The sequence below is a fragment of the Syntrophus buswellii genome, assembly GCF_046097065.1.
Classification (GTDB): Bacteria; Desulfobacterota; Syntrophia; order Syntrophales; family Syntrophaceae; genus Syntrophus; species Syntrophus buswellii.
The window spans coordinates 2,011,928-2,069,598 of sequence record NZ_CP175563.1 but is presented as its reverse complement, the minus strand read 5'-3'; the positions used below and the strand labels follow the sequence as shown (position 1 = coordinate 2,069,598).

General features: G+C 57.9%; 49 protein-coding genes and 1 tRNA gene (2 of these 50 running past the window's edge). 19 read left to right on the top strand and 31 right to left on the bottom strand.

Annotation, left to right across the window (positions count from 1 at the left end; genetic code table 11):
- From ACJ77P_RS09405 to clpB, 10 genes are all read right to left on the bottom strand, one after another.
- Window positions 1–1,033 carry the start of a sodium-translocating pyrophosphatase gene (locus tag ACJ77P_RS09405; protein WP_408998085.1) on the bottom strand. The gene continues 1,034 nt to the left of window position 1, outside the view, so the window shows 1,033 of its 2,067 coding nt (coding positions 1–1,033); it begins with the start codon at window positions 1,031–1,033; its stop codon lies beyond the left edge, outside the window.
- Window positions 1,034–1,329: 296 nt separating this feature from the next.
- A complete protein-coding gene (locus tag ACJ77P_RS09400) occupies window positions 1,330–3,768 on the bottom strand; it encodes a sodium-translocating pyrophosphatase (RefSeq protein WP_408999417.1) in 2,439 nt (812 codons plus the stop codon).
- A gap of 2 nt (window positions 3,769–3,770) precedes the next feature.
- Window positions 3,771–4,361, bottom strand: coding sequence for an aminoacyl-tRNA hydrolase (gene pth / locus ACJ77P_RS09395; protein ID WP_367361336.1), 591 nt, complete (start codon window positions 4,359–4,361; stop codon window positions 3,771–3,773).
- Window positions 4,362–4,418: 57 nt separating this feature from the next.
- Window positions 4,419–5,027 carry a 50S ribosomal protein L25/general stress protein Ctc gene (locus tag ACJ77P_RS09390; protein ID WP_408998084.1) on the bottom strand — a complete coding sequence of 203 codons (609 nt, stop codon included), beginning with the start codon at window positions 5,025–5,027 and terminating at the stop codon, window positions 4,419–4,421.
- A gap of 12 nt (window positions 5,028–5,039) precedes the next feature.
- The gene (locus tag ACJ77P_RS09385) at window positions 5,040–5,981 is read right to left on the bottom strand and encodes a ribose-phosphate pyrophosphokinase (protein ID WP_367361338.1); all 942 of its coding nucleotides are present in this window, start codon (window positions 5,979–5,981) and stop codon (window positions 5,040–5,042) included.
- 33 nt (window positions 5,982–6,014) lie between these two features.
- Window positions 6,015–6,089, bottom strand: a tRNA-Gln gene (locus ACJ77P_RS09380).
- Window positions 6,090–6,203: 114 nt separating this feature from the next.
- Window positions 6,204–7,043 carry a 4-(cytidine 5'-diphospho)-2-C-methyl-D-erythritol kinase gene (gene ispE, locus ACJ77P_RS09375; RefSeq protein ID WP_408998083.1) on the bottom strand — a complete coding sequence of 280 codons (840 nt, stop codon included), beginning with the start codon at window positions 7,041–7,043 and terminating at the stop codon, window positions 6,204–6,206.
- A 2-nt stretch (window positions 7,044–7,045) separates the two neighbouring features.
- Window positions 7,046–7,465 (bottom strand): DUF1844 domain-containing protein, encoded by a 420-nt coding sequence (locus ACJ77P_RS09370; protein WP_367361339.1) that lies wholly within the window; start codon window positions 7,463–7,465, stop codon window positions 7,046–7,048.
- Between the two features lie 90 nt (window positions 7,466–7,555).
- On the bottom strand, window positions 7,556–8,410 hold the full coding sequence (gene htpX, locus ACJ77P_RS09365; protein WP_408998082.1) for a zinc metalloprotease HtpX: 855 nt from the start codon (window positions 8,408–8,410) through the stop codon (window positions 7,556–7,558).
- Window positions 8,411–8,512: 102 nt separating this feature from the next.
- On the bottom strand, window positions 8,513–11,104 hold the full coding sequence (clpB, locus tag ACJ77P_RS09360; protein WP_408998081.1) for an ATP-dependent chaperone ClpB: 2,592 nt from the start codon (window positions 11,102–11,104) through the stop codon (window positions 8,513–8,515).
- Window positions 11,105–11,320: 216 nt separating this feature from the next.
- Here clpB and rpoH point away from each other — a divergent pair, with 216 nt between their 5' ends.
- The gene (gene rpoH, locus ACJ77P_RS09355; RefSeq protein ID WP_408998080.1) at window positions 11,321–12,211 is read left to right on the top strand and encodes an RNA polymerase sigma factor RpoH; all 891 of its coding nucleotides are present in this window, start codon (window positions 11,321–11,323) and stop codon (window positions 12,209–12,211) included.
- Here the strand turns inward: rpoH and dnaB are convergent.
- From dnaB to ACJ77P_RS09325, 6 genes are all read right to left on the bottom strand, one after another.
- Window positions 12,208–13,572 (bottom strand): replicative DNA helicase, encoded by a 1,365-nt coding sequence (dnaB, locus tag ACJ77P_RS09350; RefSeq protein ID WP_367361343.1) that lies wholly within the window; start codon window positions 13,570–13,572, stop codon window positions 12,208–12,210. The two genes, rpoH and dnaB, sit on opposite strands and share 4 nt — an antisense overlap.
- 27 nt (window positions 13,573–13,599) lie before the next feature.
- Window positions 13,600–14,049 (bottom strand): 50S ribosomal protein L9, encoded by a 450-nt coding sequence (gene rplI / locus ACJ77P_RS09345; protein WP_367361344.1) that lies wholly within the window; start codon window positions 14,047–14,049, stop codon window positions 13,600–13,602.
- 51 nt (window positions 14,050–14,100) lie between these two features.
- Window positions 14,101–15,078: a DUF2232 domain-containing protein gene (locus ACJ77P_RS09340; protein ID WP_408998079.1), complete on the bottom strand. Its 978-nt coding sequence runs from the start codon at window positions 15,076–15,078 to the stop codon at window positions 14,101–14,103.
- A 93-nt stretch (window positions 15,079–15,171) separates the two neighbouring features.
- On the bottom strand, window positions 15,172–15,441 hold the full coding sequence (gene rpsR / locus ACJ77P_RS09335; protein ID WP_367361346.1) for a 30S ribosomal protein S18: 270 nt from the start codon (window positions 15,439–15,441) through the stop codon (window positions 15,172–15,174).
- A gap of 14 nt (window positions 15,442–15,455) precedes the next feature.
- Complete coding sequence (gene rpsF / locus ACJ77P_RS09330) at window positions 15,456–15,920, bottom strand: 30S ribosomal protein S6 (protein ID WP_408998078.1); 465 nt, start codon at window positions 15,918–15,920, stop codon at window positions 15,456–15,458.
- Between the two features lie 118 nt (window positions 15,921–16,038).
- The gene (locus ACJ77P_RS09325) at window positions 16,039–16,728 is read right to left on the bottom strand and encodes a trimeric intracellular cation channel family protein (RefSeq protein WP_408998077.1); all 690 of its coding nucleotides are present in this window, start codon (window positions 16,726–16,728) and stop codon (window positions 16,039–16,041) included.
- A gap of 241 nt (window positions 16,729–16,969) precedes the next feature.
- Between ACJ77P_RS09325 and ACJ77P_RS09320 the strand changes: the two genes are divergently transcribed.
- From ACJ77P_RS09320 to ACJ77P_RS09300, 5 genes are all read left to right on the top strand, one after another.
- Window positions 16,970–17,677 (top strand): hypothetical protein, encoded by a 708-nt coding sequence (locus ACJ77P_RS09320; protein WP_408998076.1) that lies wholly within the window; start codon window positions 16,970–16,972, stop codon window positions 17,675–17,677.
- The gene (locus ACJ77P_RS09315; protein ID WP_408998075.1) at window positions 17,619–18,383 is read left to right on the top strand and encodes an ABC transporter ATP-binding protein; all 765 of its coding nucleotides are present in this window, start codon (window positions 17,619–17,621) and stop codon (window positions 18,381–18,383) included. Before ACJ77P_RS09320 ends, ACJ77P_RS09315 begins: the two co-directional genes overlap by 59 nt.
- Before the next feature lie 66 nt (window positions 18,384–18,449).
- Window positions 18,450–20,918, top strand: coding sequence for an FtsX-like permease family protein (locus ACJ77P_RS09310; RefSeq protein ID WP_408998074.1), 2,469 nt, complete (start codon window positions 18,450–18,452; stop codon window positions 20,916–20,918).
- Between the two features lie 61 nt (window positions 20,919–20,979).
- Entirely contained in the window at window positions 20,980–22,098 is a 1,119-nt protein-coding gene (locus ACJ77P_RS09305) for a lipocalin-like domain-containing protein (protein ID WP_408998073.1), read from the top strand.
- A gap of 275 nt (window positions 22,099–22,373) precedes the next feature.
- Window positions 22,374–22,985, top strand: a complete 612-nt coding sequence (locus ACJ77P_RS09300) for a glycine zipper domain-containing protein (RefSeq protein WP_408998072.1) — start codon at window positions 22,374–22,376, stop codon at window positions 22,983–22,985.
- 98 nt (window positions 22,986–23,083) lie between these two features.
- Here the strand turns inward: ACJ77P_RS09300 and ACJ77P_RS09295 are convergent, their stop codons facing one another.
- On the bottom strand, window positions 23,084–23,227 hold the full coding sequence (locus ACJ77P_RS09295) for a CRISPR-associated endonuclease Cas2 (RefSeq protein ID WP_408998071.1): 144 nt from the start codon (window positions 23,225–23,227) through the stop codon (window positions 23,084–23,086).
- Between the two features lie 195 nt (window positions 23,228–23,422).
- Here ACJ77P_RS09295 and ACJ77P_RS09290 point away from each other — a divergent pair, with 195 nt between their 5' ends.
- From ACJ77P_RS09290 to ACJ77P_RS09275, 4 genes are all read left to right on the top strand, one after another.
- Window positions 23,423–26,749: a response regulator gene (locus ACJ77P_RS09290; RefSeq protein ID WP_408998070.1), complete on the top strand. Its 3,327-nt coding sequence runs from the start codon at window positions 23,423–23,425 to the stop codon at window positions 26,747–26,749.
- On the top strand, window positions 26,746–27,744 hold the full coding sequence (locus ACJ77P_RS09285) for a diguanylate cyclase (RefSeq protein ID WP_367358893.1): 999 nt from the start codon (window positions 26,746–26,748) through the stop codon (window positions 27,742–27,744). Before ACJ77P_RS09290 ends, ACJ77P_RS09285 begins: the two co-directional genes overlap by 4 nt.
- Window positions 27,745–27,993: 249 nt before the next feature.
- The gene (locus ACJ77P_RS09280) at window positions 27,994–28,221 is read left to right on the top strand and encodes a ribbon-helix-helix domain-containing protein (RefSeq protein ID WP_367358894.1); all 228 of its coding nucleotides are present in this window, start codon (window positions 27,994–27,996) and stop codon (window positions 28,219–28,221) included.
- Entirely contained in the window at window positions 28,212–28,499 is a 288-nt protein-coding gene (locus tag ACJ77P_RS09275; protein WP_408998069.1) for a type II toxin-antitoxin system RelE family toxin, read from the top strand. The genes ACJ77P_RS09280 and ACJ77P_RS09275 overlap by 10 nt, the downstream gene beginning before the upstream one ends.
- A gap of 85 nt (window positions 28,500–28,584) precedes the next feature.
- Here the strand turns inward: ACJ77P_RS09275 and ACJ77P_RS09270 are convergent, their stop codons facing one another.
- The 9 genes from ACJ77P_RS09270 to ACJ77P_RS09230 form a co-directional block, all read right to left on the bottom strand.
- The gene (locus tag ACJ77P_RS09270) at window positions 28,585–32,322 is read right to left on the bottom strand and encodes an Eco57I restriction-modification methylase domain-containing protein (protein WP_408998068.1); all 3,738 of its coding nucleotides are present in this window, start codon (window positions 32,320–32,322) and stop codon (window positions 28,585–28,587) included.
- Between the two features lie 223 nt (window positions 32,323–32,545).
- A complete protein-coding gene (gene mscL, locus ACJ77P_RS09265; RefSeq protein ID WP_408998067.1) occupies window positions 32,546–33,004 on the bottom strand; it encodes a large conductance mechanosensitive channel protein MscL in 459 nt (152 codons plus the stop codon).
- Window positions 33,005–33,102: 98 nt separating this feature from the next.
- Window positions 33,103–34,128: a cytochrome d ubiquinol oxidase subunit II gene (cydB, locus tag ACJ77P_RS09260; protein WP_367358901.1), complete on the bottom strand. Its 1,026-nt coding sequence runs from the start codon at window positions 34,126–34,128 to the stop codon at window positions 33,103–33,105.
- Between the two features lie 19 nt (window positions 34,129–34,147).
- Window positions 34,148–35,494, bottom strand: coding sequence for a cytochrome ubiquinol oxidase subunit I (locus tag ACJ77P_RS09255; RefSeq protein WP_367358902.1), 1,347 nt, complete (start codon window positions 35,492–35,494; stop codon window positions 34,148–34,150).
- 256 nt (window positions 35,495–35,750) lie between these two features.
- The gene (locus ACJ77P_RS09250) at window positions 35,751–37,592 is read right to left on the bottom strand and encodes a carbon starvation protein A (protein ID WP_408998066.1); all 1,842 of its coding nucleotides are present in this window, start codon (window positions 37,590–37,592) and stop codon (window positions 35,751–35,753) included.
- Window positions 37,593–37,695: 103 nt separating this feature from the next.
- The gene (locus ACJ77P_RS09245; protein WP_408998065.1) at window positions 37,696–38,163 is read right to left on the bottom strand and encodes a thioesterase family protein; all 468 of its coding nucleotides are present in this window, start codon (window positions 38,161–38,163) and stop codon (window positions 37,696–37,698) included.
- Between the two features lie 123 nt (window positions 38,164–38,286).
- Window positions 38,287–39,972 carry an energy-dependent translational throttle protein EttA gene (gene ettA, locus ACJ77P_RS09240; RefSeq protein WP_367358905.1) on the bottom strand — a complete coding sequence of 562 codons (1,686 nt, stop codon included), beginning with the start codon at window positions 39,970–39,972 and terminating at the stop codon, window positions 38,287–38,289.
- Window positions 39,973–40,101: 129 nt separating this feature from the next.
- Complete coding sequence (locus ACJ77P_RS09235) at window positions 40,102–41,328, bottom strand: hypothetical protein (RefSeq protein WP_408998064.1); 1,227 nt, start codon at window positions 41,326–41,328, stop codon at window positions 40,102–40,104.
- Window positions 41,315–42,445 carry an SPFH domain-containing protein gene (locus ACJ77P_RS09230; RefSeq protein WP_367358907.1) on the bottom strand — a complete coding sequence of 377 codons (1,131 nt, stop codon included), beginning with the start codon at window positions 42,443–42,445 and terminating at the stop codon, window positions 41,315–41,317. Before ACJ77P_RS09230 ends, ACJ77P_RS09235 begins: the two co-directional genes overlap by 14 nt.
- A 144-nt stretch (window positions 42,446–42,589) precedes the next feature.
- On the opposite strand from ACJ77P_RS09230, the gene ACJ77P_RS09225 reads away from it, so the two are divergent.
- The 5 genes from ACJ77P_RS09225 (at window position 42,590) to ACJ77P_RS09205 (ending at window position 47,840) form a co-directional block, all read left to right on the top strand.
- Window positions 42,590–44,674 (top strand): anaerobic ribonucleoside-triphosphate reductase, encoded by a 2,085-nt coding sequence (locus ACJ77P_RS09225; protein ID WP_408998063.1) that lies wholly within the window; start codon window positions 42,590–42,592, stop codon window positions 44,672–44,674.
- Window positions 44,675–44,814: 140 nt separating this feature from the next.
- The gene (locus ACJ77P_RS09220; RefSeq protein WP_367358909.1) at window positions 44,815–45,414 is read left to right on the top strand and encodes a cyclopropane-fatty-acyl-phospholipid synthase family protein; all 600 of its coding nucleotides are present in this window, start codon (window positions 44,815–44,817) and stop codon (window positions 45,412–45,414) included.
- Between the two features lie 120 nt (window positions 45,415–45,534).
- The gene (locus tag ACJ77P_RS09215) at window positions 45,535–46,179 is read left to right on the top strand and encodes a hypothetical protein (protein WP_408998062.1); all 645 of its coding nucleotides are present in this window, start codon (window positions 45,535–45,537) and stop codon (window positions 46,177–46,179) included.
- A 283-nt stretch (window positions 46,180–46,462) separates the two neighbouring features.
- Window positions 46,463–47,086 carry a DUF3334 family protein gene (locus ACJ77P_RS09210; RefSeq protein ID WP_408998061.1) on the top strand — a complete coding sequence of 208 codons (624 nt, stop codon included), beginning with the start codon at window positions 46,463–46,465 and terminating at the stop codon, window positions 47,084–47,086.
- A gap of 76 nt (window positions 47,087–47,162) precedes the next feature.
- Window positions 47,163–47,840 carry an orotidine 5'-phosphate decarboxylase / HUMPS family protein gene (locus tag ACJ77P_RS09205; RefSeq protein WP_408998060.1) on the top strand — a complete coding sequence of 226 codons (678 nt, stop codon included), beginning with the start codon at window positions 47,163–47,165 and terminating at the stop codon, window positions 47,838–47,840.
- A gap of 64 nt (window positions 47,841–47,904) precedes the next feature.
- Here ACJ77P_RS09205 and ACJ77P_RS09200 read toward each other — a convergent pair whose 3' ends face one another.
- Window positions 47,905–48,561, bottom strand: a complete 657-nt coding sequence (locus ACJ77P_RS09200) for an efflux RND transporter permease subunit (protein ID WP_408998059.1) — start codon at window positions 48,559–48,561, stop codon at window positions 47,905–47,907.
- Window positions 48,558–48,785 (bottom strand): biotin/lipoyl-binding protein, encoded by a 228-nt coding sequence (locus ACJ77P_RS09195; RefSeq protein WP_367358914.1) that lies wholly within the window; start codon window positions 48,783–48,785, stop codon window positions 48,558–48,560. Before ACJ77P_RS09195 ends, ACJ77P_RS09200 begins: the two co-directional genes overlap by 4 nt.
- Before the next feature lie 492 nt (window positions 48,786–49,277).
- On the opposite strand from ACJ77P_RS09195, the gene ydiK reads away from it, so the two are divergent.
- From ydiK to ACJ77P_RS09180, 3 genes are all read left to right on the top strand, one after another.
- Window positions 49,278–50,369, top strand: a complete 1,092-nt coding sequence (ydiK, locus tag ACJ77P_RS09190) for an AI-2E family transporter YdiK (protein WP_408998058.1) — start codon at window positions 49,278–49,280, stop codon at window positions 50,367–50,369.
- A 154-nt stretch (window positions 50,370–50,523) separates the two neighbouring features.
- A complete protein-coding gene (locus tag ACJ77P_RS09185; protein WP_408998057.1) occupies window positions 50,524–52,749 on the top strand; it encodes an ATP-dependent RecD-like DNA helicase in 2,226 nt (741 codons plus the stop codon).
- A 229-nt stretch (window positions 52,750–52,978) separates the two neighbouring features.
- Complete coding sequence (locus ACJ77P_RS09180; RefSeq protein ID WP_367358917.1) at window positions 52,979–53,842, top strand: prohibitin family protein; 864 nt, start codon at window positions 52,979–52,981, stop codon at window positions 53,840–53,842.
- A gap of 226 nt (window positions 53,843–54,068) precedes the next feature.
- Here the strand turns inward: ACJ77P_RS09180 and ACJ77P_RS09175 are convergent, their stop codons facing one another.
- The 3 genes from ACJ77P_RS09175 to ACJ77P_RS09165 form a co-directional block, all read right to left on the bottom strand.
- Window positions 54,069–54,722 (bottom strand): DUF4412 domain-containing protein, encoded by a 654-nt coding sequence (locus ACJ77P_RS09175; RefSeq protein WP_367358918.1) that lies wholly within the window; start codon window positions 54,720–54,722, stop codon window positions 54,069–54,071.
- A gap of 192 nt (window positions 54,723–54,914) precedes the next feature.
- Window positions 54,915–55,541: a hypothetical protein gene (locus ACJ77P_RS09170; RefSeq protein WP_408998056.1), complete on the bottom strand. Its 627-nt coding sequence runs from the start codon at window positions 55,539–55,541 to the stop codon at window positions 54,915–54,917.
- A gap of 75 nt (window positions 55,542–55,616) precedes the next feature.
- Entirely contained in the window at window positions 55,617–56,519 is a 903-nt protein-coding gene (locus ACJ77P_RS09165; protein ID WP_408998055.1) for a lytic murein transglycosylase, read from the bottom strand.
- A 636-nt stretch (window positions 56,520–57,155) separates the two neighbouring features.
- Here ACJ77P_RS09165 and ACJ77P_RS09160 point away from each other — a divergent pair.
- Window positions 57,156–57,671, top strand: partial view of a glycine/sarcosine/betaine reductase component B subunit gene (locus tag ACJ77P_RS09160; protein WP_408998054.1) — the start only. 774 nt of this gene lie beyond the right edge of the window; 516 of the gene's 1,290 nt are visible here — the first part of the coding sequence; it begins with the start codon at window positions 57,156–57,158; its stop codon lies off the right edge, out of view.

Here is a 57,671-nt window from a genome sequence, read left to right as displayed (position 1 = left end):
CGATGAGCATCCCCGCGACAATTCCCATCAGAACGGCCCAGAAGGGTCCGAGGGGACCACGGATGCCCAGGCTCTGCAGATATTCGGGAGTCATGTCCGCCGTGATCGTCTTGACGACAAAGTAAGAGGAAGCGATGAAGAGGACCCCTGCGATATAGAGGCCGTTGCTCAGGGCGGACTGGGGGCTCATGTTCTTGAGCAGATTGAACAGCCCGATGCCGATGACCGAGGAGGCCAAACCGACAATGATGAAGAGCATGGGCAGCATCATCCATTTCATCGCCATTCCTTCCACGCCCAGCCCCATCGTGGCGCCGATGGCGATGGCCGCGACGACGGATCCGACATAGGATTCAAAGAGGTCTGCACCCATCCCGGCGATGTCGCCGACGTTGTCGCCGACGTTGTCCGCGGTGACGCCCGGGTTTCTCGGGTCGTCCTCGGGAATTCCCGCCTCGACCTTACCGACCAGGTCGGAGCCCACATCGGCCGTCTTGGTGAAGATGCCGCCGCCGACACGGGCGAAGAGGGCGATGGAAGAGGCGCCCATGGCGAATCCGTTGATGACTCCAGGATCCGTTCCGGCGAAGAGCATGAAGAAGACACCGAGGCCGAGCAGACCGAGGGAAGCCACGGAAAGGCCCATGACGGACCCACCGAAGAAGGCCACGGTCAGGGCTGTCGCCTGTCCGTGCGTCTTAGCCGCTTCCGCGGTCCTCGCATTGGAGAGGGTCGCCGCCTGCATGCCGAAGACGCCGGCCATCAGGGAGCAGATGGCCCCGGCCAGGAAGGCCACGGAGGTCATCTTGTGATCCAGACCCATGTAGAGAAGAGCGAATACGACGACGATAAATATGGAGATGATCTTATATTCCCTCTTGAGGAAGACCATGGCGCCCGCATGAATGCGCTCCATGATCTCCACCATGACCTTGTCTCCCGGGGGAAAGGACATGACGTATTTATAAATAAAAAACGCCAGCACCAGTCCGAGGAGACCCCATAACCACGCGTAGTTGACTAAAAATTCCATAATCCCGTTTCTTATACCTCCTGACAAAAGTATTTATGATTTTTGCATCGCATCCGTTCGCTGGTGCCGAAAACAACGGACGCAACCAAATGAATCACCAGAATCTCTTAACAAGCCGTAAATACGGGCCTTAAGGGAAGTTCACCCGCCAATTCCTTTTTGCGGTGGGAGAATAGGTGAATTATAATGTTGTGTCAATGAAAAAGAATTCATTGGTGACAATAAGCCACAAAAAAAGGCGCTCCCGAATCCAGGGGATGAGGGAGCGCCTGCAGAATGATAAGGTGACGTGAAACTTAACCCTTTTCCGCGATCCTCATCCCGTAGAAGGATCGATAGACGAAAATCAGGGCGATGACGAAAAACACCGACGCCAATCCAAGCTTGAGGCCTTGGTTGGTCATTGTGACGGCGATTTCCGTGGCCAGAAGACCGAACAGGGTCGTGAATTTGATGACCGGGTTCAAGGAGACGGATGAGGTATCCTTGAAGGGATCGCCGACGGTGTCACCAACGACGCTGGCTTCATGCAGGGGGGTATTCTTTTCCGCCAGGTCGACTTCAACGATCTTCTTGGCGTTGTCCCAGCACCCACCGGCATTGGCCATGAAGATGGCCTGGTACAGACCGAAGAAGGCGATACCGATCAGATAACCGATGAAGAAGTAGGGATTAAAGAAGGAAAGCGCCAGGGCCATAAAGAAGATGACGATGAAGATGTTGACCATACCCTTCTGGGCATAAATCGTACAGATCTTCACGATTTCCTTGCTGTCCTTGATGTCGGCTTCCTCTTTGTCGAGATTGATGTTTTCTTTAATGAACACGACCGCGCGATAGGCGCCGGTCACGACGGCCTGGGTTGAGGCTCCGCAGAACCAGTAGATGACGGCGCCGCCCATGAGCAGGCCAAGGATGATTTCCGGCTGAACAAGGCTTAACTTGGCAATAGCGCCGCCGAAAAGGTTTTCAAGCAGGATGATGATGCCGAAGACCATGGTGGTGGCGCCGACGACGGCTGTACCGATCAGCACCGGCTTGGCTGTCGCCTTAAAGGTATTTCCGGCGCCGTCGCAGGATTCCAGAAAATGTTTTGCCAGGGCGAAATCCGGTTCCTTTCCATAAGCCTTTTTCACAACTTCCTTTGCATCTGGGCGCACTTCAATTCTGGAAAGCTCATAAATGGACTGGGCGTTATCCGATACCGGTCCGAAACTGTCAACGGCAATCGTTACAGGACCCATGCCCAGGAACCCGAAGGCCACCAGACCGAAGGCAAAGACAGGAGCGGCAAACTGGAAGGCTTCAGGCATGAGCGTCATAATGGATGCGCTCTGGGAGACCAGATAGGCAATCAGCATCAGGACCAGAATCGCCAAGCCTTCCCAGAAGGCGGAGAAGTTACCGGCTACCAGTCCGGAGAGGATGTTCAGCGAAGGACCACCCTGGCGGGAGGCATCGATAACCTCGGCACAGTGCCGGGAACTGGTGCTGGTGAACACCTTGGTCAGTTCCGGAATCAATGCACCGGCAATGGTGCCGCAACTGATGATAATGGAAAGTGCGAGCCAGAGCGAGATGCCGCCTACGGGCGGGACATCCGCCAGGAGGGCGTGGCTGGCAAAGAAGGTGATCGCGATGGAGACGATGGATGTAATCCAGACCAGGTTGGTCAGGGGATGCTCAAAGTCAAATTCTTTTTTGTCGCCAAAGAGCGAAGCACTGACGGCATTGTTCACAAAATAAGAAATGAGGGACGTGATGACCATCATGATACGCATGGCGAAGATCCAGATCACCAGCTTGCCGCCCATTTCCGGGTTTCCGGCCATGGCCAGGGCGAGGAAGGTGACCAGGGCAACACCGGTAACACCGTAGGTCTCAAATCCGTCTGCCGTGGGTCCGACACTGTCGCCGGCATTGTCGCCGGTACAGTCGGCGATAACGCCCGGATTCTTCGGATCGTCTTCGGGAAGATGAAAAATGATCTTCATGAGATCGGAGCCGATATCGGCGATCTTGGTGAAGATACCACCGCAGATTCTCAGGGCGCTTGCGCCGAGGGATTCACCGATGGCGAAGCCGATGAAGCAGGGGCCGATCAACGCCGGCGGAATATAGGCAAGGATGGCAAGCATGAAGAAGAGTTCGATGCTGACCAGCACAAGGCCGACACTCATTCCGGATCTCAGGCAGATGTCCACGATATTGAGGGGCTTTCCGCTGAGGGATGCAAAGGCCGCCCGGGAATTGGCAACGGTGTTGATCCGGATGCCGAACCAGGCCACGCCGTAGGAACCAAGGATACCCAGAATGGAAGCGGCGAGAATCATGGAAACATCACCCATGCCCTTGCCCTGGAGTCCAACAAAATAATAAAGAATGCAGGCAGCGATAAGAATCCAGAGAGCGGCCAGGAATTTTCCCTGCTGAATAACGTACGTTTTGCAGGTTTCCCAGATGGTGTTGGAGACGTCCAGCATGCTCTTGTGGGCGGGCAGGCTTTTGGTCTGTGTATACTGCATCAACCCGAAGGCCATTCCAACAATGCAGACAACAAGACCAACGTTAAGAATCGTTAATCCCCCCACAGGAGAGCCGAAAATATTGAAGACTACCGCGGTCAGATCCGGCAGCTCAATATCCGCTTCACCTGCGAAGGCCATCGGCGCCAATACGAATAGTATGGCGCTTATGATGAAAAAAGACAAAAAACCCAGTTTTCCCTTAAACATCATTAAACCTCCTGTATTAAGTCGTTGATAACCAAACCGTTGTAGCTGTTCATCGCCGCCTTGATCCCTGAGGAAATCACCTCAATGACCGCATCGGCCGCTGTTCTGATCATTTTGGGCAGATGACGCGATTCGATCTCGGTGAACGGCTGAAGAACATAGCGTTCAACCGCCGATCTCCGGGCCGGCTTTCCAATTCCCAGTCTGACCCGTTGGAATTCCGGTCCACCCAGGGAGTCATGAATGGATATCAACCCTTTGTGACCTCCCTGACCTCCCCCTGCCTTGAGTCGGATGGTACCGAAAGGCAGATCCAAATCATCATGTACGACAAGAACATCTTCAACGACAATCTTAAAAAAATCCGCCAGTTTCCTGACGGATTTCCCACTCAGATTCATGAACGTCTGGGGTTTGGCAAGCAAAACGCTTTGTCCTGCAATAATTCCCTTTCCCCATAAGGCATCAAACCCGAATTGCGAAATTCTGATTTCCTGATCTTCCGCCAGCTGATCCAGCACGAGAAATCCGAAATTATGCCGGCTGAATCGGTATTGGTCGCCCGGGTTTCCAAGTCCAACAATCAGCTTCAAAACCACCTCACAGCGACGCAGTTGTCGAGAAGGGCCTCCTGCTTCAGGCAGGCAGCCTTACGAGGAAGCCTCTTCCGTCTCCTCCGACGCTTCCGGCCTGGCGGCATGGAGCGCCGTGATCGTGACCAGCGCGATATCCTCCGCGTCGACACACAGAATGCCTTCCGGCAGACAGAGATCCTTCACGAGGATGGCGTCGCCCACATCGAGGCCGGCAATGTCCAGCGAAATAAATTCCGGCAGGTCCGAAGGCAGGCAGGAGACCCGGACTTCTCTGCGGAGGTGCTGCAGTTCCCCGCCTTTCTCAATTCCCGCGGGCTGGCCGACATAATGGAGCGGCACATCGAAGGTGATCTTGTGATCCATTCGGATTGCGTAAAAATCCGCATGAAAAACATTGTTCGTCAGAGGTTCAACCTGAATCTCCTTAATCAGAGAGGTTCTTTCCGCCTGCTTCCCCGCATCGTCGATAAGAAGTTTGATGAAGAGGTTGTCTTCATGGCCTTTTCTTACCGTTCTGAGATCGGAAGCGTTTACCGTCAACGACAGGGTCTCTGCTCCGGGACCGTATAAAACTGCAGGGATCAATCCTTTTCGCCGTAACCGCTTCGCCGATCCTGTGCCGGACTGCGCGCGTACGGTGGCTTTCAACTCAAGCGCTTCCATCTACTCCTCCTACTATATAAAAAGTGAACTTACGGAATCGTTATAATAAATTCTCCGAACGGCCTCGCTGAGCAGGCCGGCGACGGAGAGGACGCTGATCCGGCCGCATGCCTTCGCCCTTTCCTGCAGGGGAATGGTATCCGTAACAATGACTTCCCGGATTTCCGCACTTTCGATTCTGTCCATCGCCGGTCCGGAAAGGACGGGATGGGTGCAGCATACCGAGATTTCATTCGCCCCGGCGTGGCGAAGGGCCTTTGTCGCCTGGACGACGGTACCGGCCGTATCGATCATGTCATCAAGAATGACTACGTTCTTCCCTTCCACGGATCCCACGATATTCATCACCTGCGCTTCATTGGGGCCTTCCCTGCGCTTGTCGATGATGGCGATGCTGGCGTCCAGGCGGCGGGCAAAGGCCCGGACACGCTCGACGCCGCCGGCGTCGGGGGAAACGATCACCAGGTTGTTCGAGTAATGCTCCTTGAGGTAGGAAAGAAGAACGGGCAAGGCAAAGAGATTGTCGACGGGGATGTTGAAAAATCCCTGGATCTGCCCGGCGTGAAGATCGAGGGATAACACGCGGTTCGCTCCCGCCGTCGTAATCAGGTCCGCCACGAGCTTAGCCGATATGGGCGCTCGGGGGGCGACTTTGCGGTCCTGCCTGGCATATCCGTAATAGGGAATGACCGCCGTGATGCGGCCTGCCGAAGCCCTTTTCAGGGCGTCAATCATGATCAGCAGTTCCATCAACGTGACATTGACGGGGGTGCAGGTAGACTGAATGATGAAAATGTCCATACCACGGACATTTTCATTGATCTCCACCCTTGTCTCTCCGTCACTGAAGGTGGTTACGTTGGCCTTACCTAGGGGAATCCCCAGGCGGTCGCAGATCTTGGCGGCCAGATCGGGGGTCGCGTTGCCTGTAAAAACCTTTATTCTTTCGAGCATGAAATACGTCCTGATGGAATAGTAATTGAGAACTGGCTGGGGCGGGAGGATTCGAACCTCCGTATGCAAGAACCAAAATCTTGTGTCTTACCGCTTGACGACGCCCCAACTGATGTTCGTTAAGCCCAGGTTGTCCGCCGCCTTTCGCCTTGCTCCCTTTGGATCGCCTCTGATCCGGATTCGGTAAAAGCCCCGCTGACGAATCGTCGTGATGAAAAGCCTTCAATCGACCGAGTGGCAGAGGAAAACAGACCACGAACTTGACTTTTTCAGCACGGATTTTGCTTTTTCTGCCTTGTCTTCAGAATCAAACAGGCCGAAAACCGTCGGTCCGCTGCCGGACATCAGAGAGCCTGCCGCACCGTTCAAAAGAAGCAGCTCCTTGATCTCCCCCAGGGACGGATGCATCTTCAAGGTCACGCGCTCAAGATCGTTGTGAAGCCCTGCAGCCACGTCTTCTCCGGTCAAAAACCGCGGAATGCTATAATGTATTGTTTCGTTTGTCAATCCTAAATTCAGGTTTTGATAAATGACCTTCGTCGAGACTTCGAAGCCGGGATTGACGAGGACAAACCAGAAGGAGGGGACGGCGCGCGCCGCCTCCAGGCGATCGCCGATGCCGAAGGCCCAGGCCGGTCCGGGGAAGAGGAAGAAGGGGACATCGGCTCCGAGGGTCGCCCCGAGTTCTCTCAATTCTTCGCTGCTGAAGTTGAACTGGAAGAGTTCGTTCAAGGCCAGGAGGGTGATGGCGGCGTTGGAGCTGCCGCCCCCGAGGCCCGCGGCCAGGGGGATGTTTTTGTGGAGGGTGATGGTGACTCCCGGCCGGAAGCCGGCTCGGGAGAAAATTGCTTTTGCGGCCCGGAAAACGATATTGTCTTCATTTTCGGGCAGAGGGACACTGGGGCATCGCAGGGAAATGCCCCGGTCCGAAGGAAAAAATTCCAGCTCGTCGTAGAGGCTGATTTTCTGCATCAATGTGGCCAGGTCGTGATATCCGTCCGGCCTTTTTCTCAATACCCGGAGGTGGAGATTCACCTTCGCCGGCGATAATCTTCTCATCATGATCAGGAAGTTTCTTTGACGTATCGCATTTTCAGTTCGAAGAGAATCTCGTCCAGCAGGGATTTTTCATGATCGTCGAGATTGCCCTTCGTCTTGTCCTTGAGCATGGACAGGATGTCGATGGTCTGTTTGGCGGCAGGAAGATTTTTCTGGGTTTCCCGCGAGACGGGATCGGGAAAATCACCGAAATGAAACATGACCGTTGTGCTCAGGGAGAGGATGAAGTTCAGAAACGTAATCTCGGGGAGGGACGAATAATCCTCTTCCTCGGGCTGACGGCCGGACGGCCCGGTTTTGGGTTCCCCTGAAGCCTTCGGGGGGGATTCCGGCTTCGGCTCTTCCTGTGCACGCTGCTCGCCGGATTCGCTGAACATCCGCTTATCCTTTACAACAAATGATTTTTCCTGCTTTTCTTCTTCCATAAACTCCTCCTGCGCAAAAGCTTTTTCAGGCAAAGCCACCTTCCGTTCGAGAGGGGGGCCTGCAGACAGAACCGGATGGCCGCGATGTGATCACGCCGGCCTCATGCTTCTGAGCCGGGCGATTCTCTCCTCGATGGGGGGGTGGGTGCTGAAGAGGTTCATGAGGGAGCGCCCCGTCAGGGGGTTGACGATAAACATATGGGCCGTTGAGGGATTGGCGTTCATGGGGACGATCTGCGAAGCCCGGGACAGCTTTTCCAGCGCGCCGGCCAGACCGTAGGGCTTCCCGGAAATTTTCGCCCCGCCTTCATCAGCCATGTATTCACGGGACCGGGAGATGGCCATTTGAATGATCGTGGCGGCAATGGGTGCGAGAATGGCCGTGGCGATCAATCCCACGATGCCTCCCCCTCCGCCCTCCTCGCTGTCCCGGTTGCCCAGGCCGCCGAACATGGCCGCCCACTGGGCCATATTGGCCAGCATCACAATGGCGCCGGCCAGCGTGGCCGCGATGGAGCCGATGAGCATGTCCTTATTCTTGATGTGGGTCAGTTCGTGGGAGAGGACTCCCTCCAGCTCGTCGCGGTTGAGGATCCTAAGCAGGCCTTCCGTGACTGCCACGACGGCGTGCTGTTCGTTTCTGCCCGTGGCAAAGGCATTGGGCGTTTCACCGGGGATGATGTAGACCCGGGGCATGGGAAGGTTTCCCCTCATGGCCAGGTCGCGCACCATCCGATAGAGCTCCGGCGCCTGCGCTTCCGATGCTTCCTGGGCGCGGTACATTTTGAGCACCAGCTTGTCTGAAAACCAGTAGCTCCCGAAGTTCATGATCATGGCCAGGACAAAGGCGATCGTCATCCCGTGCTTCCCGCCGATCAACCCTCCGATGAACATGAGCAGTCCCGTCAGAGCGCCCAGAAGAAGGGCCGTTTTTATGGTATTCATTTTTTTGACTCCTTTTTTTGTCGTCTTTTAAGGATGGAATGGAGCCTCTTTTGTCCCTTTTCCCGGCCTTGCATACCGGGAAAAGGGAAGAAGAGGGCATGATTAATGATCCGTTTTCCTTGAGAACACAATGCCGCCCCGCTCGTCGATGTCCGCCGTGATGGAGTCGCCTTCGACAAAGGCGCCCTCCAGGAGCTTCAGAGAGAGACTGTCGAGAAGCAGCTTCTGAATGGCCCGCTTCAGCGGCCGGGCGCCGTAGACCGGACTGTATCCCTGTTCGGATATATATTTTTTGGCCCTTTCTGTCAATTCCAGGAAAAGCTTTCGATCTTCCAGGCGCTTCTGAAGGAGGCCGATCTGGATCGAAATGATCCGGTCGATATCCGCCATGGTCAGCGAACGGAAGATGATGATGTCGTCGATCCGGTTCAAAAATTCCGGTTTGAAGGTGGCGCGGAGGATCTCCATCGTCTTCATCCGCCGTTCTTCAGGCGGCAGGGTGATATCCTGGATCCACTGGCTGCCCACGTTCGACGTCAGGATGACGATCGTATTCTTGAAATCGACCGTCCGCCCGTGACCATCGGTGAGGCGGCCGTCATCGAGAATCTGGAGCAGGATGTTGAAGACGTCCGGATGGGCCTTTTCGATCTCGTCAAAAAGGAGAACCGAATAGGGGCGCCGGCGGACGGCTTCCGTCAGGTAACCCCCTTCGTCGTAGCCCACGTAGCCGGGAGGAGCGCCGATGAGGCGCGCGACGGAATGCTTCTCCATGAACTCCGACATGTCGATGCGGATCATCGCCTGCTCGTTGTCGAACATGAATTCCGCCAGAGCCCGGGCCAGTTCGGTCTTCCCCACACCTGTCGGGCCGAGGAAGATGAAGGAGCCGATGGGGCGGTTGGGGTCCTGAAGACCGGATCGGGCCCTGCGCAGGGCGCTGGAGACGGCGTGGATGCCCTCCTCCTGGCCGATCACTCTCCGTCCGAGGCGCTCTTCCATGTGGATGAGCTTCTGGACGTCGCTTTCCATCATCCGGGCGACGGGGATTCCGGTCCAGTTGGCGACGACTTCCGCCACATCCTCGGCGTCCACCTCCTCCTTGAGCATCTTTCTTTCCTTCTGGATCGATTCGAGGCGGTTCTGCTCCTCCTCCAGGGCCCGGTTCAGCTCCACCAGTTTGCCATAGCGGATTTCCGCCGCCCTGGCGAGATTTCCTTCCCGCATGGCCGCCTGCTCTTCGTTCTTGCGGCTCTCAAGATCACTTTTGAGAGTCTGGATCTTCTTGATGACCTCCTTCTCCTCGGACCAGTGCATCTTCATGCCGTCCATGGCCTCGCGGAGCTCGGCCAGCTCCCGGTCGATCTTGTCCCGCCTTTCCAGGGAAGCGCTGTCCGTTTCGTTCTTCAGGGATTGGCGCTCGATTTCCAACTGGATGGCTTTTCTTTCCAGGACATCGATTTCGGCGGGCAGGCTGTCCAGTTCGATCCTCAATCGAGACGCCGCTTCGTCAATGAGGTCCACCGCCTTGTCGGGAAGAAAGCGGTCGCTGATGTACCGGTTCGAAAGGGTCGCCGCGGCGACGATAGCGGAGTCCTTGATCCGGACGCCGTGATGGATCTCGTAGCGCTCCTTCAGCCCCCGGAGAATGGCGATGGTGTCTTCCACGCTGGGCTCCCGCACGAGAATGGGCTGAAAGCGCCGCTCCAGGGCGGGGTCCTTCTCCATGTGCTTGCGGTACTCATTCAGGGTTGTCGCCCCGACACAGCGCAGCTCGCCCCTCGCAAGGGCCGGCTTGAGCATGTTGGAGGCGTCGACGGCGCCTTCCGCCGCCCCCGCGCCGACGACCGTGTGAATTTCGTCGATGAAGAGGATGATTTCCCCCTGGGCGCTGGTCACTTCCTTGAGGACGGCTTTGAGCCGGTCTTCAAATTCACCGCGATACTTGGCTCCCGCCACGAGGGCCCCGATATCGAGCCCGACGACCCGCTTGTTTTTCAGGGTCTCCGGAACGTCGCCATTGACGATCCGCTGCGCCAGCCCCTCGACAATGGCCGTCTTGCCGACGCCGGGTTCCCCGATCAGAACGGGGTTGTTCTTGGTCCTCCGGGAAAGGACCTGCAGAATCCTCCGGATTTCATCGTTCCGGCCGATGACGGGGTCAAAGGCCCCCTTGCGGGCCAGCTCGTTGAAGTCCTTGGCATAGCGCTTCAGGGCCTGGTATTTCTCCTCGGGATTGGGGTCCGTGATCCGCTGATTTCCGCGGATTTCCACGAGAACCTTGAAAATGTTGTCCCGCGTCACCCCGGCCGAGTTCAGAATCCGGGGCGCGTCGCCCTCCTTTTCATCGGCCAGGGCGACCAGCACATGCTCCGCGCTGACATACTCATCGTTGAGATGGGCGGCTTCCTCCATGGCCTTGTCCAGAACCCTGTTGAGCCTCGGAGTGAGGTAAGGCTGGACGGGCCCGGATATCCGGGGCAGCCGTTCAAGGGACTTTTTGAGATCCTGTTCGATCCGGGCCGGGTCCGCTCCCAGCTTTTTCAGAATATTGCCCACAATGCCTTCCGGCTGAGCAAGAAGGGCCAGCAGCAGATGCTCCGCATCAATGCCCTGGTGGCCGTGGTTTCCGGCCAGCCCCTGGGCCTCCTGCAGGCCTTCCTGCACCTTCAGCGTAAATTTGTCAAAACGCATCGTTCCTCCCTTACGCACTTTCCCGTTCCCCCGGGGGGGAGTTCCGGCGGCGTATATGCAGAAATGGATTTGGAAATCAGTTATTGGAACCGTTCAATTTTCATTGGTAAATTAACCATGGGGTGCAGGTCTGTCAACCTCGCCGGACCCAAAAGATTCATCCTGGAAAAGGTCTTGACTATCAGGTTACAATAATTAGAATGCTGAAACAGGATCATGTCAAAGGAGGATGCCTTCATTTTGAAACTGCCCGCTGTCGCCGGTGCCCTTGAAGTCTACATGGCGGAGATCAACAAATTTCCGGTGCTGTCCGCGGAAGAGGAGTTCCGATACGCCATCGACTGGACGAAGAACGGGAATATGGAGGCCGCCGAAAAACTGGTGGTGTCCAACCTGCGATTTGTGGTGAAGATTGCCCATGAGTATCGCAATTATGGAGTGAAACTGGCGGACCTCATCCAGGAGGGGAATATCGGCCTGATGCATGCCATCAAGAAATTCGATCCCTACAAGGGCTATCGGCTGATTTCCTACGCGGTCTGGTGGATTCGGGCCTATATACAGAATTATATTATAAAAACGTGGAGCCTGGTTAAAATCGGGACGACCCAGGCCCAGAGGAAGCTCTTTTTCAAGCTGAATCAGACCAAAAAGGAACTGCAGGCGCTGTCCCTGAAAAACCCCGAGTTCAGCGAGATTGCGGACTCCCTCGGCGTCCGGGTCGATGAGGTTCAAGAGATGGATGTCCGCATGAGCAACCGGGATCTGTCCCTGGATATGGCCGTCAGCGAGGATGGGGGGGCGTCGCATATGGATTATCTCACCTATGCGGGCGAAGATCAGGAAACCGCCCTGATCCGAAAGGAAGAAACGGAGCTGGTGCAGAAGAACATTTCGGGGGCCCTTGCCGTTCTGAACGAGAAGGAAATGTACATCATCCAGCATCGGGTCATGGCCGATGACCCCAAGACCCTCCAGGAGATCGGCGATTTGTATCACATCACCCGGGAGAGGGCCCGGCAGATCGAAAAGCAGGCGCTGAAGAAGCTCCGCCTTGCCCTGCCCTATCTCGGGGAGGAGCGGAAGCTGCTGGAGGCGGGAAGTTAGGAAGCCAGGTCGTCGGACCGGGCCAGATTTTCGAAGGTGGTGTATTTTTCCATGAAGGCCAGCTTGACCGTTCCCGTGGGACCGTTTCGCTGCTTGCCGATGATGATTTCCGCAATGCCCTTTTCCGGGTTGTCTTCCGACTTGTTATAAACCTCATCCCGATAAATGAAGGCAATGACGTCCGCATCCTGTTCGATGGCCCCGGACTCGCGTAGATCCGCCATCTGGGGCCGGCGGTCGGAGCGGTCTTCCACCTTGCGGTTGAGCTGCGAGAGCGCCACAACGGGGACGCTGAGCTCTTTGGCGAGGGCCTTCAGGGAGCGGCTGATTTCTGAAATTTCCTGCTCCCTGGATTCCCTGGAGTTGCCGCTGCGCATCAGCTGCAGGTAATCCAGGAGGATCAGTCCCAGTCCCGATTCCGCCTTGAGCCGCCTTGACTTGGCCTTCATCTCCAGAACCGTGATCGCCGGAGTGTCATCGATGAAAATGAGCGCGTCGGCGAGCCGACCGGCGGCGTTGGCCAGCTTGGGCCAGTCCGTTTCGCCGAGAAAGCCCTTACGCAGACGCTGGGAATCCACTTTGGCTTCGGAGGCAAGCATGCGAAGGGCCAACTGCTCCTTGGACATTTCCAGGGAAAAGATGGCCACGGGAACCGCCGCGTCCATGGCGGCATAGGAGGCGATGTTCAGGGCCAGGGCCGTTTTCCCCATGCTGGGGCGTCCGGCTATGATGATGAGATCCGAATTCTGCAGACCCGAGGTCATGTCGTCGATCCGTTCAAATCCCGTGGCTACCCCGGTGATCGAGGCTTTGCGTTCGTAAAGCTGCTCGATGGTCTTGAAGCTCTCTTTGATGATGTCCCGCATGGGCGAGAAGGCCGGCTTGATCTTGTGCTGGGAGATTTCGAAAATGGCCTGTTCCGCGGAATCGAGAACCTCTTCGACTTCGTTGCCCGAATCATAACTCTTGTTGAGGATTTCCGTCGCCGTTCCGATGAGCGACCGAAGAACGGACTTTTCCTTAACGATTCTTGCGTAGTAGACAATGTTCGCCGACGAGGGGACATTGTCCACGAGGGAGGCAAGGTAGGCCATGCCTCCCACGTTGTCCAGTTGATTCTTGTCCTTGAGGATGCTGCTCAGCGTGATGAGATCGCAGGGTTCGTTCCGATCGTAGAGATCGAGGATCGCGGAAAAGATCCGGCGATGGGCCTCGCTGTAGAAATCGGGGGCGTTCAGGATTTCCAGGACGCTGTGCAGGGACTCGTTGTTCAGCAGGATCCCCCCCAGGATGGACTGCTCCGCCTCCCGGTTCTGAGGGGGGATTCGATGGAGAGAAACGTCGATGTCGCTTGCTTTCATTGCCTGGCCCTGCACCTGCGGCGTCGCCTACGCCTGTTCCGGGATGACGTTCACCTTGATTTCGGCCGTGACGCCCGCGCCAAGCTTGACGACGATGGGGAACTCCCCGATGGCCTTGATGGGTTCGTCAAGGACGAGTGTTTTCCGGTCGATCGTGATGTCCTGGGCAAGCAGGGACTCTTCAATGTCCTTTGCCGTCACCGAACCGAACAGCTTGTCCTGCTCTCCCACGCGGCGGGAAATCGTGCAGGTGACGCCGGCAAGGCTGGCGGCCAGGCTTTCGTGGCGTTTCCTTTCCTTCTCGGCCTTGCGGACGATGTTCTGCTTGTCGTGATCCAAGGCCTTGATGTTCCGAACGTTCGCCTCTGCGGCCAATCCTTTGGGAATGAGGAAGTTGCGGGCGTATCCATCGGCAACTTTAATGATATCTCCCGCTTTTCCAAGCGTTTCGACAGTTTCTTTCAAAATGACTTTCATGAAGTTAACCCTCCTGTTAAAAAGAACGGCATTTACCGACGCGATCGATTCTCACGCCGTGGAACCGTCCATCTTTTTATTGAATTTTCTGAAGTCAATCCACAGGTCGAAAAGACCGACGGCAATGACCGGAAGAACCAGAGTCAGCTGAAAAATCAGCAATGCGTAAAATATGGACCTCAGGATGACGGGGATATTCCTCGTCTTAAAAAAATAACTGACAATCGCCAGCCCCTGAAGCAGGTAAACAAAAAGGCCAAGAAGCAGGAGGTTCAGCCCGGTGTAGAATACCCTGCCCTCGGGGATCAAAAGCATCCCCCCGCTTCCGATAATCAGCCAGACAAGTTTTTCCGGCGCTTTCCACCGCGTCAGGTCGCCGAAATCAGGAAAATGAACCCCCTGGCGGTGAAAGATGGCCCTGACGGCGATGGTATTGAGCCAGATGCAGAGGGCCAGGCTGATCAGGCTCAGAGAGGGAAGAATGTTTATAAACGTATGGGCGATCTTCGGTGCATTCTCCCGAAGCAGGTTGATCTGTTCGGCAGGCACACCCATCTCCGCGTAGAGTTTGACGTTTTCCAGGATGGTCCGGACAAGGTACGGCTCAGCCCAGCGCCAGGGCGGATTGCCTGTTCGCAACATCGAGTAGGCGATGAGCAGCAGAATCGGGATGATTACGATTCCAAGGGAAATCAGAACCGTCTGCTCGATCGAAAGCCTTCTTCCCAGGAGCTCGCCGACCGTCACTCCCAGAAATCCGAGCAGGCAGAAAAGGGGAATGTATTCCCCATGACCCAGCGCGCCGAGGGCGGACAAAACGATGACGAAAGCGCCCAGAACGAGGAACAGCCCCAGCCGTCTGCCAAGTTTGGAATAATAAAAAATGATGGGCAGGGGCCCGAGAAAAAAGAGGAAGGATGCGGAGCTTGGAAACGCCGCCGCCAGGATGAACACCATGGACGAGACGGCGATGCCCGTCAGAAAATCCCGGATGACAATGACCTTCTCTTCTCCCTCGCTCTTTAACACAAGCCGCCACCCAATTGCCCCTCTGCGGAGATCCATCCAAAACGAAGGGCATTCCTCCGAAGAGAAGAAATGCCCTTCAAACGGATATCCTGATTACCTGCCTTCCGTGACGACAAAAGGCAGAAGGGCGATGGTCCGCGCCCTCTTGATGGCCTGGGTCAATTCCCTCTGATGCTTGGAGCAGTTTCCGGTAATCCGGCGGGGCATGATCTTTCCACGCTCCGTGACGTAGTCGTGAAGGAGATCCGGTCGTTTGTAATCGATCTTGATTGTTGAATCCGAACAGAATTTACAGTATTTCCGGCGGTGAAAAAACTTCTTCCGCGGTCCTGACGGTCTGGGGCGCCTTTCATATGCGGCCATGAGATATGCCTCCTTTAATTCTCTTCTGCGGTAGCTGGTGATTCAGGGGTTCCGGCAGGCTCACCGGCTTCCGCCGATGGAGCGCTGATGGGTGCTTCCGGCGCGGGCTCCGCGGAAGTTGCGGCCTTTTCTTCGGCTGGTTCCTTCTTCGTGAGAGCTTCAATTTCCTGCGTGATCTTTTCGAGCGTTGTCTCCGCATCCGTCATGACCGTCATAAATTTCAGGACATGGTCATCGATCTTGAGAATCCGTTCGAGCTCCGCCACCACATCGCTCGTTGCGGCGAAATCATAGAGCACATAAGCTCCCCTCGACTGCTTCCGGATGTCATACGCCAGCTTTCTTACTCCCCATCGGTCCACCTTGACGACGGCGCCTTTCCGATCGGTGATGATGGAGGCGTAGCGGTCGATCAGGCCTGTCAGGTCGTCTTCAGGAAGATTGGCCTGGGCGATGACGACTGTTTCATATCTTCTCAATTTTTTTTCCTCCTCTCGGCTCTAAAATCCGGACACCGGGGTCCGGATAAGGAGTCCTTCAACTAGAAATTAGAATAACATCGCCTTCTATATCATGGCTGATCATAAATCAAGCGATTTATCGCTGACGGGGGCCTTGCGTCTCCGGCCCTGTCTTCTTTCCGGCCTTGCGCTTCTGGGTCAATTCCGTTGGGGATTCAGGAAGACTGTGCACGCGGGGGAGATTGATCCTGTAGATCATGGCGACCAGCCGCAGGCCCGTGGCGACCAGTATGGAGGAGAAGAGCTGCAGCGTTTCGCCCAGGCCGGCCAGTCCGGCGGCAAGGAAGCAGAGCCCCCCGCAGAGGGCCGCCGTCGCATAAAAATCGACTCGGATCACCGCCGGGATCTCGCTGACGAGGATATCGCGGATGACGCCTCCCCCCGTGGCTGTCAGAACGGACATCATTACGATGCCCAGCGGGCCGAGATGAAACTCGGCCGCCTTGGCGGCTCCGATGGCCGAGAAGACACCCAGCCCCACGGCGTCCGCCGCCATGACCAGGTCCCAGCGGCGCGCGATCTTCGGCGCGGCCAGAAAGACGAGAAGCCCGCCGAGGAGGCAGACGAAGAGGTAGGTTTCATCGCGGAAGGCCGCCGGCGGAACAGACCCGATGAGGATATCCCGGAGAATTCCCCCACCGACCCCGGTGGCCACGGCGAGCACCAGGACCCCAAGGAAATCCAGCTCGTATTTGACGGCCCGGAAGGCACCGGAAACGGCGAAAACGAGGGTGCCCAGAATGTCGAGAAGATACGTCAAGGCCATTGTTCTTCCTGAAATCTCGTGAGTAATTTCACACCGGTCACCCATAGTATGTGTTGACCTGTTTGTCAATTGAGAAGGGACTCGCTGCCCCGGTTCATCCTCTGTCCAGCCCGGTGCGCGGGCTCATTTTTCCGAAGCGCGGGACACGAAATCTCTCCATTGATTTGCCGCGGGAGAAGGGATAGAATGCGCGCCGACGCTGCACAGATAGAATCCATGTCAAGGAGGTTTGAAAACAGTCATGAAAAGAATGTTTCCGGGGATGTTGCTTCTGGCGGTGCTGACCGTCCTGCCCCTTTCCGCGAAGGCCGGTGTCGATGTGGGGGTCCATATCGGCATTCCACTGCCCCCGCCCATCGTATTTTCCGTTCCGCCGGTCACGATCGTGATTCCGGAAACGTATATCTATGCCGTTCCGGATGTGCCCCATGACCTCTTTTTTTACGGAGGCTTCTGGTGGCGGCCCTGGGAGGGCAGGTGGTACCGTTCGCCCCGCTATGACAAGGGCTGGGCTTACTATCAGGGTGTCCCCGCTTTTTACAGGCACGTCCCCCCGGCCTGGAGAGACGATTATCGGAATCGGCGCTGGAAAGGGCATCCCTGGAACAGGCACAGAGTTCCCGCCTCTCAGCTTCCCCGGAACTGGAGAGGATGGGAGCGGGATAAGCACTGGGAAAAGCAGCAGCATTGGGGCGTCCCGGCTATGAAAACCCCGAGGGGAGCGCCGCCGCCGCATCGCTCGGTCCAGCCGCCCGCACGGCCCGAACATCCGGACATGCGCGGACCGAAGCCCCGTCCGGAACCCCGGGCGATGAACAGGCCGCCCCACGAGCCGAAACCTCATGGAAGCGAGAGATGGGGCTACGGCCACCAAGGGGAGAAGCATGGGAATGGAAAAGGCGAAGGAGGTAAAGGGCACGGGCGTGGACACGGAAACGGCGACAGATAGCCGGCAGCTTCGCTCGCCCCCCGTCATTCGTGTCGTTGATTTATGGAAAATTTATGAAAACGGAGCCGCCGGCTCCGCGGCGCTGCGCGGCACAAGCCTGGAAATAGCCCGGGGCGAGGTCCTGGTGCTTCTGGGAAAAAGCGGCTCGGGCAAGACGACGCTGCTCAATCTTCTGGCCGGGCTCGACCGGCCGAGCCGCGGCACGATCGAAATCGAGGGGAAGAACCTGCAGGCCCTGGGAGACAAAGGCTGCACCCAGCTGCGCCGGACGCGCCTCGGGTTCATCTTCCAGTTCTTCAACCTCATCCCCACGTTGACGGCCTTTGAAAACGTCTACCTCGCTCTCGAACTGGCGGGAAAGCCGTCGCCGGGACCTGCCTACGAGGCCCTGGAGCGCGTCGGACTCCAGGGCAAGGAACAGCGCTACCCGGGCGAGCTGTCCGGCGGCGAGCAGCAGCGGGTCGCCGTCGCCCGGGCCATCGTCAAGGAGCCTGCCCTGATCCTGGCCGATGAGCCGACGGGCAACCTCGATACCGCCACCGGGCTGCAGATTCTCGAACTTCTTTCGTCGCGATGCCGGGAGTCCGGGATGTCGCTTCTCATGGTGACTCACACCCCCATGGCCCGCCGGTTTGCCGATCGCGTTCTACGCATGGTTGACGGCCAAATCCATCCCGAGGGCGCCTGCGAAGGGGAGGCCGACTAGCCCGGTGCCCCCGGGCAGGGCGTTGGCCCGGCGGGAAGCGGGAAATATCCACAAAGAGGCCCGTTCATGGGAACCGTTACCAAGGCGTTTTTGAGATACCTTCTTCGGAGGCGGAGCCTGACGCTCCTTCAGCTGATGGGAATCGCCTTCGGCGTGGCGGCCTGCCTGGGAATGGGGCTTTCCGCGATGTCCGCACTGGCGAGTTTCACCGGGGCCATTGAATTTCTCCAGGGGAAATCGACCCACCGCATCGAGCGGGATGCGGGACCCATGGACGAAGCGATCCTGAGGGATCTGATGCGCGATCCCTCCGTGCAGTCCTTCTCACCGGTCATCGACCGCCGCCTCCGCCTGGAAAAGGGCAGCCAGATCCGGATCCTGGGCGTTGATCCCTTTCTGGATCTGGCCATCCGCCCCGAGCTGGCCCGCGCGTCCTTTGCCGGGGACCGCCTTGCCTTCATTCTTGACGAAAAGGCGGTTCTCATGGAAGCCGGCCTGGCCCGGGAACTGAACCTCGCGGCGGGCGGCAGAATCAAGACCTCCCGCGGGGAGCTGACCGTCCTGGGAACCTTTCCCAACCCTTCCGGAGAGCCCCTCCTGCTCATGGATATCGCCCACGCCCAGGAGCTCTTCAAGGTGCCCGGACTCATCGACGCCGTCGATCTCGTCCTGGCGGAGGAGCAGGTCTTTATAAGCCGCTGGGATGAGGGCTTCCGGATCAGGTCAAACCGGCAGAGCCGGGAAACCTTCGGCGCGATGCTGGGGGCCTTCCGGTTGAATCTTGAAGCCCTGTCCCTGATGGCGCTCTTTGTCGCCGTTTTTCTCATCTACAACACGGCCATGTTTGCCGTCGTCAGCCGCAGGCGGGATGCCGGGGTGCTGCGAAGCCTGGGAGCAAGCCGCAAAGAGGTGGTTGCGGCCTTTCTGGCGGAAATCCTCATCCTCGGGGGCATCGGGGGCGCACTGGGAAGCCTCCTGGGGTATCTCCTGAGCCGCTTCCTCATCGAGATCCTCGGCGGAACGATCACCAACCTCTACTTCTTTCTTCGCCCCGTCCCCATGGCCTGGTCCTTCTGGATGCCCGCCGCCGGGGTGATCGTCGGCATCGGGGCGAGCCTCCTGGGAAGCCTTTTTCCGCTCATCGAGCTGTCGCGCACAGACCCCGTCAAAGCGCTTTCAGGGCGGTCCGTAAGCCACCAGTGGGGAAGGATGTCGAAGAGGGCCGCCGCTGCCGGCCTCCTGATTCTGCTGATCAGCGCCGCCGTTCTGCTCGTTCCGTCGCGCTCCATTTACGCCGCCTTCGGGGCCGTTTTCGGAATCCTCTTCGCGCTGAGCCTTCTTTCCGGATTTGCCGTGATGCTCTTTTCCCCTTTGATGGCAGGTTTTCTCAAGTTCCTGGGAGGGCTGCCGGGGAAGATCGCCGCCGGAAACATCCGCCGGAACCTGGGGCGGACCGCCGTCGCCATCGCAGCCTTCATGGTCGCCCTTTCCATGTCCCTGGGGCTGTCCCTCATGATCGGAAGCTTCCGCGAATCGCTCCTGTGGTGGATGGACCGGCAGTTCCGCGGCGATCTCTACATTTCCACCGCGTCGGAGCGGGAGGTCCCGGAAGGCCTCTACCACGAACTGAAAACGATTCCCGGCGTTGATGTGGATGCCTATCGGAAGGTGCAGCTCAGCTACCGGAACAGGCCCATGTTCGCGGCCTCCGTTTCCGCCCCCGTGCTGCAGCGGCATGCCCGGTTCGCCTGGCTGGGCGGGGGAGGCGATGAGCACTGGGAGGCGGTAAAGCGTGGCGATGTGATCATTTCGGAAAGCTTCGCCCGGAACTTCAGCGTGAAGGCCGGGGACACGATTCTCCTCGACACGCGGCAGGGGCCCGCCCGGCTGCGCGTGGAAGCCGTATTCTACGACTACTCCACGGAGCACGGACTCGTCATGATGGACCGGAACACCTACCTGCACCTCTTTGACGACCGAACCATCAACAGCGTGGCGGTTTTCCTGGATCCCGGAGACCCAAAGCGGACGGAAACTCTCGATCTGATCCGGCACAAGGCCCTGCGGCATGATCTGCCCGTCTACACCCGGGAGCAGTTTTTCGGAAACATCCTGGCCATCTTTGACAGCACCTTCGCGATCACCCGTTCCATGAGGGTCATGGCCATCATCATCGCCTTTTTTGGAATTGCCGGCGCCCTCATGACCCTCTTTCTCGAACGCCGGAGCGAGTTCGGCATTCTCCGGGCCCTGGGCTTCTCGACGGGCCAGGTCTCCCTTCTGACCCTTCTGGAGGCTTTCGGGATGGGGCTGCTGAGCTTTTTGTTCAGCATCGGCTGCGGGACGCTCTTCGCCGTCATCCTGATCCGGGTGATCAACCTGCGCAGCTTCAACTGGACGATCTTTTTCCATCCCCACCTTTCCCCCTACCTGATCGTCGCCTTAACGGCGTTTCTGGCCAGCCTGGGCGCGGCGCTTTATCCCATCTGGATGGTCCTGCGGACCTATCCGCAGATGCAGATCCGCGATGATTAAGGGATGTGGAAGGCGTCCGGGGATTTTCGGAGATGGACGGAAAGGAAACGGAAGGGTTGTGATGAAACGGCGTACGAAGGGAATCTTGAGCGCGCTGATCGTGCTCGCAGTGATGCTTTCCTGCCTGCCTGCCCGGGCCGGGGACGCCTGGGAACAGGCGATCGGCCCCCGGGAGTGGAGGTTCCCCCGGGATCACGGCGATCACCGGCAGTTCAAGACGGAGTGGTGGTATTTCACGGGCAATCTGGTCGATGCCGCCGGGAACCGCTATGGATACCAGCTGACCTTTTTCAGGCACGGCATTCGACAGGCCGTCCCCCCACCCCGCAATTCCTGGTCTCTTCGCGACGTCTATCCCGCTCATTTTGCCGTCACGGATTCAACCCGGTCGAAATTCTTCTTTACAGACCGCATCAGCCGCTCGGGCCCCGGCCTGGCCGGTTCGCAAGAGGGCAGGATGAACGTCTGGAACCTGAACTGGTTCGCCCGGATGGAACAGGAGGAGATCCGGATCCGGGCCCGCCATGGTCAGACGGAGCTTGATCTGACCCTGAGGCCCGGAAAACCGCCCGTTCTGCATGGACAAAACGGCCTGAGCCGGAAAGGCCCGCGGGCCGGACAGGCCTCCTATTACTATTCCTTTACGGACCTGAAAACGGCCGGCCGGTTGAAAACAGCCCAAACGGGCAGGACCGTCGAGGTCCGCGGGACGAGCTGGTTCGATCATGAATTCGGCTCGAACACCCTGGCGAAAGATCAGACCGGCTGGGACTGGTTCTCCCTGCATTTTTCCGACGGCCGAGAGCTCATGATTTACCTTCTCAGAAAGCGGGATGGAACCCTGGAGAAGGAATCTTCGGGAACGCTGGTGGAAGCGGATGGAACATATCGCCATCTCGGGCTTTCGGAGATTGCGGTGAACGTCCTGGGGACCTGGCACAGCAGGAAAACAGGGGGCCGCTACCCGAGCAGCTGGCAGATCGATGTTCCCGCCGCCGATCTCTCCTTTCGGTTGGCCCCCTCCCTCCAGGATCAGGAGCTGACGACGGAGGGATCGACCGGCGTCAATTATTACGAAGGGGCCGTGGAGGGCAGGGGAGTTTTGAAGAAACAGGCGGTCACCTGCGAAGGCTACATTGAAATGACCGGATACGCGGGAAGCATCGGCGGCCTTTTTTAGCGGCACAACGGGAGATTTAACTCATCGGGATGTTTTCCATTGCAAATATCTCGGTTGGGAGAGATAGTAACAGAGCGATATGTAGACCAGGATCAAAGCATGACAGTGCGAAGATGGACAAAGGGGCCGCGCAGGGGATCGTCTTTGCCGGCAGCCGCACCATTGCTGACCCGGCCCGGGCCGATGCGCGAAGCGTTCAGGGATTGGTATTCAAACGGCGCTGTTTCAGGGATCGACTGGAACAGAGAAATCCGGAATTCGTGAGGAGGGAAGATATGAGACGCAGATGGTTGATCGCTTTCGTCATGATTGCTTTTGTTTCTTTAATCGGCTGCGAGACGCTGCCCACCGTGTCGGACGAGCACAAGGGGGCGGCGACGGGTGCGGGAATCGGCGCAGCCACGGGAGCCGTCCTGGGCGCGGTTGTGGGCAAGGACGCCAAGGGGGCTGTGATCGGCGGTCTGGTCGGGGCGCTGGTGGGGGGCGTCATCGGCCACTACTATTATGACCAGAGGCGCAGCGAAAATGACACGGCCAAGAAATACGGCTACGATGCAAGCCAAGGGACCCTGCTGAAAATTGAAGACGCCACGGCGACTCCCCGGATCGCCGAACCGGGCGGTACGGTGGAACTCAAGATGACCTATGCCTTTCTGAGCGATCAAAAGGACGTTCAGCACGAAGTCGTCGAAAAGAGGGAGATCCGGCTCGGAGGTGAACTCGTCGGGAATCCCGAGATAACGATGCAGAGAAGCGGAGGCACCTTCACGTCAAGCGTTCCCTTGACGTTGCCGGAGACGGCGAAAAAGGGGCTCTATATCGTTACCTACAAGGTCAAATCCGGCAAGGTCTCCGACGAAATGCAGACCTCCTTTACCGTCAGATAAGGATGAACACCGTGAGGTGGAAACGGCCCGCTTCCGGGCCTTTTCCACCCTTGCGGATTTCCGAAAACCCCGCCGCCCTTTCCTTCCCCTCTAAATTTTCAATAAATGCAATATTCCTCGTCGGGATCGCTGTAGACGCCCTGGCCGATAATCTCCACCGTTCCCGCGCATTTCCGGCAGAGGGGGAAATACGTGACGCCGTCCTCCTCCGGAACGATCACCTGTTCAACCCTTTTCTTCATAGCGGCGAAAACTCCGCCTTTTGCATCCACCTTTATAAACATCTGAACCCTACCGCCCGGGGTGCAGGAGAAAAAAAGCTGAAAAAAGAAAGTTAAGATGAAAATTGTGAAGAGTGAGGCTTTTCACTTGCATGGAGTTGTCCGTACCATTGATAGAACGATTCAAGAAGAAGTTTTTCAAGGAGAATCATTAGCGTGATATCTTCAGACGTCAAGGAAGAGCGTACATTTGGAGTAGCGATGCTCAGCCCGGATCTCAAGGTGCTGGCCATCAACAACCGGTTTCGGGAATGGTTTCCCGCACTGAAGATCGAGGATCAACCGCTTTGCTATAAAGTCTTTCGTTTTCATCCACGGGAGGGATCCTGCCCGAATTGCCCCGTCCTCAAAACCCTGGAAGACGGACAGTCCCATGAGGCGAAGATGGAAGTCTGGTCCCCCGATGGGATCAGGATTCTGCATGTCGTTTCAACGCCTCTTGCGTCCTCTTCGGACGGGCGGGTGACAGCCGTCATCGAGACCGTGGTCGACAGGACGGAGCAGGAAAAATCAACGGAAACGCTGATCCAGGATGCCGAGCGGATGGAATCGCTGCTGACCCTGAACTCCATGTCCGACCAGCCGATCGAAACGATCATCCCCTTCGCCGTTGAAAAGAGCATTGCCCTTACGAACAGCGGAATCGGCTATTTCGCCGTTCTCAACCACGACGAGACGGTGTTGACCATGAAATACTGGTCCCGGTCCGCCCATGCCGCCTGCAGGATCGCCGACAAGCCCCTCGTCTATCCCGTGGAAGAAACGGGCCTCTGGGGTGAGGCGGTGCGGCGGAGGAAGGCGATCATCACCAACGATTATGCCGCTCCAAGCCCGTGCAAGAAAGGGACGCCGGAGGGTCACGTCCCCATCATCCGTCACATGAACATCCCCATCTTCAGCGGGAATCGCATTGCCGCCGTGGCGGGAGTCGGCAACAAGGCCACGCCTTATGGAATGAACGACCTCCGTCAGCTGAAACTCCTGATGGACGGCCTGTGGCGCATCATCACCCGTAGGCAGACCGAGGAGGCCCTGCTGGAAAGTGAAGCCAAGATGAAGGCCATCACGGATTCCGCCCAGGATGCCATCACCATGACGGATTGTCAGGGGAAAATCTCCTATTGGAATCCCGCTGCCGAACGCATTTTCGGGTACTCGAGCGGGGAGGCGATGGGCCGGAATTTCTGCGACTGCATCGCACCCAAACGCCTTCATGAGGCGTATCAATCCGCATTCGGGGAAATTCAGCAGACAGGCCGGGGGGGCCTCATGGGAAAAACCATGGAATCGCAGGCCTGCCGGAAAAACGGGCAGGAGCTCGCCGTGGCCATATCGCTTTCTTCCGTCCAGGTAAAGGACCAGTGGCACACCGTGGCCATCTTGAGGGATATCACCGATCAGAAAATAGCCGACGAAACCCTGCGCAGCACCCTGGCGGAATTGGCGCAGGTAAACAATGAGCTTGAAAAGGCCATCGGCTGGGCCAACGAGATGGCCTTTGAATCACAGACCGCCAACATCGCCAAGAGCCAGTTCCTGGCCAACATGAGCCATGAAATCCGAACCCCCATGAACGGCGTCATCGGCATGACCGCCCTGCTCATGGATACCGACCTGTCAAAGGAGCAGCACGCCTATTGCGAAACGATCCATTCCAGCGGAGAGGCGCTGCTCGGCATCATCAACGACATCCTTGACTTTTCAAAGATCGAGGCGGGAAAGATCGAGCTGGAGGAGCTGGATTTCGACATCCGCAATACGGTGGAGGATTCTGCGGCAATTCTCGCCACGCGCGCCCATGAGAAACACCTCGAGTTCACCTGCCGCATCGATCCGGGGCTGCATACCTACCTGTGCGGCGACCCGGGACGCCTCCGCCAGATCCTGATCAACCTGGGAAGCAATGCCGTCAAGTTCACCGCCCGCGGCGAGGTTTCCTTCGATGTGGCTTCCGTGGAGGAAACGGACTCGCTCATCAGGGTGCGCTTCGAGGTGAGGGATACAGGTATCGGGATTTCGCGGGAGAAAATCGGCCTTCTGTTCAACCCCTTCCAGCAGGTGGATGCCTCGACGACGCGGCGCTTCGGCGGGACCGGCCTCGGGCTGGTCATTTCGAAGCGTCTGGCGGAGTTGATGGGGGGCGAAATCGGCGTGGAAAGTGTCGAGGGGCAGGGGTCGACGTTCTGGTTCACCGCCGTCTTCAAGCGGAGGAAGCCAGGCAGGGACATCGAAGCGGGACTTCCACGCGCCGATGTCCGCGGAGTGCGGGTTCTCGCCGTAGACGACAACGCCACCAACCGCCTCATCCTTTCCGAACAGCTGGATTCGTGGGGGATGCGCCATACCGAGGTCACAAACGGACCGGATGCCCTGTCGCTCCTGCGTGAAGCCAGCAAGAAAGGCGATTCCTACCGGATTGTCGTGACAGACATGCAGATGCCCGTCATGGATGGGGAGACCCTGGGGAAGGCGATCAAGGCGGACCCCCTGTTGAAGGATACCCTACTGATCATGATGACCTCCATGGGCAAACGGGGCGATGCCAGGCGACTGCACTCCGTCGGTTTTTCCGCCTATCTGACCAAGCCGGTTAAGCAATCCCAGCTCTTCGACTGCCTGTCGACCGTTCTTGGCCGGAGCATCCACCCCGGAGCAGCGGAAGATGTCGCCATGGTGACCCGGCATACGCTCAACGAGGCCCAGCGGCGGAAGGCCCGGCTTCTTCTCGTTGAAGACAATCCCACAAACCAGAAGGTTGCGCTGCACATCTTTGGAAAGCTCGGTTTTTCCGCCGACGTGGCGGGCAACGGACGAGAGGCCATCGAAGCCCTGAGAAGGGCGCCCTATGATCTGGTCTTCATGGACGTCCAGATGCCGGTCATGGATGGTTTCGCTGCGACGCGGATGATCCGGGACGGCCGGTCCGGTGTTCTTCATTCCGGGATTCCCATCATCGCAATGACTGCCCATGCCATGAAGGGAGACCGTGAGCGCTGCATCGGGATGGGCATGAGCGACTACATCCCCAAGCCCATCATGCCCGGGGTGCTGGCCGAGATGCTCGATAAATGGCTGGTCCACGCCCCGGAAGCCGCGGCTCCGCAGACGGCTCAAGCGTCATCGGGGGAGGCGGATCCGGTCTCCGGGCCGGTTGTTTTCGATCGGCAAACCCTTCTGGACCGGCTGCTGGGAGACCGGGAGCTGGTTAGAGAGATCTGCGCAGGCTACCTGGAAGAAATGCCGGAACAGTTTCAGCGGTTGAGGCAGGCCGTCGATCGGAACGACGGGGACCTGGTTGGGAAGATGTCGCACACCATGAAAGGCGCCGCGGCCAACGTGGGGGCCATGGCGCTGAGCGCCGCGGCCCTGAATATGGAAAAGACCGTAAAGGGCGGCCGGTTGGAGCAGATGGCCTTGATCCTGCCGGAGATGGAGCGGCATTTTGATGTCCTGAAAAAGCGCATGGAGGAAGATCTGATATGAAGGTTCTCATCGCCGAAGATGATTCCACATCGCGTCGAATTCTGACGGCCATTTTGAAAAAGTGTGGTTACGATCCCGTTGTCACGGAGGACGGTCAGGCGGCCTGGGACATCCTGAAGCAGGCCGACGCGCCGAAGCTTCTTCTTCTTGACTGGAATATGCCGAAAATGGAAGGCCCGGAAATCTGCCGCCTTCTGAGGCAGGAAAGGACATCGGATCCCCCTTATGTCATTTTGTTGACGAGCCGGGACGAGAAGGGAGACATCGTTCTGGGATTGGATGCCGGGGCCAATGACTACATCGTGAAACCTTACGATCCGAAAGAACTGCAGGCGCGAATCCGGGTCGGGGGGCGGATGATCGAGCTGCAGGCCAGCCTGGCAAAAGCCTATGCGGAGCTGAGCCACCAGGCGACCCACGATCCGCTGACCGGGGTGCTGAATCGACGCGCCGTTCTGATGAGGCTTTCCGAGGAGCTTGAACGGGCAAAGCGGGAGAAGGGGCGATTGAGCATCGGCATGTGCGACCTCGATCACTTCAAGAAGATAAACGACACCCACGGCCACCTGGTGGGGGATAACGTGCTGACCGCTTTCACCCGCTGCATTGAAGGCCAGCTGCGCCCATACGACAGTTTTGGGCGCTATGGCGGGGAGGAGTTCCTTGTGATTTCGACGGCGTCGGGAAAGGAGTCGGACGGGCAGCTCTATGAACGCCTCTGCAAGAGAGTCGCCGCCAATCGGATTTCCGGGCCGTCGGGGCCTGTTCCCGTGACGGTCAGCATCGGCGTTGCCGAGGCGACGGAACAAAGCTGTGTTGACGGGCTGCTTCGGGCTGCCGATGCGGCCCTTTACAGGGCAAAAGCCGAGGGCCGCAACCGGGTGGCCTATGCCCATGGCTCCAAGGCCGATCAAGCCGGGGACGGCGCTTCTGAATTGCAGCGCAAGTCTGCCGACATCCGGCAGGTTTGCGCCGCTGAAGTTGCCGGGGCGTAACTCCTCCGTTTGTCGATTAAGATTTCAGCTCCGACGTGCAGTTCGGGCAGCGGGTGGCGCCTTCCTTTTTCACTTGCCTCCTTTGGTAAAATTTCAAAAATATTAAGATCACGAATAAAGAATGTCAACCGACCGGCTTATTGACGGTTCTTTGGGGACAAGGTTCTCATCCATTCGGAAGAAACATATTTCTGGAATTGACGAAGTGTGTCGCTAGTGTTACACTGCATCAAAAAAGGAAAAATGATCATGCCTACCAGCAATCCGAGAGTAAACGTCGTGGTCGAGAAACCCCTCTATGAAATGATGCGGGAACTGGCAGCCAGTGAAGGCGTGTCCCTGTCCACCCTGGCCCGCGATCTGATCCGGGAGGCGATTGAATTGCGGGAAGATGTGGCGCTGGCCGCTTTCGCAGACGAACGGACGAAGAGTTTTGACCGGAAAAAAGCACTCTCCCATGAAGAGACGTGGGAATAGCCATGGCCTTTACCCTCTGCTATCACCCGGCTGTCCGTACCGAGGACTTGGCGCTCATCGACCGAAAAACGAAAGACCGGATCCGAAAGGCCATTGAAGAGCGCCTGCGGATAGCCCCCCACGAATACGGAGAACCGCTGCGTAAGAATCTGAAAGGATACTGGAAGCTGCGGGTCGGCGGTTACCGGGTTGTTTTCAGGATTGTCGAATTCGAGGTGGAAATTCTCGCAATCCGGAATAGACGAACCATCTATGAGGATATCGGCGGCCGGCTCTAAGCCGGTGGGGAATGCATTCCGGGGCGAAAAAACCGTGATGTTGGAAACCGTGTGAACCGATGGGCGTCTCGTTTTTGCCGCACTCTCAAGAGGATATATCCTCCACAACGGCATTTTCCTGCTCTGTCAGTCCATAGAGACCTCTGACCCGTTCTTCCACCTGCGCTTCCCATTCGCTGATGTCGGCTTTCGGATCGGCTTTTCTCGCCGTCAGGATCTGATCGACCAGGGAAACGATGGGGGCCTGGTCTTCCGGTGGAACATCCGGGATGGGAAGCTTTTTCCAGTCGTCGGGATAAAGATGGATGTTGCTGCGCCGGTTGGCGCGGAGAAAGTCACGTGCGACGGATGAGTTCATGACCGCCAGCAGGAATTTTACATGGAAGCGGCGGCTCGTCGCCTCTAGGGTTTCGCGCTGCGGTAGATCGGCTCGGCGCTTTTCATCGGCGTATCGTGCGGTTTTTTGAAGGGATCTGTTGCGGATGCCCTGCAAGAAGCGCCAAAGTACAAATGAAATCAATGTGTGGCTGTGATAAACGTGACCGTCGTCATAGGCTGCTCTGTTTATTGCCCCAGAAACATCAGCCGCTACAATTTTTTCAGGAACTTCATATAATTCTTCAAAAGTTGGCCGAGCAAGTTGTTTAGGAGAGCGCTCCGTGCCCCACTCTAGCCATCGATTCTGATTGTAAGACCACCTGTGAACGTCTTTCGCTTCTATATATGCTTTTGGATGATGCAAATCATTAGCAGTAGAAAGCAAATCTGCAACTTTAAACTTGCCACGAGCCATCTTTTCATCACTGTTTGGTCGGCATCCAAAACTGATATAGCAAATATCGCCTATTGCAATTGTGACGTTAGGTAAATTGATCTGATCTTTATCTTCCGGGAAGAACACCCGATAAGACAGGCGCTCCTGCTCATCCGTCGGCAGGAGTCGCACCTTGCCGAATTCACCCTTATGGAGCCGCCGAAGCGGACGGTTGGAATTTCCGTCGCGCTTCTCGAAAAAACAGATGACGTTATGGACCGATGCTTCATCAAACACATCCAGGCTGCCGATGAAGTCGATTCCAGTCACGGCGCTGTTTTTCAGGAACCACTCCTGAGATTTCCGGGCATACTTGGCATGGCAGTATGCATCTGAGACGATCATGGCCTCAACACCCGAAGGGGCGAGCAGCCGGTAGCCCAACTCCATGAACGGAATATACAGATCCCACTTTTCCCATACTGTCTCGTATTGCTCTGAATCGATGATGTTCCGACGCATGTTCAGATGTTCCTGGCCGGAGTCGGCCCGCATATACGGCGGATTGCCGATGACCACATCAAAGCCGGCAAACTCCCCGTTTTCATCCAGGACCTCGGGGAACTCGAAACGCCACTCAAAGGCATTGGTATAGATCGTCCGCTGCCTTTCGGAAATTTTCTTTTCCAGCTCTCCCGCCCGCTTCTGCAGACCCTGAAGTTTTTCCTGTCCGACCCGGTCGAAGTCAAAAACCGTCTGGGCGAGCTGGTTTTGTACTTTCCGATATTCACGCAGGTACCAGTCGACGGGAAAGGAAAAGGATTGCCACTGTTCTTTGAGAGATTCGATCTCCCGCCGAAGGAGGTTCTTGTGTTTCGACCCATCCGTGGAAAGTTTGTAGAGCCACACCTTTTCCTTGTACCGTTTGGTCAGATTGCGCAGTTTCTGCCGCTCCGGCGGTGCATAATGCGCCAGGGAAGCGCCGCTCTCCTGCAGGGCAAACCGGCTGATCAGGGAATTGCCGCTTTTGATGTTGATGTCAATATTGGGAAGGGTTTCCAGGGCTCCCGATTTGCTTCCTTCTTCTCCATCCTGACGGTAGTAGGCGTTTTTCAGGAGCTCTATCCAGAGCCGGAGACGGCAGATCGCAACGGATTTCGGGTTGATGTCCACCCCGAAGAGGCAATTTTCGATGACGGTCGCCTTTTCCCGGAAGAGGGTTTCCTGCACCCGCTGCGACTCTTTGTTACCGGGCCGATAAACAAAAGGTCCGTTTTCGTCCCGAACCGAAAGTTCATCGTTTTCAACGGTGATTTCATAGTCTTTCAGTAATCTTCCATCCTGGTCCATCAGGATTTGAAGTTCAGACTTGATTGCAATGATTTCGTTCAGGGCGGAGACCAGGAAGTGGCCGGAGCCGACGGCGGGATCACAGATCTTCAGGCTGTTGACGAGTTCGTTGGCGTTACGCCGTTGGGAGGGGGCAATGGCATTATAGACATCGGTGAGGTCGGCACATTTCCAGCCGTAATGGCGATTGAATTTTTCCATCACCGCCCGCCGGATTGACTCGCGGCTCATATACATCGTGATATAGCCCGGCGTATAGAATGAGCCGTCACGATAGCCGTTGATTTTTTCGAAGATGAGGCCCAGTACCGAGGCGTTGATGATCGTTTTGGGCGTTTCCTGAATCGGGGCGTTTCCTTCACTGGCGAAGTCGTAGGCATCGAGAAATTCAAAGAGATAATGAAGGGTTTTGCGGGTGCCGCTCGCCCTCCTGCCGGAACCGTCCTTCAACACCGTGGCAGGATAGAGAGGGAGTTCAAGACGATGTTTGAGATTGGAGATCTGGAGTGTCTGCCGTTCCAGATCGCTGAACTCGAAGAGGGAACTGTTCAGGTAGGGAATGTCTCCGAATTTGGACGCGATTGTCGCTGTTCTTTCCCGGGGGTGGCGGGCAAGGACCTCGAAGAACAACTCCTGCAGATCGTCGAAGTCCCTGATATGATCTCTGTTTAGAAAGGCGCCGATTGTGTCGCCTTGGTTCCAGGCAATCAGGCGACCTTCCAGCAGTTTGAGGAACAGGAGGCGATTGAGCCAGGTAATACACAACTCCAGGGCAATGCTGAAGATTTGTTCCTCCTCGCCGGGACCATATTCTGCGAGGTTTTCCATGGTCACCAGCGTCTGTTGTACCTGGAGGAGATTGATCGTGTTTTCCAAAAGCGAGCCTTCATCACGCCGCCCTTCAACTTTACGGCGAATGAGTTTCTTTCCCTTTTCCTTGACCTCCTCCAGCCCGATAATGTGTAACAGCTCGCCGTAAAAAGCTCGGTTCAGCGAGTTGCTGTCATTGGCAAAAGGCTGTTTCAGAAGGTGCCGGGGTGAGAACAGCTTGAACAGATCGATGAGTTTCCTGCTTTCGACCTTCCGAGCATTGATGATCTTCGCGTAGTTTCGCAGATCGAACCAGCAACAGGGGATCGCGACGTCAAGGGCGTCAAGCCATGGTTTGAGCACATCCTCATAAAAAAAGCGATTATCATGACCACCGGGTCTCAACTCCTTGAACGCCTTGACAAGCTTGGGATTCCGCCGGATATGCTTTTCGAACCAAACACCATCGAAGACGAACCATTCATCGGTATTCGTGACCAGCAGGTGCTTGATGTCATGATTATGTTCTTCAATCACCTGCTTGAGATAATACAGGATGATTTCATGAAAGGCCTTGGCATTGGGTTTTTCCCGCGTCATCATCTCCTGTCTGTTGACCGGGGTCTTGGTTTCTATCAGGACGGACACCGGGTCAGACGAAGATGGTCCGGTATAGATGGCCAGATCAATGTGATCGCTGGTATTTACGAGATTGGTGCGGCGGTACCAGGTGTCCTTGAGGAAATCGGCGATAAAATTCTTTAGGTGTTCTTCTCTCTCATCTGTACGCAGGCGTTCAAAAAGAACAGAAAGGTTTTCTCTGAATTTATCCAGCTCGTCGCGGCGGACGGTCTGTTTCGCGTAGGCCTTATTGATTGTCTGTCCGGGTGTTTTTAAGTCCAGTTTCATGTCACTTGGCCTTTTTCATCGTCGTGTGAGGCGGGAAAAATGAATATCAGGCGGATTCAGGAAAAAGCTTGTCGCAACCCTTATCATGTCAGCGACAAGAGGTCAAGGAACTCCATGTTTCGATAGGGAAAAGTGCTTTTTGAGGGACAGGGGGAATCAAAAAGCTCACGGAGAAGCGCCTGCCTGGGTCTGACAGGCAGGCGCTTCCGGGATTCCAGCGGTCTCAGCTCTTCAATTCAGAGGTGCAGTTCGGGCAGCGGGTGGCCTTGACGGGGATGGTGGAAAGGCAGTAGGGACACTCCTTGGTGTCGGGCGCCGCCTCGGCCTCGGGCTTTTCCATCCTTCTGCGGAGTTCGTTCATGTTGCGGATGACCAGGAAAAGGGCGAAGGCGACAATGACGAAGTTGACGATTGTATTGATGAAAAGGCCGTAATTGACGGTGACGGCTCCCGCCTTCTGGGCCTCGGCCAGGGTGGCAAAGGGGCCGGCGGTGGCGCCTTCCTTGATGATCAGAAACAGGTTGGTGAAGTCCGCGGATCCCAGAATCAGGCCCAGCGGGGGCATGAGGAGATCATCCACCAGGGATTTGATGATTGCGCCGAAAGCGACGCCGAGAACGATACCCACAGCCATGTCCACGACGTTTCCCTTTAATGCAAACTCCTTGAATTCCTTTAACATAGCTTCTCCTCCTCACAAATGTACTCTTTAAGAATCGGTTTCTCTTTACCAACTGCCAAAAAGACGCGCCTGTCGAACGGAAACATCAACCCCTGCCGCTACAGATAAGAACTTTCGCCGATCTCTTCGGGCGAAATTCTCCCGCGGAACACCCGGTAAGCCCAGGATTGATAAAAGATAATGAGCGGGACAAAAATGGCGGCCACAATGGTCATGACCTTCAGGGTGTAAACTCCCGACGCCGCGTTGGAAACAGTGACGCTGAAGGCCGGATCGGTGCGTGAAGGGAGCAGGTCGGGATAAAGGCCGGCAAAGCAGGAGGCCATCAGTAGAAGTATGGAGAGCCCTGAGGCCGCAAAGGCCTTGAGATAAGAGGACCTCTGAAGATGAACCTTGATCGCGAAAAGGGCCGCCAGGGTGAGGACCGGGAAAATCAGCAACACGCCATTCTGGAAAAAGGCGACGGGAAGGCGCGAATTGTAACCGGAGCCGACCACAAAAAGGATGACGGCGGCCATCAGGGGTATCCAGAACCGCCGAGCGAAGTCGCCGGCCCGCGCGGAAAGAGCACCCTCTGTTTTGAGGGCGATCCACAAAGCCCCGTGGACAAGAAAAAGGACGCAGAAAAGCACTCCGACCAGCAGTGCATAGGGATTGAGCAGCTCCATGAACGGCCCGCTGAAGCCGCGTTCATCCATGGGAAGACCCCGGAAGATGTTGCCGAAAAACACGCCGAAGAGAAACGCCGGCAAGGCGCTTCCGAATAAAATGCCGGCGTCGCATGCGGCCTGCCATGCCGGAGATTCGAGCTTTTCACGGAATTCGAGGGCCACGCCCCGGACGATGAGGGCGAACAGAACCAGCAGGAGGGGAATGTAGAAGGAGCTGAAGATGACGGCGTAGGCCGCCGGGAAGGCCGCAAAGGTAGCCCCGCCCGCCGTGACCAGCCACACTTCGTTGCCGTTCCACAGGGGGCCGAAGCTTTCCAGGATGGCCTGTTTTTCCTTTTCCGTCTTGCCGAGAGTGGAGAGAAGCATTCCCGCACCGAGATCGAATCCATCCGTTGCGAAATAGGCGGCCCAGAGCACTCCCAGAAGAGCAAACCACACGAGCGGATAATCCATGACGTCGTACCTCCGGTTCTTATGTTGAAGATGTGGTGTTCGGCGCCGGCGTCCCGGCGGGGTCCGGCCCTTTACGGATGTGGTGGATCATCAGGTAGAGCCCGACGATGAGCAGCAGGGAGTAGAGGAGCCCGAAACCGATGAGGGAAAACATCACCTGGCTGCCGGCTATGTTGGGGGACACGGCGTCCCTGGTCCGCATCAGGCCGTAAACGATCCAGGGCTGCCGTCCCACTTCCGCCACGATCCATCCTGCCTGGGACGCCAGGTAGGGCAGGGGAATGCAGAACACCAGCAGGCGCAGAAAACCGGGAAAGGTTTCCAGGCGGTTCCGGACACTGAGGTAAAGGGCGGCGGCGGACAGGAGAATAAACAGCCCCCCGAGGTAGACCATGAAGCGGAAGCCGTAAAAAACCTCGCTGACCGGCGGCCGATCCTCCTTGGGAAACTCCTTGAGACCCTTGACTTCAGCATGGATATCGCGGTAGGCGAGCAGGCTGACCAGGTAGGGGATGCCGATGGCCTCGACCCTGTTCCGTTCGTTTTTATCGTCCGGAATGATGAAGAGGTAAAGGGGAACGGAGCTTTGCGTGTCCCAGAGGGCTTCCATGGCGGCGAGTTTGGCCGGCTGCACATGGCCCACTTCAGCCCCGTGGAAGTCGCCGATGCCCACGACGCCAAGGGAGCTTACCAGACCGAAAACGGCCGCCATGCGGAAAGAGGCTTTGAACAGAGGCAGTTCGCGCCCCTTGAGGATATGCCATGCGGAAATGCCGAGAACGAAGAACGCAGCGGTGACATAACCGGCTGAAATCGTGTGCAGGAACTTGAGCCAGCCGTAACTGCTGGTGACAAGGGCCGTAAAATCGACCATTTCCGCCCGCGAGTTGCGGAGGACATAGCCGACGGGGTGCTGCATCCAGCCGTTCGCCAGGAGGATCCAGAGGGCGGACAGGTTCGTGCCCAGGGCGACCATCCACATGGAGAAGGCGTGCATCCGGGGAGAGAGGCGCTTCCACCCGAAGATCCACAGCCCGATAAATACGGATTCCAGGAAGAAGGCGGCCGTGGCCTCGATGGCAAGGGGCGAGCCGAAGATATCTCCGACGAACCTGGAATAGGCGGCCCAGTTCATCCCGAACTGAAATTCCAGGGTCAGGCCGGTGACGAGTCCAATGGCGAAATTAATAAGGAAGAGTTTTCCCCAGAAGCGCGTCATGCGAAGGTAAAGGGGATTGCCGGTGGAAACATACCGGCTCTCCATAAACGCGACCAGGACGGTGAGCCCCAGGGTCAGGGGAACAAAGAGGAAATGAAAACCCGCCGTCATGGCGAACTGCAATCGACTGAGCGACAGCACATCCATAGCGCATTCTCCTTGCGGATTGGAGGTTCGGGGATCAATCTCTGCCTGTCGGTAGGCCAGTGTTCAGCTCTGCCGTGTACTATCGCAGGAAATGCCCCTCAATGCAACCAGATTTGCCGTCCCGTCCGGACGGATGGGGGCGCACACCCCCGCTTTCCCTGGGAGAATGCGCCATTTCATTGCCCGGTTCGCGGATCTCAAGTTGGTTCGCTCCCCGGCATCGCCGATACCCGGTGCCGCTGACGGTCTAAGGGCCTTACGGCCTTGCGTCAGGCGGAGCATCCGCCGGAACGATGGGGCAGTAAATCTGGTCGCGGTCGTCGTTCATCCCGATCGGCTTGTCCGTCCGCAGTAGTTTCAGCCAGACGCGGATGTTGTCGGCGATAATGATCACCACCAGCGCAATAACGGCCATGCTGAGCCAGACGTTGAGCATCTGGGATTTGGCCAGGTAGGTCTGGATGTTCATGTATCCGGCGGCCAGGGTGGTGATCGTGATCAGGATGCAGGGGACGAAGGTGATCAGGGCGTAGGCTTTTTTCCGTCCGATCCTCAAAATGATGGTGGTGCCGATGGCCAGGGCCACAGCGGAAAGCGTCTGGTTCGTGGCACCAAACATGGGCCATATGGAGGAGACATCCCCGGTGTAGAGGAGGTAGCCCCAGGCCAGGGAGACGATGGCGCTTGTGGCGATCACGCCGGGCATCCAGTCCTTCCGGCTCAGAGGCTTGTAGGCGTAGCCGAGGACGTCCTGGAGGATGTAGCGGGCCACGCGGGTGCCGGCATCGATGGTCGTCAGGATGAAGAGGGCCTCGAACATGATGATGAACTGGAACCAGTACTTCATCGTGTGGCGGAGCCCCTCGCTGATGCTGGAGAAGATATGGGCCATGCCGACGGCCAGGGAAATGGCGCCGCCGGGGCGGTGGGCGACATCCAGCCCGACGAGCTGATTCAGGTACGGCAGGTCGACGACCTGCATGTTCAATTTCGAGAAGACGGCCGAAGAGGTGTTGATGGCGAAGTAATCGGCCGGAACAAGGGTCACGGCGGCAAAAAGGGCCATCATGGCCACGAAGGCTTCCGTCAGCATGGCGCCGTATCCGATGACGGGAATTTCCGTCTCCCGTTCGATCATTTTAGGGGTCGTTCCCGAGCCGATCAGGGCATGAAATCCGGAAATAGCTCCGCAGGCGATGGTGATGAACACATAGGGCCACCAGGGACCCGGGATGATGGGGCCCCCGCCGTGGACGAAGTCTGTCACGAGGGGCATCTTGATCGTTGGGTTGACGAACAGCAGCCCGACGGCCAGGGCGGCGACGACGCCTATTTTCATGAAGGTGCTCAGGTAATCCCGGGGCGCCAGAAGGAGCCACACCGGGATGGCGGCGGCGCAGAAGCCGTAGATCGGCAGGAGGATGGACATCTGCTTCTTGTCAAAGGTAAACCAGCCGGCGAGGCTTGAATCGGCGATATGGGGCCCGAAAAAGACGGCGGCGCAGACCAGGGTGACGCCTGCAATCGAGCCGCTCAGAATGGCGCCGGGCCGGATTCGAAACATGTAGAGCCCGATCACCATGGCAATGGGGATCGTCATGGCGATGGAGAAAACGCCCCAGGGGTTGTTGAAGAGGGCATTGACGACGGCAACGCCCAGCCCGGCAAGGGCCACCAGGATGATGAACAGGATGACGACCGCCGTGACGGCCCCCGTGATTTTGCTCACGTCCTTTTCGGCGATGACCGACAGGGATTGGCCTTCATGGCGGTAGGAGGCGAAAAGGATGATCATGTCGTGGACGCAGCCGGCGAAAATGGAGCCGAGGAGAATCCAGAAAAAGCCGGGCCCCCATCCGTACTGCGCGGCCAGGACGGGTCCGATCAGGGGCCCTGCCCCGGCAATGGCGGCAAAATGATGGCCGAAGACAACCCATTTGTTGGTGGGAACGTAATTCTGGCCGTCGTTGCATAGAACGGATGGCGCGATGTTCCGGTCATCGAGGAGAAGAACCCTGGCGGCGATGAAAGCGGCGTAATAGCGGTAAGCCAGGGCGAAGGCGCATAAGCTGCCGATCAGTAAGTACAGGACGCTCACGGATTATTTCCTTTCCATAGAAATGGTTTTTAAGCCGGCGGTCCGTCTCGAAGGCAGGCTCCGGCCGTAAACGCTCAGAAATGAGGGCGATGAACTTATGGCGTCATGCAATGTTATAGGAGCCGGTGCCCACCGCGATGAGCTGGTTCGATTCATCGTGGAGTTCGACCCGGATAACCGCGACTTTATTGCCCGTTCTTAAATTGTAACCCGTGGAGATGAACTCCCTCCCCCGGCCCGGACGCAGGTAGTCGACGCGCAGATCGATGGTGCCCAGCTTGCCGATCCGCGCCAGTCTCCTGTCCAGGGATTCGCCGGGCAGCTTGCCCTGAATGCCCATGAAAGCCGCCAGGCCGCCGGTGACGTCAATGAGGGATGAAATAACCCCGCCATGGAGGCTTCCTTGGACATAGTTGCCGACAAACTCCTCCCGCATTTCAAGGAGAAGCTGAACGCGGTCGAAACTGATCGACCGGATTTTAATGCCCAGGATTTTATGAAAGGGGGCCTTTTCTTCGAATATGTCGCGGATAGCCGCGAGAAACTCTCCACCTTCTGTCAACAGATCCATTCCTTTTCCCTTGAACGGCCGCAGCGAAGAGGCCGGCGGGTTCCCGTCTCCCGTTTTTTCGGCTCATCCTATTCCTAAAAGGGCCGGAAGGCAATACCCCGCTTTTTTGAACGCACAGGTTTTTTAAATGCGGGTCAGCTGGCGGTATTTGATCCGGTGGGGCTGATCGGCGGCGCTTCCGAGGCGGGCCCGCCGGTCCGCTTCATACTCGGAATAGTTTCCGTCAAACCAGACGACGCGGCTTTCGCCCTCAAAAGCCAGGATGTGGGTGGCGATGCGGTCCAGAAACCAGCGGTCATGGCTGATGACAACGGCGCAGCCGGCGAAATTTTCCAGGGCTTCCTCCAGGGCGCGCATGGTATTGACGTCCAGGTCATTGGTGGGCTCGTCGAGCAGGAGGACATTGGCCCCCTGCTTCAGCATCCGCGCCAGGTGAACGCGGTTCCGCTCCCCGCCGGAGAGGTCCCCCACCTTTTTCTGCTGGTCCGTTCCCGAGAAGTTGAAGCGGGCCACGTAGGCCCGGGAGTTCACCTGGCGGCTTCCCAGGGAAAGGGTGTCCAGTCCCTCGGAAATCGTCTCCCAGATCGTCCTGTTCGGATCGAGGACATCCCGGCTCTGGTCCACATAGGCCAGTGAAACCGTCTCTCCGATGCGGAGGGAACCGCTGTCCGGCTTTTCCTGGCCGGTGATCATCCTGAAGAGGGTGGTTTTGCCTGCGCCGTTGGGGCCGATGACGCCGACGATTCCGCCCGGGGGGAGGGCGAAGGAAAGATCGTCGATGAGGATCCGCTCCCCGAAGGCCTTGCTGAGATGCTCCGCCTCGATGACGAGCCTGCCCAGACGCGGTCCCGGGGGGATGTAGATTTCCAGTTCGGCGCCCCGCTTTTCCCCTTCCTGGCCGAGAAGGTTTTCATAGGCCGAAATGCGGGCCTTCGATTTGGCGTGGCGGCCCCTGGGGCTCATCCGGATCCACTCCAGCTCCCGCTCCAGGGTCTTCTGCCGCTCCGTCTCCTTCTTCTCTTCGTTGCGCAGCCGCGTCTGCTTCTGCTCCAGCCACGAGGAATAGTTGCCCTTCCAGGGAATTCCCTCCCCGCGGTCAAGTTCGAGAATCCACTCGGCCACATTGTCCAGGAAGTACCGGTCGTGGGTGACGGCGATGATCGTTCCCTCGTACGTCTTCAGGTGATGCTCCAGCCAGGCCACCGTTTCTGCGTCCAGGTGGTTGGTGGGTTCGTCGAGGAGCAGGATGTCGGGCCTCTGCAGGAGGAGGCGGCAGAGGGCCACCCGCCGCCGCTCGCCGCCGGAGAGAACCTTCACGGGGGTGTCTCCCGCCGGGCAGCGCAGGGCGTCCATGGCCATTTCCAGGCGGGCGTCGAGGTCCCAGGCGTCCATGGCGTCCAGCTTGTCCTGGACCTCCGCCTGCCGGTCGCACAGGCGGGTCATCTCTTCATCGGACATGGGGTCGGAGAACTGCTCGCTGATCCGGTTGTATTCCGCCAGGAGTTCCACCGTAGCGGCAGCGCCCTGCTCCACGATGTCCCGGACGGTCAGGGCCTCATCCAGCTGCGGCTCCTGCTCCAGAAACCCGATGGAATATCCCGGCGAGGGGATCGTCTTGCCGTTGAACTCCGTATCGACCCCGGCCAGGATCCGCAGCAGGGAACTCTTGCCCGACCCGTTCAGTCCGAGGACGCCGATCTTGGCTCCGTAAAAATAGGACAGGGAAATGTCCTTGAGAACCGGTTTCTTGTCGTAAACCTTGGTCACTCCGATCATGGAGTAGATGACTTTGCGGGGATCCCGGGCCATGCTGAAATTCTTCCTCCTTAACGCGAATTAAGATGCCTTATAATACAAGTCAAAAGGATGTACAAGGAGGTCTTCGAGGACAAGCGGAGGGTTCTTTGCAGGGCCTGCCCCAAGCCGGACGGCGGGGCGCTAGAGCTGGGTGCTGTAGGACATGGCCGTCCGGTCGACGGTCAGCCCCATGCGGGAATGGACGAGCTCCCGGGAACCGGGATGAAAAGGATGATAGACCAGCAGGGACTCTTCGGGGAAGATGCGGATGCCGGGAAGAACGGACAAGGCCTGGCGCTTGTTGGTGGCTATGCCGAACAGCGTCACGCGGATGCCCTCCAGGGCTTCGGTGACGGGCAGGGTCACCGGGTAAAGGGTGCCTTCCGGGAGATGATCCGGCGATTCCCCCGACGGCTGGGCGATCGTCATCTGCCGGCCCCAGCGGAGAAACTGGGCCGGGTTGATCTTGAAGGCAGGCGACCAGAAATAGACCGGTGTGTTCCGCAGCTCCGGGGAGATCGCCCGGGGCAGGTTGGCGATGCGGACCAGATCCGCCAGGCTGGACAGTTCCAGGCCTTCCATGCGCACCTTCATCCGCCAGAAGGGAAGGTAATGAAGAGGCGCCGGGCCGTCGGCGAGGCTGGCAAAAGGGATCCTCTCCAGGCCGGCTCGCCGGCATTGCCAGAGGGAGCCGCAGTTCCGGCAGACAAGTACCAGGGCGTCCTTTTCACCCTGCAGGTCCCAGCCGCAGGAGGGGCAGAGGGTCGAGACAAAGGAGACATTCCAGGGGGAAATTTCCGGGGCGCCCTCGATGGCCGACGGATCCAGGTCTGTCGCGGTGGAAACGGCCCGCTTCAACAGGGCGTCATAAAGGCGGCCGTCCCGGAAGTAAAAAGGGGCGTAGATCCGGCTCACCGTCTCCCCGACAAAGGCCCGCAGGGCCGCGGCATTTCCATCCTGAGCCGCCAGCAGAGGCAGGAAATCGCGGATCGTTCGGTTGGAGGAAAGAAATCGGCCCGAAACCCGGGAGGTGACAAACTGAAGTTTCATCGCCTGCGGCCGGAGGCCGAGCGATGGCGGAAGCCCCCTGTGCCGAAGGGAGAGGAAGCTGGCGTCGGTAAAGCGCGCGGCGATGCCGGTGGGCTGGAAGAGGAATGTGAGCCCTCTCAGGCGCCAGTAGGGTATAAAGTGCAGCGGTTGTGAAATTCCTTCGGCAGGCGGCAGGAGGTACCGGAAGGAATCCTCCGCCACGAGATACACCCGGGTCCGGCAGAAGGGGCAGGTAACCAGCCGGTCCGTTTCCTCCAGGGAGATCGGCCCGCCGCACTGAGGGCAGGAATATTCAACGGACCAATTAGAGGCGTTCACCGCACCGGTGGCAGAAAACCGAAGAAGAGTCGTTGGCCGTCCCGCATCTGCCGCAGGTCCGGGATGCCGGAATCGCTGCCGCGGCGCCGCAGGCGGAGCAGAATTTCGCCCCTTCAGGCAGGGCGGCGCCGCAGGCCGAACAGACGCGCCTTGCCGCAAGAGAGCTTCCGCAGTGCGGACAGAACTTAGCTTCCGGAGGGAAGGGCCTTCTGCAGACCGGACAGCTTGTCGCCGTGGCGGAATCCGGGGGGGGCGGGGAGCCCGATTGAGCCGTCCGAAAAGACTCTGCGAACAGGCCGGGCATCATCAGCCCGATACCCATGCCCAGTCCGGCTCCGGCTTCACCCTGTGACGAGGAGGCATTTTCCATGGCCATGGCCGCTTTCATCTTCACGAGGGAATTGAGATCACCGAAAACGCCAAGGCGGCTTTTGTCGTCAATGGCCTTCTGCACGTCGGGAGGGGGGGTAATGGCGTTGATGTAAAGCTCTTCGAGCTCCAGGCCGAAGCGGGAGAACTCGCCCTCGAGCAGGCTCCGCAAAGCCCCGGACATCTCCGAGTAGCGGGCGGGAAGATTGAAGATCGTGTCGATGTTCTCGCCCATGTAGTCGTTGAAAAAGGATACGATGACGGAGTTCAGGTATTCCGCGATCGCCTCCGTCGTGAATACGCCCTGGGTGCCGACCAGCTCGTTGATGAAAAGCAGGGGGTTCAGAACGCGGATGTTGAACATGCCGAAGGCGCGCAGACGGATAAGGCCGAGCTCCGCATCCCGGAAGGCCGCCGGATCGCGTGTTCCCCATTTCAAATTGGGGAAGACCTTCTTGCTGACAAAGAAAACCTCCGCCCGCAGAGGGCTCCTCATTCCCCAGGGGATGCTCAGGATTTTCGTCAGGATGGGCAGGTTCGCCGTCTTCAGGGTATGCCGCCCCGGACCGAGGACGTCGCAGGCCCTGCCGTTGTAAAAGAAGACGGCCGCCTGGCTTTCCCTGACGGTCAACTGCGCGCCCCACTTGATTTCCCCCGAGCCCGCCTCGGGGATCCTGTGGACGAGTTCTCTGCCGGATTCATCAAACCATTCAAGCACTTCCAGAAATATAAGATTGTCCGTTCCCATGCAAGGAGTCCTTTAAAAAGAGGTGTTTTGAGAATTGCCGGAATCCTGTTTTGCATTAAATGTGCCTCTATATTGTCGTTTGATCTTTGGGCGGGGATAGGGTAAAGGGCCGGAGAATATTTCCCTGAGAGGGGGTGGTTGGGTGTGGAAAAATCGGAGACGAAGGGTGGCCGCGATACGACGGATCTGACCCTTTTCGTACGCACATCGGATGAGGAGATCGTCCGATGGAACCGGCAGCGGATCGTCGATGCCCTGATCCGGGAAACGGACATCGATGACGGCACGGCGGATGCGGTGAGCCGCGAAGTGGAGAAGCAGCTCATGAATTCCGGAATCAGCCTGCTCACCTCAACGCTCATCCGCGAATTGGTGGACGCAAAACTGATCGAGCGGGGGCTGGAGCACGCCCGGGGAAAGCATGCCCGCCTGGGGTTTCCCCTTTATGACGTCGGCCAGCTGATTCTCCATCCCCACCGGGGAAACGCCAACCTTCCCCACAATCCGGAGGCGACCAATCTGATCCTGGCGGAAGGGATCAAGCGGGCCTACGGTCTTCATGAGGTGTTTTCACGGGACGTGGGTGACGCCCATGCGGCGGGGGATCTCCACATCCATTCCCTGGGCTATATCGACCGCCCCTACAGCATCTGTTCATCCCTGGAGTACGTCAAGAAATTCGGAATGGATCTGCCGCACTCCGTCAATGTCGCCGGCCCCGCGCGCCACGGTGATGTGCTGCTGGCCCACATGGTGCGCTACGCGGCGATTCTGCAGGGCCATTTTTCCGGCGTCGTGGCCTGGCATGGAGTGAATTTCTTCTTCGCCCCTTATCTGGTGGGGATGACGGAGGAAGCGATCCGGCAGCTCGCCCAGATGTTCGTTTATGAATTCGCCCAGTTGGCTTCGGCGACAGGGGGGCAATCCATCTTCACCGACATCCATCTCTCCTGGGACGTGCCGGAGTATCTTGCCGATGCGCCGGCCCTGGGGCCGGGGGGGAAAAGGACCGGGAAATGCTACGGAGACTATCTTCCCGAAGCGCAACGCTTCCTGTGGTCCCTGTGCGATGTCTTCCGGGAGGGGGATGCCGCCGGACAGCCTTTCGTTTTTCCGCGGCCGATCGTTCATCTTTCGGAGGCCTTTTTCCAGACTCCCGGATGCCGCGACTTTCTCGAACATCTCTGTGAAACGTCCGCCGACAAGGGAAGTCCCTTTCTCGTTTTTGACCGGGGCGGCCTCCTGAGGCTTTCGGAATGCGGCTCTCTTCCGCTGGGGCGATCCCCCTCGTATTCGGACGATGTGGAGAATCCGGAACGGATGCGGAACGCCTCCATGCAGAACATCTCTCTGAATCTGCCCCGGCTGGGATACCGGGCCGACGGGGATGCCCGCCGTCTTTTGAAAATGCTGTCGGCCCAGCTGGAGCTGGCCGTCAAGGCTCACCTCCAGAAGAAAGCCTTTATCGAGGAGCTGCTGAGCCACGGGGACTCCGGCCCATTGTCCCTGATGACCATGAACCGGGACGGCCATCCCTATCTGCGTCCCGATCGGATGGCTTATCTCGTGGGCATGGTGGGTCTCAATGAACTGGTCCGGATCTCGTGCGGAAAGCACCTTCACGAGTCCTCCGCCGCCTTGAAGCTGGGGCTGAAAATCGTCGGGCACATGAAGAAGGAGGTCGACCGGTTGAGCCGGAAACACGGCCTGAGGCTGATCCTGGAGCAGTCCCCCGCGGAGACGACCGCCTATCGATTTGCCCGCCTGGATCTCCGCTATTTCTCTCCCCCGGCGGGCCGCCACATTCGCGGCGATGTGGTCCGGGGGGGGCTGTACTATACCAATTCCACCCATCTCGATGTATCAGCGAAGGTGCGGCCCCTGGAGCGCGTCCGGCAGGAGGGACTCTTTCATTCCTTTCTCGAAGGCTCGGCGCTGACCAACCTGAGGCTGGAGGAGAGAAGGCCTTCGAAAGAGGACCTGGCCTCCTTTATCGGGCAGGTGTTTTTTGAAACCCGGAGTGCCGGAGTTGTGCTCTCGTCGGAATTCACAACGTGCCCCGACTGCCGGCGGACGGTGCGGGGAATCCGGGATGCGTGCCCCTTCTGCGAAGGGACAGCCGTCCGGAGCCTGGCCCGGATTACTCGGTATTACAGCCACATCTCCGGGTGGAACAAGGGTAAACTGGCGGAATTGAAAGACTGCTTTCGCTGCAGTTCGGGCTTTTGAAGGTGAGGCAGGCACGCATCAGCCCCCTGAGAAGATCACGGGAGCAGAGCCCCCCGCATTTCGGGAAAAGAGACGGGTGACGGGAAGCCCCGTTGAAATGATCCGCCCCTGATGCGGCAAACGGAACCAGGAGACAGGCTATGCCGACATGGCTGATCATGACCTTTACGATTTTGGGGACGGCGGCCGTCCTGAAGCTGGTGCACGCCCTTGCCATCGTCGCGGTCCATCCGGTCACCCAGGGGGCCATGTATGTGTCAACGGCGCGGGTGAAGATCCGCAGGGCCCTTGATGCCGTGTCCATGAAGCCCGGCGGGCTTTTTGTCGATCTTGGCTGCGGAGACGGCAGAACCCTGCGGGAGGCCAGGAGACGCTACGGGGTGATCTGCCACGGATACGAAATCAATCCCCTGGCCTTTCTCAAGGCGACGGCCTTAACGGCGGGGAGAAAAGGAATCAAAATCTTCTACCGCAACTTCTGGAAAGTCGATCTCGGGAAGGCGGATGTCGTGTCCTGTTACCTCTTTCCCGATGTGATGCCGCGCCTGGAGAAAAAGCTTGCCGGGGAACTGGCCCACGGTTCAAGGGTGATTTCCTTCAATTTTCCCATCCCGGGATGGAAACCCCTGTCCGTTCTCCACGCCGACTCCAAACTCCACAACGATCCGATTTATATCTACCGGATTCCCGACTCCCTTCCCGGCGGGCGTTCAGCAGGGGGCGAACCCCCTTGGGAATGAATTTCAGGAGCGCAAAGACATCCGCATGATGAGGGACCGGAAAAAAGAGAGGTGGAACCGATGAGGACGGCAGTCATCTTCTTAACGTTGCTATTAACAGAAGCTTCGGCAGGCATCCGGATGTGGAAACCGTCCGCCTTCCCGCATCGGCCGGACCGTGTTCTGAATCCGCCGTTCTTCCGTAAGATGTGGAAACGGATCGGTGTCATCAGCAGTGCCGCCGTCATTTTTTTCCCCGCTTACTGGCAGGCGGCGGAGGCAAGAGACTGGACCGTCACGGCATACGGGGCGGTACAGGCGCACAGCGAGCTTCACGAAATGTTCTTCGATCCGGACTTCGACAGCAGCTACAAATTCGTGGCCGTTGCCCTCAACAGGAAAATCGGCTCCATGGGGGAGAATCTGGATTTTGAAGGGGAGGCTCAGGTCGTCAAACACTTCGGAGGGCAGCACCATCTTGAATTCAACGGTCTTCTCATCGCCCGATGGAACAGGTTCCCCTGGGATCGCCATCTCGACACGAGCCTGGCCGTGGGGGAGGGGCTTTCGCTGGCGACAGAGACGCCGGAAATTGAGGCATTGCGCCATGAGAAGACCTCGGCGTTCCTGAATTATCTCCTGATTGAGGTTTCCATTGGCCTGCCCGATCTGCCCAGGTGGAGCCTGGTGTGGCGCATTCATCACCGTTCCGGGGTATTCGGCCTTTTTCACGGGGTCCATGGCGCTTCCAATGCCATGGGCGCAGGGGTGAGCTATCATTTTTGAAAGGCTCTTGGAAGACTTTTTTCTTCCCGTTTCATCCTGAGTTGACCCATTGCATGAAACATGCATAGCCGTTATCGAAGGCTATGAAATCATACGGCTCCCCGGCAGCGGGAACAAGGGCTCCCGCAACGGCAAAAGGCCGGCATCGTCCCGCCCACCCCGATCAAGAGGAAGACCACGGGGGAAGGCATCGCCATGGGCCTGTGTGCGCCTCTCATTTCATCGGATTCGACAGAAAACCGATATCGGTTGATAAGCCACTCTTTATGGAGGATACATCATCATGGAGACACAGCCTCTCGAGGCAAACGTGATTTCTACGGACGACGTGGTCAAGATTCTCTGCAGCTCCGTGCAGTCGGTTCTTTCCAGTACGACAAGAAGCGCCGTTTCCATCTCGCCCATGGTCAAGGAGCTTGAAAACACCTGCCTGAAGCCTGACATCGGCTGTTTTGTCCTGTTCCAGGGCGACTTTTCCGGGTTGATCATCATCAATTTCACCAGGGAGGCCGCCTTGGAGATCTACCGGAATTACATGATCGGAATGGGCATGCCGGAGGATGACCTGGCGCGGAACCATACCACCGACGAAGTGGCCAGCAGTCTTGGAGAGTTGCTGAATCAATGCGTCGGAAAATTCCGATTCGACCTGGAGGGCAGAACAGGCATTTTTGTGAATCAGAATCAGCCGAAAATGCTGGTGGTCAACGAGTCGGTGCAGATCGCCATTGAAATGGGAATCGAAAAACAGCAACTGCGGCAGATTTCCTTCAAGACGGTCAACGGCAACCGCTTTTACCTTGAGGTCGCCCTGCCGGAAATCAAGTTCTATTCCCTTTTTGACTTTCAGAAAGCGGAGATTCCCAACATCGAAGAGATGCTGGCCTATGGAGCAGGCGGCTCGTAACCGGTTTGTTCCGGATGCGGAAGCCTGACATTCTTCAAAATAAACCGGGGAAAACGATTGCAGGGAAGGAGGGTTCATGACGGGGATCATTGTGGCATTGGATGGCATGACCTTCACCGCGGCAAGAGAGGGGGGAGCCCTTTCCACCCTTTCTCAGGCGCGCGAAAAGGGGATGATCTGGGGCATCAAGATCAATGATATGCTTTACAGCGGCGACGTGGCTAAAATCATGACGTCCCTGAGGGATGAATTCAAGCTGGGGGTCATGGTGGATGTCAAGCTTCATGACATTCCATCGACCATGGAGAACAGCATCTCAAAACTCGTCAACTCGGGGGCGAACATCGTCACCATTCACTGCTCATCAAACTACCGTCCGAAAAATACGGGGCTTTTGAAGTACATTGCCGGAGTTACGGCCCTTACCTCCTTCACCAACCTGGAAATTAAATGGATTTATGACAAGGCCCATGAGGAAATTGTCCGGGCCTTCTCGGACATCGCCCTGATGAACAACTACGAGTACATCGTGGGGTCCGTGAAGGACATGACATTGATCCAGGATAATCCATTGAAGAAGATCTGCACGGGGGTCCGGCCGGCCTGGTACAGGGAGCGGCATGACCAGGTCCGGATATCCTCCATCCGGGAAGCGCTGCGCCTCGATGCCGATTATGTCGTCATCGGCCGTCCCATCACGACGGCCGAAAATCTGATGGACGCCATAACGCGGATATACAAAGAAATGCAGTAGCGCAGGGCGGTCCGTGTCCCAATCCGGGGCGGACCTTTCTCTCCTACCGAATCCTCGAAAACATTCAGCTTCCGCCGGCGGTCATCCGGGCTGCCAGCGTCACCCAGCCACCGCCCATGGCCTTGTAGATATCGACCAGCGAGGTGAGCAGCGCCGTGCGATACAGCGCATAATTGAGCTCTGCGGGGAATAACTGTTCCTGCGCCTGGAGAACGGTGGAATAAGGGACGTAGCCCCCATCGTACTGCAACTGGGCCAGACGGGTATATTCCATGGCCGCCATGACGCATCCCTGATCCTCGTTGGTAACGAAGCCGGCGGGGATGGTCAGGAACAGCTGGACCAGGCTCCAGAGAAAAAAGGCAAGCAGCACAAAAGCCGGGACCATCCGCTTGATGATCAGGGTTACGGCATGGCCGAAGGCCAGGGTGATCCGGTCGATCCGGCGGTTGAACCAGGCGAAGAATCCGCGCTGCGGCTTTTCCTCGTGCCTGAGAAGCACGATGCACATGGTTTGGTCCGCGACTCCGAAGAACGTCGCCTGACCGGCTCCGTTGATCCGCCTGACGGCGTCGAGTACATAGACGTTGGCGTAATTGTCCACGTATTCGGGGCTGTAGCGTCCGTCCTGGTTGCAGAGGGCGAGGATCATCAGGATATTCGACGATTTTTTCTGCAGCGACAATCCCCCTTCGACGACGACGCGTTCCCCGGCCTTCAAACCCTCCGTGATGAACCAGTCGTTTCCATGCCATTCCCCCACGCGTCATGGAGATCCCGCTGCGAAAGGGCGTTGAGCGCGGTAAGGGGCTTGACGCGGGCAAGATTGGATTGGGCGACGTTCAGCGCCGCCTCCTGCCTGGCGAGGGCGGCCTTTGCCTGGTCGAGCTTGACCTGAAAGGGCTTGGGGTCCATTTCGAAGAGGATCTGTCCTGCCTTGACCAATGCGCTTTCCTGTAGACCCGCCTGTTGAGAAAGCCATTGATCCGGGCCCGGATTTCAACCTGATGCGAACTCTGGGACTGGGCGACGAATTCGAAGACCACAGGGGTATCGCGCGGGTCAATTGAAATGATGGAAACTTCCGGTGCGGTGCGGGGCCTTCTCTTCCTTCCCGCAGCCAATCATCAGCGGAAAAAGGGAAAGTAAAACGAGCGTCAAGACCAGCATCCGGGGCGCAATAGAGAGAGGGCGGGAGGAAAAGGGCTTCGAATCGCTCAGGAACAGTTCCTTGTGCCTTTGAGATGGATCGTTGTGTATTCTGCGTCGACGTGATTCAAGAGGAACGACTCCTCGGAATATCAAAAGGGCTCGAAAAGGGAAGAGCAAAAGCGGTAGAATTTCGGATTGAACCATGGCAGAATGATCGACGCGAAGCGTTGAGAGATCCCGTCCGGGACATTCTTATGCCGGGCAGAAAAGAGGAGTATCATGACCATGCCTAGACCGGAAGCGCCGGACCTGACCCGGATCACCCTGCAGATTCTGTGGATTGGAATCCTGATTGCCGCGTGCTTCTGGATCCTGAGGCCTTTTCTGCTGTCGATCATCTGGGCGTTGATGATCGTTGTGGCCACCTGGCCGTTCATGCTGAAAGTGGAAGGCTGGCTCTGGAACAGGAGGGGCCTCGCCGTAACGGCCATGACCATCGCCATGCTGATCCTGTTCATCCTCCCCTTCACCCTCGCCATCGTCGCCATCATCGACAACGCGGACAGAATCGCCGAGCTTGTGGAATCCGTCTCGACGCAGGCGCTGCCGTCCCTGCCAGGCTGGCTGAGCGGGATTCCCGTCGCGGGCCCGAAGCTCGCCGCCGCCTGGGAAAGCGTCAGGACCGGCCAGGAGGGGCTGACAGCGCGCCTGGTGCCCTACGCCGGCAAGGTGTTGACGTGGTTCCTGTCCCAGGCGGGAAGTATCGGGATCATCGCGCTGCAGTTTCTCCTGACCGTGATCATTTCCGCAATCCTCTACGCCGGCGGAGAGGAGGCCGCAGCGCGCGTCCTTCGCTTTGCGCGACGGCTGGGTGGCGCGCGCGGCAGGGAGGTGGCCGAACTGGCCGCCAAAACCATCCGGGGTGTTGCCCTGGGCGTCGTCGGCACGGCCCTGGTGCAAACGCTGTTCGGAGGAATCGGCCTGGTCGTCACCGGGGTGCCGGCTGCCCCGATTTTGATCGCGGTGATGTTCATGCTCTGCATCGCCCAGCTTGGCCCCAGTCTCGTCCTTGTTCCCTCGGTCATCTGGCTTTACTGGGGCGGCTCGAACGTCTGGGGGACCGTTTTGCTCGTCGTGACGGTGCTGGCAAGCACCCTGGACAATTTCATCCGGCCGATTCTCATCCGGAAGGGCGCCAATCTGCCCCTGGTCCTGATCTTTGCCGGCGTCATCGGAGGTCTGGCCTCCTTCGGCATTGTCGGGCTGTTTATCGGTCCGGTGGTGCTTTCGGTGACCTTCAGGCTGCTCGATTTGTGGACGGGCGATACGGAAGCGGCATCGGATCGGGAAGAGGTTCCGTCAAGGGAGGATCGTTAGAAGCGGTGGTATTCTCTGCCGGAAATATTCCCCTTTTTCTGCCGGGTCCGGAATTCCGCCGGCTGCGGGATCCGGGGCCCTCAGTTTCCGGAGCGCCTCCGGACGGATGCCCTTCCGGTGAGCGTCGCAAGGGACCCGCAACGGCAATGAGCACATGACGGACAGGGCAGGCGGGAAATATCGGGGGGCGGGCTCGCTGGTTGACCTGGAGGGGCACATAGAGCGTGTGACCTTCGTTAATGAAGACAGCGGATATACCGTGGCCCGCGTCAAGGTGCCGGGCCGCCGGGAGCCGGTGACGGTGGTTGGAGGCATGATCAGCCCCGCACCAGGCGAAAAGGTCAGGATGAAAGGGGAGTGGACAAATCATCCCCGGTTTGGTGAACAGTTCCGTGTCTTGTCCTGCGAATCTTCCATTCCGGCAACGGCCTACGGTATCGAGAAATACCTGGGCTCGGGACTGATCAAGGGGATCGGACCCGTGATGGCCAGGCGGATGGTGGAGGCCTTCGGCGAAGGCACCCTGGAGGTTGTTGAATCCGAAAGCTCCCGTCTCCTGGAGGTGGAGGGCATCGGCGAAAAGCGGCTGGCGATGATCCGCAAGGCCTGGGAGGAGCAGCGGGAGATCCGGGCCGTTCTGCTCTTCCTCCAGTCCCATGGAGTCAGCGGCGCCTATGCGTCACGGATTTTCCGTCAGTACGGCCATGCCGCCGTTTCAATCCTTCAGAAGAACCCCTATCGCCTGGCCACGGACATCTTCGGGATCGGCTTTCTCACCGCCGACCGGATCGCAGAGAAGATGGGCTTTGCGCGCGATTCGCGGCTTCGGGCGGAAGCGGGGATTCTCTTTGTCCTTCATGAACTGGCCGATGAAGGTCACGTCCTCTATCCCGCTGAACCGCTGATACGAAAGTGCAGGGAAATCCTGGAGATAGATCCGGAGATCATCGCCGCGGCCCTGGATGCGGCGGCAGAGCAGCGGCAGATCGTCATCGAGGACGGAGCGGCTTTTCCCGGGGCCCCGCCGGAGATTTGCAGGGATCGGATCGTTTATCTGGCCGGGTATCACCTGGCGGAAACACAGGCCGCTTCGCGGCTGAAAACGCTGCTGCAGACCCCCTCGACGCTCCGGGCCATCGATGCCGGGCCGGCGCTGACCTCCGTGCCGGAAAAAGGCTCTCCCCGGCTGACGGAACATCAGCTCGAAGCGGTCAGCGCCGCCGTGTCGCACAAGGCGACGGTCATCACCGGCGGGCCGGGAACGGGGAAGACGACGATCATCAACGCCATCCTCCGCATTTTCGCCGCCTGCGGGGCGAAGATCCTGCTGGCGGCTCCCACGGGCCGTGCCGCCAAGAGGATGAGCGAGGCGACGGGCCGGGAGGCGAAAACGATCCATCGCCTGCTGGAATACAGCCCGCAGAAGAGGGGCTTTTCAAGGGACGAGACGTCACCCCTGGACTGCCAGGTGCTCATCGTGGATGAAGCCTCCATGGTCGACCTGATCCTGATGCACCATCTCCTGAAGGCCCTTCCTCCGTCGGCGGTCTTTATCCTGGTGGGGGATGGAGACCAGCTGCCTTCCGTGGGGGCGGGGAGCGTCCTGACGGACGTCATGAGATCGGGCCGCGTGCCGGTGGCCGAACTTCAGGAGATCTTCCGCCAGGCCCGGGAAAGCTCGATTGTCCTCAATGCGCACCGGATCAATCGGGGGGAGTCCCCCCGCCTTCAATCTTCCCGGGGGCTGCTGGGCGATTTCTATTTCGTCGAGCAGAAGGATCCGGAAAGAGTGGTCGATCTCATTGTCCGCCTCGTGTCGGAACGCATTCCCCAGCGCTTCGGTCTGGATCCCCTGGAGGACATCCAGGTGCTCACCCCGATGCGCAAAGGGCTGGCAGGCGCCGCAAATCTCAACAGCGTCCTGCAGAAGGCGCTCAACCCAGGAGGGGAAGAGCTCCAGCGGGGCGGGAGGCTTTACCGTGAAGGGGACAAGGTGATGCAGATCCGCAACAACTACGACCGGGAGGTTTTCAACGGCGATATCGGCCGGATCAGCCGCCTGGACAATGAGCTGCAGGAGGCTACCCTGACTTTTGACGGGCGAGAGGTCATCTACGATTACGGGGATCTGGAGGAGATCGTCCTGTCCTATGCCGTATCGGTGCACAAGTCCCAGGGAGCGGAGTATCCCGCCGTGGTGCTGCCTCTGCTCATGCAGCATTACATGCTCCTCCAGCGGAACCTTCTCTATACGGCGGTGACGCGGGGGAAAAAACTCGTTGTCATCGTGGGAACGAAAAAAGCGCTGGCCATCGCCGTTCGCAACAACAAAACCCAGAGGCGCTTTTCCCTCCTGGGCCAACGCCTGCAGACGGCCTGAAGGGCGATGGCATCAACCTGCAGGCCGGGACCGTAGCTCGGAAGCGGAGTTCCGCCCCAACACTTGACATGTGTGTCCGGATCGGTTAGCTCTATAAAGAATCGGGCCATGCCGAAATTCACATAGAGACTGCCGGGACGCCATTCCCGGGGCAAACGCCGTTTCTGCGCCGGAAAGCCTGGCAACGGCCCGTTAACGCCGGTCTTCAACAATTAAGGAGGTAAAAAGCATGTACGAAAGTCAAGCCGACAAGACAAGGGAGGCGATCCGCACCATAAAGAAAAATGTGCCGCCGGCCTGGTTGGCGATTGTGTTGATTATCCTGTTCATCCTCGTATTTTTCCGGCCCTGGACCCAGGTCGGTCCCGGGCAGAGAGGGGTTGTTCTGAACTTCGGCGCCGTGCAGAAGAGTGTCCTGAACGAAGGGCTCCATCCCAGGATACCGGTGATGCAGGAGATCGTGCTGGTGGATGTCAAGGTTCAAAAGGCTGAGACGGAGGCTGCGGCCGCCTCGAAAGACCTTCAGGATGTCACTTCCCGGGTGGCCTTGAATTACCATATCGTTCCAGAGAAGGCCAATATTGTCTATCAGAAGCTGGGGGTACAGTTCAAGGAGCGCATCATCGACCCCGCCATCCAGGAGGTGGTCAAGGCCGTGACGGCAAATTATACGGCGGAAGAGCTTATCACCAAGAGGCCGTCCGTCAGCGAGGCGATGAGGCTGGCTTTAACGGAAAGGCTGATGGCCAACAACATTGCCGTTGACGCCTTTTCGATCGTGGTGTTCAGCTTTTCGCCGGTGTTCACCGAGGCCATTGAAGCCAAGCAGACGGCGGAGCAGCTCGCGTTGAAAGCGAGAAGGGATCTTGACAGGATAAAAATCGAGGCGGAGCAGAAGATCACCGCGGCCACGGCGGAAGCGGAGTCACTGAAATTGCAGAAGGCGAACATCTCCCCGGACCTGATAGAGCTGCGGAGAATCGAAGCCAACATGAAGGCGATCGAAAAGTGGAACGGAATACTTCCCCAGGTAACGGGCAGCGGAGCGATTCCGATGATCGGGCTGGCCGATATTTCCAAAAAGAAAGAATAATGAAGGCTCTACCTGCTTTTGTGGGCAACCCGTGGCGGGTCTCAAGGGGCTTTGACGATGCGCTTTTTCTCGTTCTCCGTTCAGGAAAAAAGCAGGGGAAGGTGAACGGATCACGGGATCCGTTCACCTTCCCCTGATGTCCCTGCGGCTGAGATGCACCACCATCATTTCCGTGTGGAGAACGAGGAATGCGGGATGCCGGCATCGAGATCAGAGGGCGATTCCCCTACATCTTCGGAATTTTGCCTTCCGCATGTCCGCCGGGCATTCCAGGAATTGACATCTTTGTATACCCTTCGGGCACTTCGAAAAGGCTGTCCGGCTGCTTGCCGATGTTGATGTCCCGGTATTCCATGGACCAGCTGCCGTCCACTGCGGCGGTCTTCACGGGGAAGTTGATGTCCGTCGCCCACCACATGTGGGTTGTCACGGTTTCGTTGCCGACCTTTGCGGTCACTTCGTATTTTGTTGAGGGATGGCCGCCGATCGTTTCACTGCCGACCGCCTTTCGGCTGACTTCCCCCTTGACCTCAAGATCGGCCGCTTTACTCTGTTCCTCCGTTACGCCCTGCATCTCCATGAATACGCTTTGCGGTTTGATGATCGTCCAGACCTTGTTGAGGTCCTTTCTCACGATGGTGGATGTGCCCGTCGATTCATCATCGGAACGGTATTTGTCCGGCTTCATGTAGACTTTCATCGACATGGTCCGGCCGGCGGCGGTGCTCACCACCGTTGCCGACAATTCCTGAGCGGCGGCGGCTTTCATCTCCTTTTCAACTGCCGGCTCCGCTTTCCCCTGCTCCTTCTCCTTGCTGCAGCCCACGGCAAAGAAGGATACACACAGGGCCATCACGACTGCGATCAATGCTTTTTTCACTTGAACACCTCCTGAAAGAATAATGTGGAATTCCGGAAACAACAGGGCGCATTATGCACCACGGACCGCCCTGATGTCAAAGACCGGATGACATCGGCTTTTTCCCGGGATCTGGAGAGGTGCCTGCACAACCCGTTCCCCGCAGACCGGATTGCCGCCTGCGGATGGATGCCTTTTCCCTGTTCAGCACGCTCAAGATCCGGATGGTCTGGCTAAAAGCCCTGTTGTGGAAACTTTGATTTCAAATTGCGAGGGCCCTGTCACGTCGACAAACACGGCGGAGCCGTACTCGGCATCAAGGAGCGGCTCAAGAAACCGATAGGTCTTTCTCAGGTGAAACATGTTAAGCGGCTTTTTTTCGGAAAGTAGAAACACCGTGCGCAACGCGTTGACCTCTTCGTCAATGTCCCGGTAGCGGCCGGCAACGCGGTCCAGTTCATAACTGGCGTGAAGACCAAGCACGTTGGCCCAGGGCTTCCATTTGAGGACATGCGCATCGACATAGATCGCGTCGCCTGCCAGCCGGAAAGAAGCCTTCTTCCCGTCGGGAAATTCAAAATGCGCCAGAAACACCTTTCCTCCGAGGGGTTCGACTCTGACCACGGCCGCCGTTTCTTCATGAGTGAGAGCCAGGTAACCTTTTGTGGCCACGGTGATCGTTCCGAGCAAGGCGGTAAGGGCAAGGCAGAGGAGTGCGACCATCAAGACGCCTGCCGAGCCGATGAACTTCCTTTTCCCTATGGCCGCAAAAGCCAGAATCAGGAAAACCAGGCTCGACAGCCCGAAACAAATCATCAGAAGAAAAAGCAAATCCGGCATGGCCATCCTCCCTCGAGACTTCATGCAGCCAGTTTATCATAAAGAACGCCCCGGCGTCAGCATTGTGCACGAAGGTCACGAAGGGGCGGACTCCTGAAGGGCCAGCAGATCGCTGATTTTCAGGATGGCGTTTACGTACTGGCGGCTGTGATTGTACTGATAGATGATCCTGAAGGCCTGGTCATGGCTGAGATTCGGCTTCCAGCCGAATTGTTTCAGGTAATTTGCAATGCTGAAGATGGCATCGGCGTCGTGGAATAGATCGATGCGGCCGTCGCCGTTGCCGTCCCGGCCATAGTGCAGAATGTTGCTTGGCATAAACTGGGCGATGCCCAGCGCACCGGCATAGGACCCGACCACGGTGAGGGGATCGACCTCGTGGCGTTCGGTATAGATCAGAAAGGCTTTAAGCTCTTTATAGGCCCAGCGGGATTTTCTGTCAGCCCGGGAATTGTATTTGCCCGGGTCGAAGCGTCTGCCTTCACTGAGCCGCCCGTAGAGGTATTCCCGGGGCGCCGGCTCCGACAGAGAGGCCATGGTCGACAGGGTGCTGATGATCGGGCGGCTGCCCAGGCTGCGGCCCAGGTTGGTTTCCACCAGGATGATGGCCGTGATGATCCCGGGATCGACGCCGAACTTTTCTCTTGCCGCGGACAGGGTTACGGCGTGTTCGTTCATGTAGCTGCGGGCATCGTCAATCAGGGCGGGCCGTGCTGTAAACTTCCCGTAGTCCAGCCTGGCTTCGTTGTGCTGAAAGTAGGCTGCGACGCCCCGGGTTTCAAAGGAGATCTCCTCGCTCCGATAGAGTTCCCGGATGCGCTTGCCGTCGAAGCCGTCGGCGATAAGGCGCCTCTGCAGCTCATCGAAGAAGGCTTTGGGCGCTACATCGGCGCAGGCCTGGCCGAAAGCGGCAAAAAAGAAGATCAGGGAAATCGTGATGAGGCGGAATGTTTCGATCACCGATAAGGTTCTATTCATGGAAAATCTCCTGTAACCGGCCGGAAGATCATAAAAATTCAAGAAACCGGCTCTGCCGTGCGGCGGCTGATGCCTTATCATGGCATGGCAGGCGATGGGCTGTCAAAGGGTAATCCGGTCGTTCTTGAAAGGATTCTGCCATCGGGTCGCGGCGGCTGAAGTCCAAAGAGCCCCTGGGGCCCAGGCACACAGGGCAGGCGAAAAGGAGCTTGCCCGAGAACTGCCATTCCTGAAGAAGCAATCGTCATACCACATCCTTTTTCGCTGGCTGTTTCCGAGGTTTCCAGCAGCACGAGAAAGCCTCGCACTCCCGAAAAAGAAGCTTCCCGGTCGAGAGAGAGAAACGCCTTCGCTCCCGGCACAAAACCGCCCTTTCCGGAAGCCTGGTGCAGAGGGTCCAGCCGGCGACGATTTCCGGGGCCTGCCGGCCCTCCGACAACGGGCCGAAATCTGCGGGGAAAGGGGGAATTCTTTCATGCTTGACAGGGAGGGCTCTGTAATTTATTCTGAAACCGGCCTTGTGCGACGTCCCTGCAGGAAGCATCCCTTCGATGGACGGCGGGGAAAACGTGCCTGCACAGGGCGGATCCGAAAATTTCCCCATCCGCACCCGGACACAGAGAAGGAGAACCCGTCATGCTTCTCGAACTGGGCATCATACCTGTAGAGGAAATCGACTGGGGACGAAAGACCGCAATCGACGGCAAGGCCCTGCACATCCACCGCGAAGAGCTCATCGAAGAAACAAGGGGGAACGACTTCCGCATCGCTTCCGTCAGGGCCGATCTGGCAAGGCCCGGAGAAAGTGTGCGCATTCTTCCCGTCAAGGATGTCATCGAACCCCGCGTCAAGATCGAAGGAAGGGGAGGAATCTTTCCCGGCCTGATTTCGGGCGTGGAGACCGTTGGAACGGGACGGACCCATGTGCTGAAGGGGTGCGCCGTCGTAACCGCGGGGCAGGTCGTGGGATTTCAGGAGGGGCTGATCGACATGAGCGGCACGGGGGCGCGGTACAGTTCTTTTTCCCGCCTCCTCAACATCGTTCTGGGCATTGACGTTCTGCCTGGAATTTCCCCGCATCAGCACGAGGAAGCCCTGAGGCTGGCCGGATTGCGCGCCGCCGCTTATCTGGGAGAGGCCTGCCGAAGCGCC

Coding starts and splice junctions, on each gene's coding strand:
- ACJ77P_RS09400 (WP_408999417.1), bottom strand. CDS start 3,768: ATGTTTAAGGGAAAACTGGGTTTTTTGTCTTTTTTCATCATAAGCGCC.
- ACJ77P_RS09390 (WP_408998084.1), bottom strand. CDS start 5,027: ATGGAAGCGCTTGAGTTGAAAGCCACCGTACGCGCGCAGTCCGGCACA.
- ACJ77P_RS09385 (WP_367361338.1), bottom strand. CDS start 5,981: ATGCTCGAAAGAATAAAGGTTTTTACAGGCAACGCGACCCCCGATCTG.
- ispE (WP_408998083.1), bottom strand. CDS start 7,043: ATGATGAGAAGATTATCGCCGGCGAAGGTGAATCTCCACCTCCGGGTA.
- ACJ77P_RS09370 (WP_367361339.1), bottom strand. CDS start 7,465: ATGGAAGAAGAAAAGCAGGAAAAATCATTTGTTGTAAAGGATAAGCGG.
- htpX (WP_408998082.1), bottom strand. CDS start 8,410: ATGAATACCATAAAAACGGCCCTTCTTCTGGGCGCTCTGACGGGACTG.
- clpB (WP_408998081.1), bottom strand. CDS start 11,104: ATGCGTTTTGACAAATTTACGCTGAAGGTGCAGGAAGGCCTGCAGGAG.
- rpoH (WP_408998080.1), top strand. CDS start 11,321: ATGTCAAAGGAGGATGCCTTCATTTTGAAACTGCCCGCTGTCGCCGGT.
- dnaB (WP_367361343.1), bottom strand. CDS start 13,572: ATGAAAGCAAGCGACATCGACGTTTCTCTCCATCGAATCCCCCCTCAG.
- rplI (WP_367361344.1), bottom strand. CDS start 14,049: ATGAAAGTCATTTTGAAAGAAACTGTCGAAACGCTTGGAAAAGCGGGA.
- rpsR (WP_367361346.1), bottom strand. CDS start 15,441: ATGGCCGCATATGAAAGGCGCCCCAGACCGTCAGGACCGCGGAAGAAG.
- ACJ77P_RS09325 (WP_408998077.1), bottom strand. CDS start 16,728: ATGGCCTTGACGTATCTTCTCGACATTCTGGGCACCCTCGTTTTCGCC.
- ACJ77P_RS09320 (WP_408998076.1), top strand. CDS start 16,970: ATGAAAAGAATGTTTCCGGGGATGTTGCTTCTGGCGGTGCTGACCGTC.
- ACJ77P_RS09315 (WP_408998075.1), top strand. CDS start 17,619: ATGGAAAAGGCGAAGGAGGTAAAGGGCACGGGCGTGGACACGGAAACG.
- ACJ77P_RS09310 (WP_408998074.1), top strand. CDS start 18,450: ATGGGAACCGTTACCAAGGCGTTTTTGAGATACCTTCTTCGGAGGCGG.
- ACJ77P_RS09305 (WP_408998073.1), top strand. CDS start 20,980: ATGAAACGGCGTACGAAGGGAATCTTGAGCGCGCTGATCGTGCTCGCA.
- ACJ77P_RS09300 (WP_408998072.1), top strand. CDS start 22,374: ATGAGACGCAGATGGTTGATCGCTTTCGTCATGATTGCTTTTGTTTCT.
- ACJ77P_RS09295 (WP_408998071.1), bottom strand. CDS start 23,227: ATGAAGAAAAGGGTTGAACAGGTGATCGTTCCGGAGGAGGACGGCGTC.
- ACJ77P_RS09285 (WP_367358893.1), top strand. CDS start 26,746: ATGAAGGTTCTCATCGCCGAAGATGATTCCACATCGCGTCGAATTCTG.
- ACJ77P_RS09280 (WP_367358894.1), top strand. CDS start 27,994: ATGCCTACCAGCAATCCGAGAGTAAACGTCGTGGTCGAGAAACCCCTC.
- ACJ77P_RS09270 (WP_408998068.1), bottom strand. CDS start 32,322: ATGAAACTGGACTTAAAAACACCCGGACAGACAATCAATAAGGCCTAC.
- mscL (WP_408998067.1), bottom strand. CDS start 33,004: ATGTTAAAGGAATTCAAGGAGTTTGCATTAAAGGGAAACGTCGTGGAC.
- cydB (WP_367358901.1), bottom strand. CDS start 34,128: ATGGATTATCCGCTCGTGTGGTTTGCTCTTCTGGGAGTGCTCTGGGCC.
- ACJ77P_RS09255 (WP_367358902.1), bottom strand. CDS start 35,494: ATGGATGTGCTGTCGCTCAGTCGATTGCAGTTCGCCATGACGGCGGGT.
- ACJ77P_RS09245 (WP_408998065.1), bottom strand. CDS start 38,163: ATGGATCTGTTGACAGAAGGTGGAGAGTTTCTCGCGGCTATCCGCGAC.
- ettA (WP_367358905.1), bottom strand. CDS start 39,972: ATGGCCCGGGATCCCCGCAAAGTCATCTACTCCATGATCGGAGTGACC.
- ACJ77P_RS09230 (WP_367358907.1), bottom strand. CDS start 42,445: ATGGGAACGGACAATCTTATATTTCTGGAAGTGCTTGAATGGTTTGAT.
- ACJ77P_RS09220 (WP_367358909.1), top strand. CDS start 44,815: ATGCCGACATGGCTGATCATGACCTTTACGATTTTGGGGACGGCGGCC.
- ACJ77P_RS09215 (WP_408998062.1), top strand. CDS start 45,535: ATGTGGAAACCGTCCGCCTTCCCGCATCGGCCGGACCGTGTTCTGAAT.
- ACJ77P_RS09210 (WP_408998061.1), top strand. CDS start 46,463: ATGGAGACACAGCCTCTCGAGGCAAACGTGATTTCTACGGACGACGTG.
- ACJ77P_RS09205 (WP_408998060.1), top strand. CDS start 47,163: ATGACGGGGATCATTGTGGCATTGGATGGCATGACCTTCACCGCGGCA.
- ydiK (WP_408998058.1), top strand. CDS start 49,278: ATGCCTAGACCGGAAGCGCCGGACCTGACCCGGATCACCCTGCAGATT.
- ACJ77P_RS09185 (WP_408998057.1), top strand. CDS start 50,524: ATGACGGACAGGGCAGGCGGGAAATATCGGGGGGCGGGCTCGCTGGTT.
- ACJ77P_RS09180 (WP_367358917.1), top strand. CDS start 52,979: ATGTACGAAAGTCAAGCCGACAAGACAAGGGAGGCGATCCGCACCATA.
- ACJ77P_RS09170 (WP_408998056.1), bottom strand. CDS start 55,541: ATGCCGGATTTGCTTTTTCTTCTGATGATTTGTTTCGGGCTGTCGAGC.
- ACJ77P_RS09165 (WP_408998055.1), bottom strand. CDS start 56,519: ATGAATAGAACCTTATCGGTGATCGAAACATTCCGCCTCATCACGATT.